Below are 57671 nucleotides of genomic sequence, written 5' to 3'. Positions count from 1 at the left end.
TCGTGCAGAACAGCGTCGTCATGGGCTATCTCAACGGCATCGCTGTCATCCGCTCGTTCCTCGGAAATGCCGGCGACTTCGACGCGGCCCGCGACGCAGTCCTGCGCGGACTCGAACTCCAGCAGAAGAGCTTCCGAAGCCCGCTGCGGTGGGTCGTCGCGTTCATGAGCGTTGCAACTGGGCTCGCAGTCGTCTTCCTCATCCCGACCACAGGTCTCGGGTTCGTGGCTGGCGAGGTCGACTTCCGGGAGCTGACACTCTTCCTCCTCATCGCGCTGGGGTATCTATCACCCGTGATCTCAATCGTGGGTGTCGCGGCGACCGCCCTGACACGAATCCAGTTCTCGTCGATCGCGATATCCGCGGCGCTGGCGGAGCCGCAGCTGGTCGAACCTTCCTCCCCCACCATGCCGGACGCCTACGACGTGCAACTGGAGAACGTGAGGCTGTCGTTCGGCGACCGGGCTGCCCTCGACGGTGTCGATCTACAGGTGCGGGATGGGGAGCACATCGCCTTGGTAGGAGCGACGGGTGCCGGAAAGTCGAGCATCGCGGGGATCATCGTCCGCCACCTCCAGCCCGATACGGGGCGCGTCCGGATAGGCGGGATCGAGGTCGGCGACATCGGCTCAGAGGGGCTCGCGCAGTTGGTCGCGTTCGTGCAACAGGACGAACACGTGTTCGCAGCGACTCTTCTTGAGAACATCCGCATCGCACGCCCGGATGCCACCGACGGGGAGGTTCGCGCCGCGGGCGAGGCAGCACAGCTCGGGGATGTCGTCGCAATCCTCGCAGACGGCTGGGACACAATGCTCGGCCCCGGCGGCAGCGGACTGTCGGGCGGACAGCGGCAGCGCATCTCAATCGCTCGCGCGCTGCTTAAGGAAGCTCGCATCGTCATCCTCGACGAAGTCAGCGCATCGCTGGACACCGAAACGGAACGCCGGACGCTGGAGGCGATCGCAGATCTCACACGTGACCGGACGGTCATCGCGATCGCCCACCGCCTGGACACGATCATCGGCAGCGACCGCATCGTCGTGGTGGAAGACGGACGGATCCTCGACCAGGGTACGCATCCGGTGCTGTTGGAACGGTGCGAGCGGTACGCCGCCCTATGGTCCGCCTATGAGACAGTCGGTGGATGGCACCTGGGAGGGCGCCCCTCCGGCGATGCCGCCGTCCCAGAGTCACAGGTCTCGAGCTCGTCAGCAGCCGCCGACGAGCTGGAGATATCCGATCCCGACGACCCGCTGCGGAAGGCCGTGCAGGAGGTCATCCGGCCGGGCGTGGGCGCCCTGGGGTTCGCCGCACAGTGGCACGCACTGCTCGGGCGGGGCTGGTCGAGGCTGCTCAGACGCGGCGTACCGAGACTCATTCTCGAAGGTGCGGCGCGCGGCGTCCCCCTCGTGGCGATCTTCGTGATCCTGATCGCCGCAATCGAACAGCTGCAAGGAGGTTCGGCAGTGACACCAACCCTCATCTGGAGCGTCACCGCTGTGCTCACGTTCGGGCTCGTCACCCGGTTCTTCCTCGCCGAATGGACCAACCGCGAAATATGGGACATCGCAGCCGTCGCCAAGACGGACCTGCAGTTGTCGGTGCTCGACCGGGTGCGGCGGGTTCCTCTGGGCTTCTTCCGCCGGAACGACTCCGGCAGGCTCACGACGCTCGTCAACAACGACATCATGATGCTCGACTTCCAGAACGTCCCCCAGCAGATCGCCGGCGCCGTGCTGCAGCCGTTGATGTCCGGCATCATCCTCGCGATCATCGACTGGAGATTGGCCATCGCCGCGTTCATCGGCATCCCGCTCTTCCTCCTCATCACCGGCGTCACCGACCGCGTCTACCACCGAGTCTTCGCCCGCATGCACACCGTGCGCGCGGAGGCGACCACGGTGCTCGTCGAACAGGCCGCCGGCACCGTCCAACTGCGCGAATCGAAGGAGTCGCCGATTGCGCGGAGGCTGCCGGACGCGGTCGAGTCACTCCGCGAGGCGAGCGTGAAGATGTCGGTGCGTGCGGCACCGCTCACGGCTCTCGGCTCGATCGCGGTCGAGATCGGGCTCGTCGCACTCATCCTGCTCGGAGCCGGACTGCTCGCAAACGGGACCATCGGCCCCGTCGAGCTGCTGTTGTTCCTGCTGCTGAGCCTCACGATGTACCAACCGTTGCAGGAGCTGACCGCGTTGACCGGGTACCGCCGCAACCAGGAGCAGATCGCCAAGAAGATCGACGACGTATGGTCGGCCGCTCCGCTCAGCGAACCCGACTCGCCCGCCACGCCGGCAGACGCCGGTGTGCGATTCGAGCACGTGTCCTTCGCGTACCCCTCCACAGGCGACGACTCCGAAAACCGTAACGCAGGCGGCGGAGTAACGAACGTGAGCTTCGAGGCCGAGGCCGGCCAGCTCACCGCCATCATCGGGGCATCGGGTGCCGGCAAAAGCACCCTCGCCCATCTGACCGGCAGACTATGGGACGCCGACTCCGGGAGCATCCGAATCGGCGGATACACGCTGCCGGAGCTTGGCACGGCGGCCGTGACTCGACTCGTGACGACCGTGTTCCAGGATGTGTACTTGTTTCCCGACACGATCCGCGCGAATGTGGAGATTGGCCGCCCCGGCGCCTCCGACGACGAGATCTGGAGAGCACTCGAGCATGCCCAGATCAACGACACGATTAGGAACATGCCATCGGGACTGGACACAGTCCTCGCCGAAGGGGGCACCGATCTCTCAGGTGGGCAGCGACAGCGGCTGTCGATCGCGCGCGCCCTGCTGAAGGACTCGCCCATGCTCATCCTGGACGAGGCCGTGGCCGCCGTCGATCCAGAGACCGAGGCGCGAGTGCAGCAGGCCATCGCCGAGCTCATGCGAGGGCGGACCGTCATCGTCATCGCCCATCGGCTCAGTACGCTCCGCCACGCCGACCGCATCGTCGTGTTCGATCGTGGACAGGTGGACGCCGTCGGCACACACGAAGAGCTCATGACCACGAGCATCACCTATCGCGGACTGCTCGGTGAGACCGCAACGACACCGGATATGCCGGGAAGCGAACCGATCGCCACCGGAGGAACACTCGAGTGAGCACGACCACAAGCGCCGCCCCGATCAGTCTGGAAGCGCGCGGGATCACCGTCGCCTACGACCGGAGCGTCGTGATCGAGAGCCTGCAGCTCGAGATCGCACCGCGTTCGTTCACGGTGATCATCGGACCGAACGCCTGCGGGAAGTCCACCCTGCTGCGCTCCCTCGCGCGCCTGCTGAAGCCTTCCGACGGTGGCGTGCTACTTGAAGGCGCCGATCTGGCGACGCTGCCAACCAAGGCGATCGCGCGGAAACTCGGCCTACTGCCACAGACCCCTTTAGCACCTGACGGCATCACCGTGTCCGACCTTGTCGGACGGGGCCGCTACCCGCACCAACGCTTGCTCGCACGATGGTCCGAAGCGGATGAACGCGCCGTGAACAACGCGATGCTCGCCACACGAATCGAGAGCCTGGCCGACTTCCCTGTCGACGAGCTCTCCGGCGGACAACGGCAACGAGCCTGGGTCGCGATGACCCTGGCGCAGGAAGCCTCAGTACTCCTGCTGGACGAACCGACGACCTATCTCGACGTGTCGCACCAGTACGAGCTCCTTGATCTGTGCAACCGATTGCGCGAACAGGGCCGCACGATCGTCGCGGTGCTGCACGACCTCAATCAGGCAGCCAGGTTCGCCACGGACCTGGTCGTTATGCACGACGGCGCGGTGGTCGCGACCGGAACTGCGAGAGAGGTCCTCACGCAGGAGCTGGTCGAGACCGTGTTCGCGTTGCCATGCATAGTCATCGACGATCCGATCTCAGGAACACCGATGGTTGTTCCGCGATAGCAGCAGTCCAGACGCACTCCCGACGACGCTGTCGTGGTCTCCCTGCGGGTCTGTCAGATGAACAATGAAGATGTTCTTGACGGCTTCGGCCGGGGCTGACCTGCTGTTTAATTGTCACGGCGTGTGCTGTTGTCCTGACACCGACGAGTCGCCCTGGCCGGGGTTCGCCGTCACTGTCCCGGAGCCTCTCGGGGCTGGGTGGAACGTGACTTCATAGGACCTTGTTCGCGCACGATGCCTCGTCATTGTTGTGTCCGCTCCAACCTCTCCAGAGGCTCCCTCCGTTGGAGAGGAACCTCATGGAAGAACACCTGCATTTGACCAGCACGATCGTCGTCGGTGGCATCGACGCGCACTCGAACACCCATCACGTTGCGGCCCTCGATTCCTCGGGTCGCCGCCTCGGCAGCCAGGAGTTCCCCGCTTCGACCCGCGGCTATCAGGACGCGCTGGATTGGCTAGGACGCTTCGGTGTGATCGACAAGATCGGGATCGAGTCGACGGGGTCGTACGCGGCCGGCATCACCAGATTCCTTCTCGCTCGCGGCGTTGAAGTTGTTGAGGTCAACCAGCCCCACCCTCACCTGCGTGCCCGTCGCGGCAAGGACGACGCGATCGATGCCTAAGCGGCGGCGATGAAAGCTCTCTCCGGCCATGCAGCGGTCGTGCCGAAGACCACCACCGGCGTTGTCGAATCCATCCGCATCCTGCGGGTCAGCCGGGACTCCGCGATTCGTTCCCGCACTCGTGCGCAACTTCAGCTTCGCGATCTGCTCATCACAGCACCTGCTGAGTTGCGAGAACAGATCACCGAGCGCACCACCGCCGCGTTGATCGAGCGCTGCGCGGGCCTCCGCCCTGACCGCGACAACATCGAGGACCCATTCCATGCCACCAAATACGCGCTCCGCACGCTCGCGAAGCGAGTCCTGGACCTCACCGTCGAGATCCGTGACCTCGACGTCGTGTTGCAGGATCTTGTCGCCCGAACGACGCCCACTCTGGTCTCCAAGCTCGCGATCGGCACCGGTCACGCTGCCCAACTGCTAATCACGGCCGGGCAGAACATCGACCGGCTGCACTCCGAAGCCGTGTTCGCGCGGCTCTGTGGTGTCGCACCGATACCGGTCTCCTCCGGCAAAACCCAGCGGATGCGTCTGCACCGCGGCGGCGATCGACAAGCCAACGCCGCCCTCCACATGATCGCGGTCTGCCGACTCCGATACCACGAGCCCACGATCGCTTACGCGCAACGCAGACTCGCCGAAGGGCTCTCGAAAAAGGACGTCCTCCGGTGCCTCAAACGCTTCATCGCCCGTGAGGTCTACCACGACCTGAAAACCGACCTCGGACTCACTTGACTTCTATAGGTCCGTCGTTCGGTGTCTCACCCATGCGGGTACTGACGCGGCTGCGCGCCGAGAAGTTCGCTGAGTTGCTGCACATGACGGGGTGGAGTGTCCAACGATGTTCGGAGGCGGTGGGGTGGCCGGATGCGAGTCACGCCGCGAGGATGATGAAACGCATCTACGGCCTCACGCCAACGCAGTACCGGACGGCAGCGCGGGCGCGTCCGCACCTCTGATGCCCGTGTAGGTCATCGCCCGAGTCCGTGCCCGGAGTCTCGGTCTGTGTGACGGTCCGCTTCATGTTCGATCGAGCGCAGCTGTTCTTGCCGTTGTGCCTGTGCACGTGCGACGGCTTCCGCGTCAGCGTGCCGTTGCCGGATTAGGGCTGCGGACTGACTTGGTGGGAGCGCTTCGATCTGGGCCAGGTGTTCGCGGAGCTCGCTCGTGCGCTCTTGCCAGTGATCCCGGTACCTCGCGACTCCGCCGTGGTGCGCCTGTCCGGGGAGATAGTGCTGGAAGACGTCACCTGTGAGCTGGGCGCGATCGCGCAACTGTCTTCCGACCGCGCTGGAGCGGGCTGTGCGTGCCTGTTCAAGGGCATCGGATGCTTCAACTACCTGCGGAATCACTGCCGTCTGCCGTTGGGTGACCTCCTGTGTCCACTGTTCAAGGTCACGGCCGGCTCGTGGTTCGGACCCCCACCGGTCCCGGATATCCCGTCGGGCCTGCTCACGTACGGTCGCTGCGGTATTGAGTGTCTTTGCGGTGGATCGTTTCTTGAACCTGCCCGCCGCCCGGTGCGCGGCGGCGGCACGCTCTGCTTCCGCCGCATGGTCGAGGTAGACGGTGCCGTCCCGCTCAGCGTCCACCAGCAGTGACGGCATCACCGTATCGAGGACATGCGCGAGCCGTGTTTCTGCCTCAGCGATCTGCGGGTCGAGTTCTTCACGTTCGGCGTGCTGCTCCTGCACCTGCCGTTCAAGCAAGGAAACGGCTCGCTCCCATCTCGCTGCTTCCTGCTCTGCATGCTGGATCGCTTCGGTGAGGCGTTCGCGCTCGGCGTTCACGAACGCTACGGGTCCGTTGGTGATGAGTCCGTTGACGGCTTCTCGCGCATCCTGGGTGGCGGCGGCGAGTCCTCGGTCTGCCCGGTCACGTTCGATGGCTTGCACGAACTGTGCCCGTGCGTCGTCGGGGTCGGTGGCGGTGATGTGGAGGGTGTTCGTCCCTCGTCCTCGGGTCATCCCGACGTAGGTCCCTGCGCCATCGAGCCCATCCCCGAGCACCGTATGCGAGGCGTCGGTGGTGGTGCCTTGCACCCCGTAGGCAGTGGACGCGTATGCCAGGTGCGCATGCTCTTTCACATAGTCGGCGGGAAGCCGCACGGTCTGCTGTCGTTTCCGGTCGGTGCCGTTCTCGACCGCGAACACGGTGCCGTTGTCGGTGACGTGTTGCATGGTGAACGTCTGCCGGTTCGCCACCCCAATGGCGCTGTCGTTCTTCCGGACCTGGATCACGTCACCGGCACCGATATCGAGCCCGTCACTGCCGGTTACGGTGCGGGTGTGGTCGAGTACGCCCCGTTCGAGACGTGCTGCTTGGATGCGGGCGTTGAGTTCTCGTGCTTCCTCATTCGTCGCCACCGTCACCGCATCACCTGGCGTAGTAGCCGCTGCGATGTGCGCGCGCAGCGCATCCTCCGAATCGTGGAGGTGCACGAGCCCCATCTCCTGCAACCGGTCGAACAGCGCAGCGGGATCAGCGCCGTCGCGCAGTTGCAGCGTCAGGGCTGCGTATGCGGGGTCGGTGAAGCGATGCAGCCCGGTCATATCCAACGTGATGCCGCGTATCTGCGCAGCAATGTCGATGACGCCACCGCGTCCGACGGCGGGAAGCTGTGCGCGGTCACCGACGAGCGCAACCGTCGCACCTGCTTCGGCGGTCACGGTGAACAGGGCGATGGCGGTGTCCTGGTCGAGCATCCCCGCCTCATCCACCACCACCCGCTCACCGGGAGCAAGCCGAGCATGCTCGGGAGGCTCGTCGAAGGTTCGCCCGCTATCGGGATCGGTGTCACCCGCTGTGAGACGCGTCCAGACGCCATCGGCGTTCCACCGGAACCCGTGCGAATAGACCAGGGCGGCAGCGCTGTCGGCGGGGATGCCGAGCGCTTCGCCCGCGACTTGCGCGGCTTTCTTCGTCGGAGCGACCACCCGTGTCCGTCTGCCGTCGGTGGCTGCGGCGTCGATGGCGGGGCGCAGCATCGTTGTCTTCCCTGAGCCTGCTGCTCCTTCCACGATGACGAGCGGATCGGTCGATGCAATGGCTGCGGCGGCCTGCAACTGGTCAGCATCCAGTCTCTGCGCAGACGACAGTGCCGCAACCCCTGAATGCTGCACTCCCCGTTCGGGTCTTGCGGCGGTGAGGAGGTCGCACAGCCGAGCCTCGGCCTGCACAACGCGGACGCTCGTGAGGTGCGCAACATGATCCGGGCGTGCAGCATGCTCGGGCAGGATCGAGAAGCAATCGGACACCGCCAGCTCGGTTGCGAGGTGCACGAACTCCCGCAGCTCCACCGGCGACGCACTGACACCGTGCTCGGTGGTGATCCGGGTGACGTGCTCCCGCACCTGGTGCGGCGTCCACGCCGACGAGCCGGCGGCGCACCGATCCAACGCGCGTGACGCCACTTCCTGGATCGAGAGGTCATCGAGCCCCACGGTCGGGCGCTGTGCCGCTTTCGTAAGGCTGTCGGGATCGTATCCGGCGTCGGCGAGTTCGGCCCTCCAACCGGCCTCTGTCGCCAGCACGGAGGGCTTCTTGCCCGGACGCTCGTGCGCCCAAGCCTTGTGCAGCAAGCGCGCCCGGATGATGGGGCCTGCGGTCTCGCCGCGGTGCGCAGTTTCCCATTCGGCTTCGAACCTGTCGAGATTGCGCTCGACCTGGCGGGCGCGCTTCGACATCACATGGTTGAACGGCTGCAACTCCACCACCTCGCCCGTCACCGGATCGAGGGTGAGACCCTTCCGGTCAAGTACATCGGCAAGCTGCGGGTGTGCGGCGATGATGGCGGTGCCGAGGGCGCGGATCGCGCCTTGCTGCTTGAACAGTGCGCCGGTGTCGAGAGCACGCCATTCCCCTGCCGCCTGCACGCGGGTGCCGATCTGGAAGTGGATATGCCGGTGCGGATCACCCGCACGACTCGTCTTATGCGTCACAGCCACGGTCTGCAATGACTCGACCGACACGACCTCTTGCGCCCCGCGTGGGCCGACACGGGTGGTGGAGTTCTGTGCGAGCCACCGGCGTATCTCTGCCGTCGCATCCGCCTGCGCCACATCGAGCACCGCTGAGACTTCAGGGTGCAACGCAGCAGCGATCGAGAGTGACTTCGGAGCGTTGATGACCATCTCCGCAAACCGCGGCGACCCGCGCTTCCCGCCACCGGCCTCACGCGGCGTGCCCATCGAGGTACCGCTCGTCGGGTCGGTCCAGTCGACCCACGCCGCGTACTCATCCGCGTCGAGAGTGCGTGCGCCGATGATCTCGCCTGCCGCGTTGGTGATGGTGAAGTTCGCGAGGGCGGTTCCGGCTTCGAGGTAGTAGTCGTCTGCGGTGGCACGGTCGGACTCCAGATACCGGCGCGCAGCCGAGCCGACACCCCGGAACAGGGTGATACCGCCCTTCATCTGGTCCTCCCTCATGAGTGGTCTCATGAGGGAGGTACGCACCACGGCCCCGCCGTAGTATGCGTCCCTCACTTTGTTGCTGAGGAGTGTTTGAGCCGAGGAGCCAGGCAGTCGGGTTCTCAGGGTCGGTTCGTAGACTCGGGGGGTGCGGATTCTGGTGGAGGTAAGTGAGCGGGCTCAGGCCTGTTACGACGTGGGGTTGTCTGCCGGATTTGAGACAGCCTGGGGTCTCTCTGCGGCTGATCCCACCTTGACGCGGCTTGACGCTCAGAAGCGGGTGTCAAGCATCGACTTCGATCCGTCCTCTGAGCGGATGCGACGCGGTAACTTCTCGTCCGCACCGTGGGTGGTGTCCGCATGATCGACACAACCTCGCTGGCAGACCTCCTCATGTGCGGGCCACGGGGACGACGCCTGCTCCTCGAGTATGCGATCGCATCCGATCGCCTCCACGTCCCCGAGTACCGTGAGGACTCGTTCAACGCGGGAGTCTTTCTCGCCTCGTATCACCTTGACCCAGGCAAGGGCACATCGGTGCAGTTGATCGGCAACGTCGGTGGGGAGGTTCGGGAGGTCGCCCCCGCTGAGGTTGCAGCGCGCTTGGAAACTGTGTCGTTGGCCGAAGTGACCCCGGAACTGTTGCGTGACTGCGTCTCCGAGCCGGTCGGTTCGGCCAGGTACTGGCAGGAGGCGGACGGGAGCGACGTACTTGCGGTGTCAGATGAGTTGCAGGTTCCGCTTCGCCGCGTCGCGGAGCACATTGCCGCGTCTGCGCATGCCACGTGGTGGGGTGAGCCGGTGGCGGAGCGTTCCCAATGGCAGGTGGAGTGGGATGACGCACCAACGCACGAGATCATGGCAGACCCGATGGCATTACTCCGCAAGGTGCGGGATCAGATCGTCGAGGAAGAACTGGCTGCTCGGCGGGAGCGTCCGTCGGATGTGACCGCGAACTGGAGCGGGAACTGGTGGTCACGCCCACCGTGGGAGCTTCCCTCAACCACCAGGGCACTGTTCGACGAGAGTCCTGCCGGGTTGTGGTTCGTGGAAGACAGCCTCGGCTGGGAGCAAGCGAACACGCGGCGGCTGGGGGTACCCGCTGGGCTGCGTATCTTCGAGATTGACACCGCCGAAGCGTGGGCGGATCTATGCGCGCGGTTCCCGATCGAGGTCACCGCGCAAAAGCGTCACGACTGGTACCGCGCCACCGGGCGAGACGGTGCTTGGGTGGTCCCGGACTGGGCGAAAGTCGCCGAACACTACGACGCTGTACACCTCCAGACACAGACCTATCTCTCTGCGGCGGGAATCGCGATCCCTGTCGATGAGCAGACCGCTACCGTGATCGCGGGCTGGGACCCGGATCAGACGTTCTGGTTTACACCGAACGTGCGCTACATCGATGATCCTGTGCGGTGGGTAGTTGAAGAGAACGGTGAACGCACCGATTGGGTCAGACAGGAGAACCCAACATGATGATCGGAACACGACTGCGGCCGCGTGTCGCGCTCGGCACGGCAGCTGCCGTAGCAGCAGTGATCCTGCTGTCTGCCTGCACACCATCACCGACGACAACCTCGACCGATGCTGAGGGGAACACGGTCACCGTCGATTGGGTCGACTACCCGGCGAGTGCGGGCATCCCAGCAAGCGATGTGCTGATGCTCCCCGCTGCTGAAGAGGTTGAAGCACGGGCAGGCCAGCTCATCGTCGAAGTTCAGGACACTCTCGAAACTGAGTACGGCATCAGCGAGTGGACGGTAGAAAGCGAAAGTGGCTGGTATCCGGAGGAAGGCAACGGGTACGGCGGCAAATCGCTACTGACCACCTATAACTCTGCAATCCATGAGGTGAACGTCGAGATTCCTGTCGAACAATGGGACGCGGTCATCGACACCGTTCGACAGATCGCGGAACGGTATGAGATCACTGACCAAGCGCGTGACACCTACTTCGAGGAGTATCCCGAGTGGATGCGGGTAGGGAGCTTCCATCGCGGAGCTGAGTTCTTCGACGTCACCATCCAGGACGACACGCTCAACCCCGACTACCAGGCGGGCGAGAGCGACGACGAACTCGTGGCGGGCGTTTCCTTGTTTTATGGGATCACGACGATCAGCGAAACAGATCGTGCCGAGTTCATCCGCCGCGCAACCCCTTTCGAGGGAATCAAGATGCCTGAGGCAACGACTTCCGACTGACACTCACGCACGCTCATGCCACCGTGGCCCCACCGTGCGGCCTGGGGTTTGCTGTCTAAGGGGTGAACCGCAGTGCCATCGATTCGGTGGGACTGCCTGATCCGGGAGAGTCTGTCGCTGAGCCGTATCACGGTGGTGCCGATTCGGCTCCACCGTCTCATCTGGGATGAAACAGTTCTGTGGTGAACCGATTTCTGCCGGTCGGGGGTGTTGAATCAACACTCCCGGTGGTTGTGAATCACGACCACCGCACCGGGTCCCCGATTGAGTTGCGTGAGCACATATAGTAGCTCATGTTTCGGGTAAATACTAGATGTTGTGGTTTGGGTGACGCACCTGTCGTGTATGAACACGATCATGCACACCACTGACACCCCATGTATTTCCCGCACCAGTCAGGTACGGATCCCACATCGGAGGCGGGCGCAATTGCCGGGCAAGCTTCCGCCAGGCTTCGACCCGGAGGCGTTCGTTCGGGAGGCGTGTGAGCGGTCGGGGGTGTCTTTCGCCGTTACTGACCCGGTCGCGCTTTCAAAGCTCCGTGTGCTCACCAAACCCGAAGCTTGACCCCGCCGTGCTCTCGATGCAGCGCTTCCGGGGATCGCCTGTATGCGCTGCGCTCTTTGTGTCAGGCTTTGAAGGTGATCTGCACTCGTTCGGGCCTGAATCTTGCGCCACCGTTGGGGAGGGGCAGGATCACGAGGGTGTCGACGAGGGCGGCGATGATGGCGCGTTTCTGTGGGATCGACCACTCCGACGCCCACGCTTCCCGCAGCGCAGTCTCGTCGCCGATGGGGATGCCCTTCAATGCTGCGGACTTGCTGGTACGCCCGAGGAGTCGTTCCGCTTCGGTGATGGAGTGTTGTGCTGCGGTTTTCGCGGCGTGGAGTTCTGCGCGGGTGAGGAGGCCTGCTCCGTAGTCGCGGGCCATGTCCTCCATCCGCTGCCTCGCAGCAGTGATCTGGGCCATCGCTGTTGCGACTCCGCCGTCTTCACCCGGTGCTATATCGGGGAGAGTGGTTGCGGCGAGGCGGAGGATGATCGACTCCGTAACGACCGCTTCGACACCTGCGGCGCTGGCTGAGAGTCCGCCGCGTTCCGGGCGACCTGGGAGCGGGAGACACCGGTAGAAGTGCTGCTTCGATGGGGCAGTCTGCCCGGTGCGCCAGCCACCGGTGACGAGAGTATTGCCGCACTTCCCGCAGGAGATGATCCCGGCAAGGAGACTCTTCGCTGATCGACCGACCCTGCGGTCGGGGTTTGCGAACACGGCGCGGATGCGTTCGGTTTCTTCCGGGGTGATGATCGCTTCCCAGTTCCCCGGCCCCAGGATCGCCCGCCCACCGGGTTTCTCACCCCCACGCGGCGCGTCAGGGTCGTAGGCACGCTGCCCCGAGATGCGTGCGGAGCAGAGGATCGACTTCACCGTTGATGCGTGCCACACATTCAAGCGACTCTTCCCCTTCGACGGCGGCACCGGGCCACCGTCGCGGTTGAGCCACATCGTGATCTGCCGCACCGACTGACCCGCAAGGAACCTGTCCGCCATCTCATGAATCACAGCGGCTTCTTCAGGGATGAGGACACCGCCGAGCCCGTACCCGTACTTCGGGGCACCATGCCACTCACCCCGCTCCGCCTTCTGCCTATTCGCACGACGAATGCGGTCGGCTTTATGCCCCGACTCATACGACGCGATCGCGACCAACTGGCGGGCCATCAACCGGCCCTCGTGCGCGTTCAGATCGAACGCGCCACCTTTGACGGTATCGATGCGGATCGGATGCGACTCCACGAGATCGATGAGATCTTCCAACTCGCGCGGCTTCCGATAAAGCCGATCCACATGCCACGCCACGATCCGAGTGGGACCGAGCTTCACCCGTTCAAGGAGATCGAGGTAGCCGGGGCGTTTCTTGTTTCCATACGCGGAGATATCGTTATCCATAAACACGGCAGGGTTTTCCACACTGAGCCGGTGGCAAAGGTCGAGGCAGTCCTGCCGCTGCCGCTCAACCCCGGCCTCCGCGCCCGTGCGATCCTCGCTGATGCGCAGATAGACGATCACCTGCTCCATGCTGTCGTTGATATTCGTGCCGTTCATGACGACCTCCATTCACCTGGTAGGTACGTCGGTCAAACCCGACACGTCGACAAGACCACCTTCGTGCCGGCGCTGGTGGCGAACCTGCTCGCGCCGCGCGCCTCCGGCCGCGTGATCGTCACGCAGCCGCGCCGGGTCGCCGTGCGTGCAGCGGCGCGCCGGCTCTCAGAACTCGACGGCACGCCGCTCGGCGATGCCGCCGGGTTCTCGGTGCGCGGTGAGAGCAGCGTCGGCGCGGACACGCGTGTGGAGATGGTCACTCCCGGCGTGCTGCTGCGGCGTCTGCTCGCCGACCCGGCGCTCGACGGGGTCGCCGCTGTGGTGCTCGACGAAGTGCACGAGCGCTCCGTCGACGGTGATCTGCTGCTCGGCATGCTCGCCGAGGTGCGTGAGCTGCGCGACGACCTTGTGCTGGTCGCCATGTCAGCGACACTCGATGCCGACGCTGTCGCCTCGGTCATCGCACCGGACGGCTCGGCGCCGATCGTCGATATTCCGTCCCCGCTGCATCCGCTCACCGTCGACTACGCCCCGCAATCTGCACCGCGCATGAATACGCGCGGGGTGACGCGAGACTTCCTCGACCATGTCGCGGCGGTCGCCGTCGCCGGTCAGGCGACTGCCGCCGCCGACGCGCTCGTGTTCGTGCCGTCGGCGCGCGACGTCGACGAGGTGGTGCGCAGGATCCGCAGCCGCGCCTCCGGCGTGGAGACTCTTCCCCTGCACGGCCGACTGCCCGCCCGGGATCAGGACCGCGCCACGCGCGGTCGCGCGTCGCCAGGCGATGCACCGCGCATCGTCGTGAGCACGTCGCTGGCGGAGAGCTCTCTCACCGTGCCCGGTGTGCGGCTGGTCGTCGATGCGGGTCTCTCCCGTGAGCCGCGGCGCGATGCCGCCCGCGCCATGTCCGGCTTGGTCACCGTGAGCGCGTCGCGCGCCAGTGCGGAGCAGCGTGCCGGACGCGCCGCCCGACAGGGACCAGGCAGGGCGATCCGCGTCTACAGCGAAGCGGACCACGCCAGGATGCCCGCACTCGCCACCCCCGAGATCCAATCGGCCGATCTCACCGACGCCGCTCTTCTCCTCGCAGCGTGGGGGACGCCGTCGGCTGTCGGCCTGCGGCTGATCACTCCCCCACCCACCGCTGCCATGGCCGACGCCGTGGCGACGTTGCGCGCACTGGAGCTCGTCGATGATGCCGGGCGCATCACACCGCTCGGCGTACGCGTCTCCCGGCTTCCCACCGGACCGCGCGAGGGACGAGCGCTCCTGGCCGCGACGGCGATGGACATCGACACCCGAACCGCCGCCGACACCGTCGCGGCCCTCAGCGGAGGCCTCCGTGACGACGGCGCCGATCTCGTGCGCCTCATCCGCGAGCTCGGTGCCGACCGTGCAGCGGGAAGCTCCAGGTGGCGCACCGATGCGCGTCGCCTCGCGCGCGCCGTCTCCGCTGTGAAACCCGCAGACTCGCACGGTCCTGGCGCCGCAACCGCATCATCCGGAGCCCCGGGTGTCATCGTGGCGCTCGCACGCCCCGAGTGGGTCGCCCGCCGCGTCGGACCCGGTTCGCGATCGTACGTCTTCGCCTCGGGAACCAGAGCCGCGCTCCCCGAGGGCAGCCCGCTCGCGGTATCGGAGTGGATCGCCGCGTGGGATGTGCAGCGCGCCTCCGGACGGATCGCCGACGACACCGGCGCGGTGATCCGGCTCGCCGCACCCTTGGACGAAGAGGGCGCGCGCCGCGCCGCCGCCGGGCTGCTCAGGCGCGAGCGCATCTCACGTCTCGAGGGCGGTCGCGTTCGGGTGCGCGACATCGAGCGGCTCGGGGCGATCGTGCTGTCGTCGACGCCCGTCGCCGCGACCTCGGCGGACACTGGGCCCGCCCTCATCGCGCATGTGCGGGACACCGGGATCGACGCACTGCCGTGGTCCGCCGCCGCGTCGAGCCTTCGCGCCCGCCTGTCGCTGCTGCACCGCGAGCTCGGTTCCCCGTGGCCCGACGTACGCTCTGACGCGCTGCTTGCGCGGCTCGACGACTGGCTGGCGCCCATGATCGGGGCGGCCGGAGCATCCGTGAGAGGAATCGACACGCTCCAAGCGCTGCGCGGCATGCTGCCGTGGCCGAATGCCGCACGTCTCGACGAACTGGCCCCGGAGAGCCTCGACGTGCCATCAGGCAACCGCGTCCGGATCGCCTATCCGGAGCCGGATGATCCGGATGGCCGGCCCGTTGTGGCCGTCAAGCTCCAGGAGGTGTTCGGGTGGGCGCAGACGCCGAGGCTGCTAGACGGTCGCGTGCCCGTGCTGTTCCACCTGCTCTCCCCCGCGCGGCACCCGCTCGCGGTCACCGACGACCTCGCGGCCTTCTGGGACGGCGCCTACCGCGACGTCCGCAAGGAGATGCGCGGCCGGTACCCGAAGCATCCGTGGCCGGAGGACCCGTGGACGGCGCAGGCCACGGCGCGCACCACACGCGCGCTGCGGCGGTGAGACCCCCGTGATGATCCTCGGATGATCGAGCGGATCATCCGGCCGTATCGGGCGCCTTGTGGCGGAATGTGCCGCCGCTCACTTCCCTCCGGGGGGACCGAGCACGAGCAGAATGACATAGAGCGCCACAACGGCGACCGCGATGAGCGCCACGAGAACCCACGCATGACGGAGGAACCATCGCATGGTGCGGTCGTACCAGGTGCGATCCTGCGGGTGTTCGCTCTGCTCGAGGCGCCAGTCGCCGGTGAGCCGAACAGTGCGGTGCAGCCATATCTCCATCGGAATCGTCGCGTACGGGATGACTGCACTGACGACCGCCAGCGCACCGACACCGATCGACCACCGCTGGTTGAACGCCACGAGGATCGCCGTCGCGCCGTACGCGAGGAACACGAACCCGTGAATGCCGCCGCCGATGGTCACCACGACGCCAGGGGCACCGACGGCACGGGCGATCAGCGCCGCGATCAGAATCGTCCACGTGATCGCCTCAGCGACCGCGAGGACTCGGTACAGGCGGGCAGGCGTTCGGAACACAGCACTCCTCGGATCGACTCCCGCCAGCCTATGCGACACCATTCCGGCCAAACGCTGAGGAGGCTACGCTCCCGCGTGCCCCGTCACGGTGCTCGGATGCGGGCGGCGTCGCCGCGCGATGCAGCACGTATCCCCAGGTGGCGAGCGCCAGCAGCGGGCCCCACAACCAGAACGGAAGCACGAGCACGAGTGCGAGTTCGCCCACGGCGACCGCGCCGCTCTGCGCGAAGGTCATCAGCAGAGCCTCCGCGCCTCCGGCGGTGAACAGCACGGACACGATCGACGCGGGCACCACCGCCAGGGCGACGGGAACGGGGCGACCGCCGATGCGCGGGAGCCAGCGCGGCAGGCGCGACCCCCATGGCAGGATCAGACCGAGCGTGAGCACACCTCCGGCGAGCACGGCGGCACCGAGCATCAAGCCGGTCGCCAGGACGGTGGAGCCGTATTCCTCGATCGCGGAGCCGCCGAACAACGGCCACGGCGTGAGCCAGCTGGCACGCGCGATCACGTAGGGCAATGCGCAGCAGGCCGCGAGCACGGTGATCACGATGCGGTGACGCGAGACGAATGCGCCGAACCGGCCGGGGTCGCGCGTCAGCAGCAGTGCCCCGCACAGGATCCAGACACCGGCGAACAGCGTGCTCAGCACGGTGGCGGAAAGCTCAACGAGGTCGTCGACGAATGCGACCGCGGCCATTTCGTAGAACTGAGGGATCGGCGTCGGGCCGAAGAACACGAACGCCAGCAGCGCGAGCACCGCCGCGACGACGATGCCGCCGATCAGTGGTCGCCGGCAGGCGAAGATCACCGTGATGATGACGAGCACTGGCAGGGTGGAGGCGAGAAGGTAGCCGGCCGTCGCGATGCCGTTGAAGCCGACGAAGCCGACCGCCGTGATGCCGCCGCACACGATTCCGATGACCGCGAGCAGCGCTCCGGGACGCATCAGGCCGAACAGGGCGGCGATGCCGACCGCCGAGGCGACCACGCCGATCGCGGCCTGCACGGCGGCCGCGATCACCGGGCCGGCGCCGGCGGTCCCGGTGAGCAGCTGCACCGGCGCGGGAGAATCCGCATAGGGACCGAGCTGCGGGGCGACCAACCAGACAAGCGCTGCGGCGAGCATGATGACCGCGATCACGGTGCCTGCCCAGAGTGATGCGCGGGTACCAGGCGGATTCGGACGGAGGGAAGAGCGTGTGAGTTGTGAGGTCATGCCAACACGATCCCGCCGCGCACTGCCTCAGGTCTTCACTCCGGCGGGCGGGAAGGACTCACCCGGGCGGATGATCTTCCGCGCCACCTGCGCCGCGAAGATTGCCGTCGCCTGGCCGCACCATGCCGTTCTCGTACGCCCAGATCACCACGTGGATCCGGTCGGGCAGGCCGAGGCCGGAGAGCACGGCTCGCACGTGCGTCTTCACCGTGTTCCCCGTGAGAAACAACCGGGCCCCGATGTCGGCGTTGGAAGCGCCGCGGGCGAGGAGCCCGAAGACCTCCCGTTCACGGGGGCTGAGTGAGGCCAGAGGGTCTCCGGATGGCAGAATCTGACGCCGAACGTGCTGCAGCAGTGCGGCTGCCGCCCTCGGCGCGACCGCGGCGTCACCCTCGGCCACACGGCAGACGGCATCGGCCAGAGCCGCCGGTCGGGTGTCCTTCGTCAGGAAGCCGCTGGCACCTGCGCGCACCGCTGCGAACACGTACTCGTCGAGGTCGAACGTGGTCAGGATGAGAACGCGCGTGGTCGGGCTGACGTGCAGCACCTCGGCGGTCGCGGAGATGCCGTCCATCCCCGGCATCCGCACGTCCATCAGCACCACGTCGACGTGATGCGCTCGTACGTACTCCACCGCACTCGCGCCGTCGCCGACGCCGCCGGTCACTCTGATCCGCGGGTCTGCGCCCAGCACCGTGGAGAGCGCATCGCGGAGCAGTTCCTGGTCGTCCGCGAGCAGCACAGACACCGACGCAGTCACGACGACGCCTCGATGGGGAGCACGGCGTGCACGCGCCAGCCGACGCTGCGCCGGATCTCCAGAGTGCCGCCTGCGCGTTCGACCCGCTCGGCCATGCCGATCAGCCCCGTCCCGCCGCGAGGCGCACCGGTGTGCGGGTCTGTTCCCTGCCCTCCGTCATCCGTCACGGTCACCGCTACCTCGCGCTCCCGCCATTCGACGTCGACCTCGATGCTCAGCGGCGCCGTCAGATGACGGATGGCGTTCGTGAGTGCCTCCTGGGTCATGCGATACGCGGCAAGCCCCGCGTCGGGGGCGAGCGGTCTCGGCTCTCCCCGCACCGCGAGGGCGATCGTGTGCTCTGCGCTTCGGGCGCGAGCGACCAGTGCGGGAACACCGTCGATTCCCTGAACCGGTTCCAGCGGCTGCGATTCTGGGTTGCCGAGCACTCCGAGCATGCCGCGCAGCCCCTGCATCGCAGAACGCCCCGTCTCGGCCACCCGCTCCAGCTCACCATCCGAACCGGGAGTGCCCGCCGTCAATCGCGCCGCCTCCGCCTGCGCGATCATCACGGAAAGCGAGTGCGCCACGATGTCGTGCAGGTCGCGCCCGATCCGGTTCCGCTCCTCCGCCAGAGCGAGTCGAATCCGCTCTTCGGCTCGCTCGGCCGCTGCAAGACGACGCAGCCTGGAGAGCGCGCCGAGGGCCCAGGCTGCGACGATCCCTGCCACGAGTGCGCCGCCTTCCACGAGCAGCATCAGCGGCTCCGGGCCATCCTGCCGCAGCGCATCCACTGTCGTGATGAGCCCGGCTCCCGTGACCCCAACGGCCAACGCGCCGAACGAGCGGCGCGTGCCGCCATCCGACGCCATCTTCCACACCAGCAGAAGGTAGGCGACGCATGACGGCAACATGGCCGCGCTCGAGTAGCCGGGGATCGTGGTGAATGCGAAGACGAGCATCAGGGCAGAGCCTGCGACGAAGGCGACGACGGGAGTCCATCGGCTGAGGAACCCCGCGGCATGCAGCAGCACGGAGACCACAGAGAGCCAGGCGACGAGCCCTCCGTCGACCGGAATCCCCGGAGCCTGCAGCAAGGTCACCACCGTGAGCGGCAATGCGATGACGGTGATGACCGCGGCGGACACCAGCACTCCGTTGCCATCGATCCGGGCATCGGGCTTGGCGACCTCCCCCATGATGTCCATCCGTCCAGTGTCCCGCGACACCCCGGCGAATGCATCACCCGTCCGAGTGACTGCGGCGGGCGCTGCTCTGAGGCGCATGGATGCAGGCTGGCCCGTTCCTCTTCGGAGCGCGGCTTCTTCCCGTCCAGTGCCGTCGACCTGCGTTCACCTCCCGCGTGTGAAGCGCCTCCACCATCCGGACCGCACCGCTGGCGTCGTCCCGTCCCCGCTGTCGGGCCTCGTGCCGCGCGCTTCGACAGCGCCGACAGAGCGCTGTGCCCGTCGTTCCCGCCACGCGGACACGTCGGCATCGACGTCATGCGTGGGCGTCACGACGGGCGGCCCTCCCTCGAGCTGAAGTCGGGCATGGCGGACACGGGAGTTGAAGTCATCGAGATGCGCGCGCACGTCTGACTCCCGCGAGAGTTCGTCGAGGGTCGCGTCCATGGCACGGTGCTCATTGCGCAGCTGGATCGCGGGAGGCGCGATACCGCTCAATCCCTCGTTCTCGATCTTCCGCCGGATCCACCAGTTCGGGTCGCTCGATCCGTCGAGTCCTTCGAGCGGCTTGCCAGCACCCGGCAGGTCGTCGAACTCGCCCCGGCGGATCGCCAACTGGATCGCCGTCTCGACGGCCGCCCAGCGCTGCTCCTGCGTCGCCCATTGCGGTGATCCCGCCCCTGCGCGTTCACCCTCCGCGCCTAGCTCTTCCTCGCCCATGTCTTGTTCTGCGCGGTACCTCGCCGCGTCGGCTCTCGGATCGGACATGTCGCCACCTCCGCCGCCAGAATACGCCGCACGGACCGCCGGGCGCCGGAGTCGCCTGGCGCGCGAAAGGCCGGATGTGCCGAAGCGATGCCCCGGCCCATCCGGCCTCCACGGTTGAATCAGGCGGCGGCAGCGCGCAGATCCTCCGCAGCGGCAGCAACATCGTCGGCTCCGTAGATCGCGCCCCCGGCGACGGCGATCATCGCTCCAGCGCTCTTCACATCGGCGATCGATCCCGAATTCACTCCCCCGGCGACGGAGAACGGCACTCCGCAGGCTTCACCGGCCTCGAGCAGACCGCTCAGCGAGTAGCCCTCCTGCGCCTGCTCGTCGAGCCCCGCGTGCATCTCGACGAACTCGGCACCGAGTGCGACGGCTTCCTTGGCGCGAGTCGCCTTGTCCTGTACGCCGATGAGGTCGATGACGACGCCCTTGCCGTGCTCCTTCGCCGCCGATACGGCGCCGGCGATCGTGCTGTCGTCCGCGACGCCCAGCACCGTGACCAGGTCGGCCCCTGCGGCGAATGCGATGTCGGCTTCGAGCGCTCCGGCGTCCATCGTCTTCAGGTCGGCGAGAACGATCTTGTCGGGGTGCGCCTCCTTCATCGCCGTGATGGCCGGCAGTCCCTCCGCCTTGATCAGCGGTGTGCCGAGTTCCAGCACGTCCACGTGCGGCGCCGCCGATGCGGCGAGCTCGAGCGCGTGCTCGATCGTGAGGGTGTCAATGGCGAACTGAATCTTCATGGTGTCTTCCTTCGTCGTCGTTCGGTGGAAAATGGGCGCACTCGACTCGCGGACGCGCCTCAGGCGCGCCCGTCGTGCGAGCGATGCAGGGCTACTCGAGGTTGGCGTGACTCGGCCAGAGCTCGTCGGCGCTGCGGCCGTCGCGCTGCCATAGTGCGTGGAAGAGTGCATCGCCGACCAGCACGACCGCCTGCTCGAAGAGCGATCCGGCGTACTGTGCCGATGCATCGCCTGAACGGTCGAGCTTCGCCGCACCAGGGACCACGAGGAGATGATCGGCGAGCTCCGCAAGCGGCGATTCCGCGGCGGTCGACAGCGCCACGATCTTCGCGCCGACCTTCTTCGCTGTCGTCGCTGCGCGCACGATTCCGGCCGTTGTACCGGAGCCGCTCGCAGTGAGCAGCAGATCGCCTTCCGCGATCGCCGGCGTGGTCGTCTCTCCGGCGACATGCACGGTCAGGCCGAGATGCATGAGACGCATCGCGGTCATGCGCAGTGCCAGGCCGGAACGACCGGCGCCGAGCACGAACACGCGGTTCGCGTTCTGCACGGCGGTGACGATCTCGTCGTCGTTCGCCTCTGCGGCGACGCGACCGATGAGAGGCGCGACCTCGCCGGAGACGAGTCGAAGTGCGGATGCGAGCGCATCGGTGTCGGTGGTCATTCCTCTATGGTGCCCGGTGCGGTGGAATCGCACATTCACCTACCGGCGACTGAGACTAGTCGAACGGCTAGTCGCGTAGCCTGGCCCCATGCCCGCCCCCACGACCAGCACCGGCTCGAACCGCGCACTTGAGGCGAACAGGGCACGAGCGCTCACGGAACAGGCCGATCGCTGCTCGGTGATGCTGGAGGCGATCCTGGCCGCGCTCCGATCCCCGCGACTGGGAGACCGTGCCGCGCGGCAGGCCGCCACCGAGGTCGCCACCAACACACTGGTCGAGCTGCGTACGTGGACCATCGAGCATCGCGCCGCCGTCGTCGAGCCCGTCACCGGGGCGTTCGAACGCCTGCGCCGCGATCTCGGGCCGCTGCTGCGCTACGGCGAACTCGACGTGCAGTTCGTCGAGCCGCCGGCGAACGGCCGGGCGCTGCCTGGCGAGGTCGCACACGCCGCCCGCGCCATCGTGCGCAACGCCGTACTGACGTTCGCGGACGCCGGCCAGGCGCGCAGGGTGCGCATCGAGTGGGGATGCGACGGCCTGAATCTGCTGGTGGGGATCCGTGACGACGGCGCAGGCGACATCGACGCGCACGACGACTCGCTCCGACCGATCGTCGAGCAGGTCTCGCACCTCGACGGCACCATGAGGGTCGCGTCCACCCCTGGATGGGGCACGGAGATGAACATCACCATTCCCCTGGACCCGCCGGAACCGGCGCTGGATGGGAGTGATCTCACGGACCGCGAACGCGAGATCATGCGGCAGGTGGCGTCAGGGGCGCGCAACCGCGAGATCGCCGACGAGATCGGCGTGAGCGAGCACACGGTGAAGTTCCACGTGTCGAAGCTGCTGCGCCGCACGGGCACGCGCAATCGCGCCGAGCTCGCAGCGCTGCTTCACTGACTTCCGCGACTTCGGCTCGTCGCCCATGGCGCCCTACCGCAGCGGCGTCCACCCGAACGGCACCGCACCGTCGATGCGTGGCGCATTCCTGGTGCAAGGAGGTCGCGTCAGTCGCGGCGACCGGAGCACGGACATTTGCCTGAACAGGAACTAGACAGGTACAGTACAGCTCATGTCGTCACCGTCTGTCCGCAGCTTGAAGCACGATCTGATCTCCTCTGAACTCAGAGACGCGATCCGGGCGGGTCGCTACAGCCGAGGAGCGATGCTGCCCGGTGAAGTCGAACTTGCTCAGCAGTTCGATGTCAGCAGGGGCACCGTTCGCAAAGCTCTGCAAGAGCTCTCGAACGAGCGGTTGATTCACACTCGCAGCGGAGTCGGTTCCGTCGTCATGTTCGACGACCACGAGTTCAGCGATTCGACCAGCTGGGGTCTGCCACTGGTCGGCAGCGACGTGACGATCGACTCTCAGATCCTGCGGATGGAGCGAACCGCCGATCACGAGTTCGCCGCAACAGTCGGGAACGATTCGGTCGACTTTCTGGCGGTCGATCGCACGCGACACGTCGCCGAAGGCAGGCCCGTGTCACTCGAACGCAGCCGGGTCCCCGCTGTGGGCGCTCTTGCACGCGCACCCGAGGATGGGCTCATCGACAACTCCCTCGCGGCGACGATGGCAGCGTCAGGGCTCGCCCCGGCCCGGATCGAACAGTGGATCAGCACGGCACCCCTGAGCGCTGAGGATGCTGCGATCCTGAGCCGTGAGAGTGGAGAGCTCTTCCTGCACCTCATCCGCATCGCACGCGGTGCTGACGGCGAGTTCATCGAGCGTGTTGTGAGCTGGCTCGACCCTGCCCGATTCCGCGTGCACGTCACATCTGGAGACCTGCGATGACTGTTCCCCGATCCGCAGACGGACGCCTCGATCGCGCGCACGGCGCGCTTCTCGGGCTCGCGCTCGGAGATGCGCTCGGCATGCCGACACAGTCCATGTCGCCGGGAGAGATCGCCGACGATTATGGCGCGATCACTGGCCTCCTCGACGCAGGTCCGCGTCAGCGCATCGCGCACGGCATGCCAGCCGGCAGCATCACCGACGACACGGAACAGGCCCTGCTCCTGGCTCAGCTGCTGATCGACGGCGACGGCCACATCGATGAACGCGCGTTCGCCGCTGCGCTCATCGAATGGGAGCGCGCCATGGAGGCCAAAGGATCACTCGACCTACTCGGCCCGTCCACGAAGCGGGCCGTCGAGCGCATCCTCGATGGCGTTCCGGCGAGCGAGTCCGGTCGCTTCGGAACGACGAACGGCGCCGCGATGCGGGTCGCGCCCATCGGCGTGGCGGCTTCCGCCGACGATATCGAGCTCTTCATCGATGCCGTCGTTGAAGCGAGCGCCGTCACGCACAACACCTCACTCGGCATAGCGGGCGCGTCTGCGATCGGCGCCGCTGTGAGCGTCGGCGTCGACGGCGGCACGATTCAAGACGTCGTCGCCACAGCGATCTCCGCGGCACGCCTGGGTGAGCGGCGCGGTCACTGGATGGCCGGCGGATCGATCGCCTCCCGCATCGAGTGGGCCCGCGATCTCCTGCGAGTCACGCCCGTCACCGAGCATTCCCACGTTCTGAGAGATCTGGTAGGCACTTCCGTCGCGTCGCAAGAGTCCGTCGTGGCTGCGGTTGCTCTCGTCGCAGTGTCGACCGACGCATGGCAGACGCTGTGTCTCATCGCCGGCCTCGGTGGCGACACAGACACCATCGCCGCTATGGCAGGGGCCGTACTCGGTGCCTGTCATGGCGCTTCCATCTGGCCGACACACGCCGTGGATCAGATGCAGGCGGTGAACGCGTTGGACCTCGAACCCATCGCGCGCCAGCTCCTGACGCTGCGCGCGAGCTGACTGCTTCTGCCCTCATCCACCACCACCGACAAGGACGTCCATGAGCGACAACATCCCCACGCGCATCGAACAGCGCGGAATCGAGCCCGTTCCCGATTCTGAACGCAACGGCAACCCGCTGCAGCTCTTCTGGGTGTGGTTCGCCGCAAACATCTCCATCCTCGGCCTGCCGCTGGGCGCATCCCTTGTGGCGTTCCAGCTCCTCAACTTCTGGCAGTCCGTCGTCGTCGCTGTCGTTGGCGCTGCTGGCGCATTCGCTCTGGTCGGGGTCGTCTCCATCGCCGGGCGTCGAGGCGGAGCGCCGAGCATGACGCTCTCTCGCGCTGTCTTCGGCGTGCGCGGAAACATCGGCCCGACGACGGTGTCGCTGCTCTCGCGTCTGGGCTGGGAAACCGTGAACACGACCACCGGCGCCTTCGTGCTGCTGTCGCTGTTCACGATCATGTTCGGCGTATCCGGCGATCCCAAGGTCGTTCCGCTGCTCGCCATCGTCGCCATCGTGATCTTCGAGGCATGCACTCTGCTCGTCTCCGGTCTCGGACACGCAGCGATCCTTGTCATTCAGAAGTGGGCGACGTGGATCTTCGGCGCGCTCAACCTAGTTGTCGCCGCGTTCATCGTCGCCACGGTGAACTGGGATGCTGTCTTCGAAGCAGCCCCGGGGCCGGTCAGCGCGATGCTTGTCGGCATCAGTGTCATCGCCGCGGGCACGGGCATCGGCTGGGCCAACGCCGGCGCAGACATGTCTCGCTATCAGCGCAAGTCGGTGCGTGCCGGTCACCTCATCTCGTCCGCAGCGGCGGGTGCCGGCATCCCGCTGATCGTTCTGATCGGTATCGGATCGTTGGTGACGATCGGTGATCCTGCCCTCGCTGAAGCGAGCGATCCCGTCGCGGCGATCCGTGAGCTGCTGCCGTCGTGGATGGCAGTGCCGTACCTGATCGCAGCGTTCGGCGGCCTTCTTCTCTCGAACCATCTGTCGGTGTACTCGGCCGGGCTCACAACGCTGACACTCGGCATCAAAGTCAAGCGCATCTACGCCGTGACTCTCGACGTGGTCGTGACATTCCTCGGGGCGCTCTACTTCATGCTTGTTGCGGACAGCTTCTACAGCCCGTTCATCACGCTGATCTCAGTTCTGGCGATTCCGATCACCGCGTGGCTCGCTGTATTCCTCGTCGACATGATCAAGCGGAAGCACTACGACCCGGATGCACTGCTGGACCTGCGCGCCACAAGCGGCTACTGGTACCGCGGCGGAGTCGAATGGCGCGCCTTCGGCTCGTGGGCCATTGCCATCGTGGTCGGATTCCTGTTCTCCAAGGTCGGGCCAGCGGATGCTCCGTGGTTCACCGGTCTGCTCTCGCACACGTGGGTGGCAACGAACGGTCTGGCATGGGTAGTCACCTTCGCCATGGCCGGTGCCCTCTACTTCGTGCTCGGCGGGGCACGTGCGGGTGCCGTGCCGCTTGAATCTGGCGATGCGGGAGCGGCGAAGGTCAGCGACCGTGTCTGAGCCCGGGCGCCTCATCTTCGTCGGCAACGTCATCGTCGACCTCGTCATGCAGATCGACGCGATCCCCGAACCGGGCGGCGATACGCTCGCGCGCTCGTCGATGGTCGCCGCGGGAGGCGGGTTCAATACGATGATCGCCGCAAGGCGGGACGGCTCTGAGGTCGTCTTCACCGGGCAGTACGGCACCGGCCCATTCAGCTCGATCGTGCGGGCGGCGCTGTCCGAGAACGATTTCGAGATCGCCCAGTCCGGCGTGGCGGACGTCGACAGCGGTTACTGCGTTGCCCTCGTCGACAACACCACGGAGCGCACGTTCGTCACGTCGGCAGGCGCCGAGGGGATGCTGACGCACGACGACCTCACAGGCATCACGGTGCGCGAGGACGACGTGGTCTACGTCTCCGGATACAGCCTTGCGCATCCGGTCAATGCCGCCGCCATACCGAGATGGCTCGAAGAGCTCCCCGGTCGTATTCGGGTGATCTTCGATCCGGGGCCCCTCATCGGCGCCGCTGATGCTGCATCGGGCGAGCGGGTCTTGCGCCGGACAGACATTCTGACGCTGAACGCTCGAGAATCGCGGATCCTGAGCGGAGGTCGGGAGCCATCCGTTGCCGCTGAACATCTCAGCGGCATGATCCGGGACGGCGGCTCGGTCGTCGTCCGTGACGGAGAGCGTGGTGCCTTCCTGTCCCAGGCAGGAACCGCCGCCGAGCTGATCCCGACGCTCCAAGTGACTGCCGTCGACTCCAACGGCGCCGGTGACGCGCACGGTGGAGTGCTCACTGCCGCACTGCTGCGTGGGTCGGCGTTGCCAAGCGCGGTCAGGCGTGCCAACGTCGCGGCCGCATTGGCGGTCACTCGATTCGGTCCATCGACGTCGCCCGACGGCGCGGATATCGATGCGGCCCTGGCACGCAGATGAACACCCGCGGCGTCGTTCGCTGCGGTCGAGTGCCGAACTCGCGGCGCTGCCCCGCCGAGCTCCGCACCCGCGGCTCGGCGGCCGCGTCGCCCTACCGCAGCGGCGTCCACCCGAACGGCACCGCACCGTCGATGAGCGCGTTCTCCTCGTCCGCGGCCACCGACCAGCCCTGCGCTGCATCACGGCCGTCGAAGCCGCCTCGCGCGACCCGCAGACCGACGTCGTCGTGATGCATCCGGGGCCCGCCGCCCCGCCGCGTCGAGGCCCGCACGCTCCACGCCGCATCATCGAAGCCGCCGCCGCGGAACACCCGGTAGTCGCCGTACCTGGCGGGATCGAGATAGTCCCAGCACCACTCCCACGCGTTGCCGAGCGTGTCGAACAGGCCGAACAGGTTCGGCAGCTTCCCTCCGACGTCCTGAGGGTGCGAGATCTGGTCCGCTGCGGTCCAGGCGATCTCATCGAGCGGGCCGTACTGCGGCTTCGTCGACCTCGCGCGGCACGCGTACTCCCATTCCGCCTCGGTCGGCAGCCGATACCCGTCAGAGTCCACCCGCCACGTGACCACCTCGGCGTCCACACGGTAGGCCGGGTCGAGCCCCTCCCATTCCGAGAGCGCGTTGCAGAACCGGATGGCGCGCTGCCAGCTGACGTCGACCGCGGGCCGACGCGGGTGCTCGCTCGGAACGCCGAGGAGTTCCGCCATGAGCTCCTCCGTCACCGGAAGCACTCCGATGGCGAACGGCTCGAGTGCGACCGTGCGATGCACTTTCCGTCGCGCGTCGTGCAGCGTCACCGTGCCGGAGGGGAGCTCGGCCATCTCGATGTCGGGCGTCATCCCTCCAGTCTCCCGCACGCCGGCGCACCGCGTGCAACACTGAAACCATGCCGGAGACGACGACCGATCCCCGCGAAGCGCGCACGCTGCCGGAGACGCTGAACGAGTTCCAGAGTGCGGAGGGGCATCCGCACTTCCGCGTCGACCTCGAGCGGATCCGCTTCTCGCCGTTCTACTCGCGCCTGTCAGCCGTCACGCAGGTGATCTCGCAGGCCGGTGCAGGTCTCGCGGTGCACAACAGGCTGACTCACTCTGTGAAGGTCGCCGCCGTCGCACGCGCGATCGCCACGCACCTGTCCACGCGCCGCAACGAGCATGGCCGCATCGTCGCCGAACTCGGCGGTGCCCACGCCGTCGTCGTGCAGGCGGCCGCCGCGGCCCACGACCTCGGCCACCCGCCGTTCGGCCACCTCGGCGAGCAGACGCTCGACCGCCTCGCCCGCACGCGGTTCGGTCTCACCGAGGGCTTCGAAGGCAACGCACAGACGTACCGCATCATCACTCGCCTCGACGAGCACGATCGTCCGGGTGTCGGGCTCAACCTCACGGCCGCCGTCCGCGCGGCCGTGCTGAAGTACCCGTGGCGACGGGGGCAGGGCGGCGATCGCCGCGGCGGCAGCAGCAAGTTCAACCACTATGCGATCGATGAGCCGGATGTTCGTCAGGCGCTCGCGGCCTACCCTCGGATCGAGCCCGGCCAGCAGACAGTCGAATGCTCCATCATGGACATCTCCGACGACATCGCGTATTCGCTGCACGATCTCGACGACTTCTACCGCGCAGGGCTCCTGAACCCCGCAACTCTCTCCGCCGAGTTCCGCACGTGGCACCGCGAGCTGGTGCGGCTGCGCTCCCTCGATGAGGCCGCGCTCGTCGCCGACACGCGAACGCCCGGGCACTCATTGGAGCTGCTGTGGCGGCAGCTGAGGCGCAAGGACGCATGGATCGCCGATCCGGATGCCTTTGCCGAAGCCGTCGCGAAGGTCTCGACCGAGGTGATCGACGGTCTTGTGGCCGAGCCGTTCGACGGGTCGCTGGCGAGCGAGCGTTCGCTGGCCAGATTCACGACGGGCTGGATCGCCAGGCTCCAGTCCTCGATCGAGGTGCACAGGCACCCGGACGTCCGCTCCGGGCACGTCAGCCTCAGCCGGCAGGCGTGGCACGAGGTCGCCGTGCTGAAGTTCCTGCATCAGCGCTTCATCCTGGAGCGTCCCGACCTCGCGGTCTACCAGCGCGGCCAGGCGAGTGTGCTCGAGCGGCTCGTCGACGGATTCGCCGCGTGGCTCGACGACCTGCGCGACGCACGGCGCGCTCCACGGCGTCTGATCGATCTCGTCGATCTCGCCACGGACGACTATCGTCGTCTGGCCCGCGACGCACCGGAACTGGCTCCCGTTCAGGCTGGTGCCGACCTCGATCGGCGCGCCAGAGGCCGCGGCATCATCGACTACGTCGCATCGCTCACCGACGCACAGGCGACGTCACTCGACGCGATGCTCGCCGGTCGCACGGAGCGGCTCTGGGACGCCGGCCAGGGCCTGTGAGGCGCCGACTCCGGAGTTCAGTCGCCGACGACCACCCAGTCCGGGTGCTTCGGCTCGCGTCCGTCTCCGGATGAGCGGCCGGTCACGCGCCGCTTCACCCACGGCGCGACGTGCGCACGGTAGTACTCGCGTGTTCCCAGGTGCGCCTCTGCGGAATCCGGAAGATCCCACCACGAGGCATCGGGATGCATACCCAGCGAATCGATCACGCGTGCAGCGACCCGGTGATGGCCGCGGAAGTTCATGTGCAGACGGTCAGGCGCCCAGAACGACGGGTCGCGCAGCCGTTCATCCGTCCAGTTGATCGCCCACACGATATCGTCGTCGGCCCGCAGCCGAGCGGTGGCTGCCGCTGTCAGCTCGTCGCCACGACGACGGATCACGCGCGACAGCGGCAGGCCGTCAGAAGGATCGGCGCCGGCCAGCAGGATGGGCCTCACGCCCTCTTGTCGACAGCGCAGCACGACCTTCACGAACGCGTCGACGATGCGCTCGATCTTCGTCCCCGGGCGGAGCATGTCGTTGCCGCCGCCGTTGAACGACAGGTGCGTGGGCTTCAGCGCAAGGGCTCGTTCCAATTGTTCGTCGACGACAGGCCAGGCGAGCCTGCCTCGGATGGCGAGATTCGCGTACTCGATGGGTTCGCCGAGCTCGGCGGCCCAGCCCTGTGCGGTGAGATCCGCCCATCCGCGCGGCGTGCCATCCGGTCGCTCATCCCCCACGCCCTCGGTGAAGCTGTCGCCGATGGCTGCAAACCGCACGTTCGTCACTTCGCCATCCTACGAACGCGGCGGCTGTGCCGGGGCCGTGCGGACACGATTCAGGACGGGGTGACGACACACAGGCCCGCGGAGCCACCGTCGTACGATGGCGAATGTGAGCTCATCCGCCGATCTTCTCGCCCGCCGGTACGACCAACACGACACCGGGAGCAGACGATGCCACGTATAACCGCGCTGTACCGCTACCCCGTGAAGGGGTTCACTCCCGAGCTCAGGGACGAGCTGCGCGTGCAGCCGGACGGCCGGATGGCCGGCGATCGGGTGCTCGCGTTCCGATTCGCCCAGGCGATCCATCCGGAGTCGCAGGACGGCCGCGACTACTGGCCGAAGAGCAAGGGACTCGCCCTGATGACGTTCCCATCGCTCGCGAGGCTGCGCACCAGCTTCGACGAGAGCGAACGGCGACTGCGCATCGAGGCCGACAACACCGTTCTCGTCGACGCGGGACTCGATGATGCAGGCAGAGCGGAGATCGTCTCGGCCGTCACCGAGTTCCTGCGGACCACTCCCGATGCCAAGCGGCTGCGTCGCAGCGACGTTCTTCCGCTTGCTCTGATCGGTGACGGCGAGACCGCCCGATTCCAGGACCGATCGCGCGGCTTCGTTTCGCTGCATGCCAGGGCGAGCCAGCGCGAACTCGGCGACGCGGGCGACGAGCGCCGGTTCCGCTCGAACGTGGTCATCGACGGCGTCGACGCCTGGCAGGAGCTCAGCTGGCAGGGACGGGTTCGCATCTCAGGTACAGCGTTCCGCGTGCACAAGCCGATCGGCCGGTGCCTCGCCACGCATGCCAATCCGGATACGGGCGTTCGCGACGCGGATGTGCTCGGCGCGCTCCCCCGGCTCAATGGTCAGCCGGACCCGACGATGGGAGTGCTGCTGTTGCCCGATGCGCCTTTCCCCGAGGGCGGAGCCACGATCCGCGTCGATGATGAGGTCGTGCCGGACGAGGGTGCGACCTGAGTTGACGAAGGCGCGGCCGCTACGCGACGCTCTGGGCGACCAGCACTCCGTCGACGTAGGCGTAGACCGGCTGGGGGCGGAACCCGGCGAACAGTACGGCGCGATGCTTGTCGATTCGAACCGTGTGCCGTTCGTTCGCGCCGACCTCGAACTCCCATGTCTTGACGGTGTTGACGGACAGCAGCCGGACGGTGTCGACTACGCTCTGCCCGTCGACCGTGATGGTGAGGCGGCCCCAGAACTTGTCGATTGAGAACACCACGGTGTGCTGTTCCTGCTGCCCGACGACGAATGTCATGATCATTGGCCGGGTCTACCCGCAGGCGACTCGCGCACTCGCGCCGGAGCCGCGCGGTCTCCGGCCGTCTCATAGACTCATCGGATGAGCATCATCGCGCGCACGCAGGAGATCGATGACTTCTGGGCAGCGGCCCGACTGCAGGTCGACGGCCTGCCATCAGAGCCCGCGGAGGCGTGGGCGTTCGGCGCCACACGCGAACACGCTGATGAATTGCTCGCCCTCGTCCTCGACGGCACGAAGACCGGCACGGCAGCGGCCCTGTGGGACCACGAGGCGACCGGTGAGCGCGTGCCGGAGGCCGACGATCTCAATATCATCCTGGACGGAGCGGAGATGCCGCGTGCGCTCATCCGCACCACGAGCATCCGGATCGTGCCCTTCGACCAGGTCGACGAGGAGCACGCCCACGCCGAGGGCGAAGGGGACAGAACGCTGACGGCGTGGCGTGAGATCCACGAACGCTTCTGGCGCACCTACGGCGAAAGCGGCCGCGGCTTCGCACCCGACATGCCCGTGATCTGCGAGCGCTTCGAGGTGGTCTGGGCGGCCGCGTAGACCACCACGCGAGCGTATCCCTTGTGATCGGCTGTACCACGGCCGCCCAAGGCCTCGGACTCAACCTGACCGCGGCGGTGCGCGCCGCCGTGCTGAAGTACCCCTGGGCGCGCGGCGAGGGCGGCGGCACGACAAAGTTCAACTTCTACACGATCGACGGCGAGGACGTCCGGGACGCCCTCGCCGCCCATCCGCTGATCGAACCAGGGCCTGTGATCCCTAGCCGTGGATCAGTTCACTGCCCGGCCCCGTCTCCCGTCCGGTACAGCGGAACGCTGTCGACATACTGCTTGTCGTGCTGATGGTTGGGGAGCACGATCAGGCGTGGCTCGGAGGGGTCGTGCTCCGCAGTGAAGTCCGGGTCGCACGAGGTGAACCCGTACGGGAGCTCGCCCTTCCTGCCCGCCTCGGCGCAGTCCCATTCGGTCCCGACGGGGAAATAGCGGAGGAACTGCGACGCGGCGGTCGTGCACTCGCCTGAACCGAGATCATCGACCAGGCAGAGCGAGAAGTCCTTGGCCCCCTGCACCTCCTCGGAGTCGGACGTCCCGCTCACGAAAGCGGTCGGTGTCGACTCCAGCAGGGCCTCAACGCTGAAACACTCCTCCGAATCGTTCTTCGCACACCACTCCCCTCGCAGCTCGGCGGGGAAGTCCGCGGCCGACGGCAGCGGCTCGCGCACGAGGAGCTCACCCGACTGCGCGTTCCAGATGCGATCCCTGTCCGGAACGTCCGCGATGCCGTAGGAGCCGGGAATGGCGGCCGGCGTGCCCGCGGGGATCGCCCGGCCCAGCGGCGCGCAGGCGCTTCCCACCTCTGCCGCGCAGGACGAGTACCCGGCGGCGATGACGTCGACGAAGGCCGTGCCGTCGTCGTCGGGCGTCACCTGGAAGATCTTCTCCGTCTGGCCGGATGTCCGGAACACGTCGTCCCCGCGGATGATCACGCCGCCGGGCGCGCTCCCCGCCGCGGGCCGCCAGGCGCCGTCGAGGGCCCCGTCCGCCAGCGACGGCCGCTCCTCCGATGCGAAGGGCAGCTCGGGGAATGTGCCCTCCGCGCCCAGCGTGAGCCGGTACGGCTCGCCCATGACGGGGTTGCCGCCCTCGCCCCAGGCGACCTCCGCGATGCGCGGATACGACACGTCGTGGGCCGGGCTACCCGACCCCGCGTCCGACACGGCCCCGGGCGGGAAATACCGCAGCTGCACGCGCTCGTCCCGCTCATCGCAACTCCCCTCCTCGCACAGGACGACGGTCGAGGAGATCGACTCACGTCCGGTGGGATCATCCGGGGTGACCACCACCTGCACGCCGCCGCCCTGCTCGGCGAGGTGGCCCTGCAGGTCGAAGCAGTCCGCCTGGCCGTCCCCGTTCTCGCCCGGAGCGCACCAGGTGCCCAGCAGCGGGGCGGGCAGCTCCGTGTCCGACGCCGTGACCGCCCCGCTCGACACCTGGTCGATGAAACCCTTCCGCGGTCCCTCGTCCATCTCCGCTGTCATCAGGGCGATCTGGAACGCCGCGGCCCCGTTCGCGATCGGGGCGGACGTCTTCTCGTCGTCCTGGCCGTCCCAGCGGGCGGCCGGGGCGGCGTTGGCCGTGCCGACGATGAGCTTCTTCGCCTCGGCGGCGGTCAGCTGCGGGTCCGCTCCGAACAGCGCGACGGCGAGCCCGGAGACGTGCGGCGCCGCCATCGACGTGCCCGTCTTGAGGTCGTATCCGTCGTCCGCCACCGCGGAGAGGATGTCGGTGCCGGGCGCGGCGACGTCCGCGTTGCCGTTCGAGAACCACCCGATCTCGAAGCCGCCGTCGGCGGGAGTGGTGGCCCCGACAACGATCAGTCGGTTGCCGAGCGGGGTTCTCTGGGCAGCGCCCTTCAACTCATTGCCCGCGTCGAAGGACCCAACGACGGTGCACGGGGCAACCCTCTCCTCGTTCCCGATCTCCTCTTCTATGCACGAGTCGTTGCCCGCAGCAGAGACCGCGAGGAAGTCGTGCCTCTCCAGTAGCCCGTTCAGGGCCTCGGCGCGGTCGTCGGCCCACTGCGCCATCTTCTCCTGGACGGCCTCGTCGCCCTCTTGGGCCTTCCGGCCCTCCTCGCTGCTCGTGGCGCCGAACGACATGTTCACGACCTTCGCCCCCGATTCGACCACGAAGGTCAGCGCCGTGTCGGTCGAGACCCGGTCGATCAGACCGACCTTGTCTCCGGCCCAGCCCCAGAATCCCCCGTGGTCACCTCGGATCTCGCCGGTCGAGGCGTAGGACAGCTCGGCGTTGGGGGCGACCCCGCGGATCCCGGTCGGCCGGTCGTGGCGCGTGGCGATCGTTCCCGACACGTGCAGGCCGTGCGTCGAGGAGTCCTCGTCGGCCTCGCCGGAGGGCAGCAGCGAGGTGGGATCGGGGGCGAGGTCCGCGTGCCACTGCTTCTTGTAGAAGGCATCGACTACTCCCACCGTGGTCGGGGCGAGCTCGCCCTCGTGGGCGTCCGCGTACTCCCAGATTGCCGGAGCCCCGAGCGCCTGCATTCCCCAGTTCCCCGCGCTGTCGGGGCCCAGAGCCGGTCCCCAAGCGCCGGCCCACTCGCCGCCCGCCTCCGCGGGACCCATCGCCGTGACCAGGTTCTCCTCCGCGGCCGCCACGCCGGACCGCTGCGACACCTCGTCGCCGAGCGCCGTCAGATCGTCCTGAGCGACGGCCTCGTCCAGCAGCAGCTGGTACTGGTCGAGGAAGATGTTCAGGCCGACCACCCGCGCGCCGATATCGTCGGCGATCTCCCTCGCCTCGGTCAGGCCCGCCTCCGGCGTCGTCCGGATGACGAGCTGGTTCGCCACGAACGGATACCCGTCGGCGCCCTCCGCGAGGTCCTCCTCGTCGAAGGAGTAGTGGAACAAGTCGGGACTTGCCACCGTCTGGCGCTGCGTGACCGCGCTGTCCCCGTCCACGAGGTCGGCTGCAAACTCCTCCCCCGCCGACACGGCCTCCGGCGAGCCCAGGTCGTGCTGGGCGGCGGGTTTCAGCGCCCACCAGAGCGCGCCACCCGCCAGCACCGCCAGGGCGACGGCCGCACCGATGATGATCATCTTCTTCTTCCGCCCGACGGGGGACGGCGTACCGGCAGGGCCGTGAACCATCGACTGCACACTCCTTTAAACGGAGCCAGCCTACAACGCCACGACGGCGGCCAGTGGATCACACCAGCGGAGCGGATCATCCCGAGCGCAATGACTCACGCCCGCATCACCATCGACCGTGACTTCGCGATCGCGGAGGTACCGAGAAGGCTGTTCGGATCGTTCGTCGAGCACACGGGACACTGCGTCTGCACCGGGATCTTCGAGTCGGCCATGCCCCGGGCCGACGAACGCGGGTTCCGCCGGGATGTCCTGGAGTTCGTCCGCGAGATGGGACCGACGGTGGTCTGCTGCCCCGGCGGCAACTTCTCGTCTCCGGTTACCGCTGGGAGGACGGCGTCGACCCCGTCGAGGCCCGACCGCGCCGTATCGACGATGCCTGGCATACTCGACGGCACGAAGACCGGCACAGCAGCGGCACTGTGGGACCACGAGGCAATCGGTGAGCGCGTGCCGGAGGCCGGCGACCTCAGCATCGTGCTGAACGGATCGGAATTGCCGCGTGCGCTCATCCGCACCACGAGCATCCGGATCGTGCCCTTCGACCAGGTCGACGAGGAGCACGCCCACGCCGAGGGCGAAGGGGACAGAACGCTGACGGCGTGGCGTGAGATCCACGAACGCTTCTGGCGCACCTACGGCGAGAGCGGCCGCGGCTTCGCACCCGACATGCCCGTGGTCTGCGAGCGCTTCGAGGTGGTCTGGGCGGCCGCGTAACCGCTCCTTCCGCGGTCAGCGCCAGCCGAGGCCGGGCGCGACGTGGGTGAGGATCGATTCGAGGACGTGGGCGTTGTAGGCGACGCCGAGCTGGTTCGGAACCGTGAGCAGCAGCGTGTCCGCCTCGGCGACCGCCTCATCGTGACGCAGCTCGTCGATGAGCACATCCGGCTCCGCGGCGTACGAGCGGCCGAAGACGGACCGGGTGTTGTCGATGAGCCCGAACGTGTCCTCACCGTCGCCTGAGGCGAGGAAGTAGCGCCGGTCCTCGTCCGAGACGATCGCGAAGATCGAGCGCGACACCGACACCCGCGGCTCGAAGTCGTGATCGTGCTTGGCCCATTCCTCGCGGAACGCGCGGATCTGCTTGGCCTGCTGCACGTGGAACGGCTCGCCGGTCTCGTCGTCCTTGAGCGTCGAGCTCATCAGGTTCATGCCCTGCTGCGCCGCCCACACCGCCGTCGCGTTCGAACCTGCGCCCCACCACATCCGCTGCCGCAATCCGCCGCTGTGCGGTTCGAGGCGCAGCAGGCCAGGCGGGTTCGGGAACATCGGGCGCGGGCTCGGCTGTGCGAACCCCTCACCCTCGAGGAGCTGCAGGATGATCCGCATCTTCTCGCGGGCGGCCTCCGCGCCGGACGGGTCGTCCTCCCCCGCCTGGTAGCCGAAGTAGCGCCATCCGTCGACGACCTGTTCGGGTGACCCACGCGAAACGCCGAGCTGGAGGCGGCCATCGGAGATCAGATCTGCCGCGCCCGCATCTTCGACGAAGTACATCGGGTTCTCGTAGCGAAGATCGATCACGCCCGTGCCGAGCTCGATCTTCGATGTCTTCGCGCCGGCGGCGGCCAGCAGCGGGAAGGGCGAGGCGAGCTGCCTGGCGAAGTGGTGCACTCGGAAGTACGCGCCGTCCGCGCCCACGTCCTCTGCGGCCTGGGCCAGATCGATCGACTGGTGCAGCACGTCGCTCGCACTCTGCGTGTGTGACTGCGGATGCGGCGTCCAGTGGCCGAACGAGAGGAAGCCGATGTTCTTTCGCGAAACGGTCATAGTTCTATTCAACGCTATACATTCGTGTTCATTCCCTGATCGCGCAGTCGTGCGGAGCGCAGAGCTCGCCTGACGCCGCCGGATATCACGCACTTCCGTGACGAGGACGACACGCAGTCGTAGGCTGGTCGGGCATGCCATCACGCACGATGCGGAGGAGACCATGTTCACCATCGCCGACACGATCGTCGAATCGTTCAAGGATGCAGGCGTACGGCGGATCTACGGACTGCCGGGCGACTCGCTGAACGGCTTCACCGACGCACTGCGCCGCGACGGCTCGATCGCGTGGCAACACGTGCGTCACGAAGAGGCTGCCGCGTTCGCAGCCGCGGCCGATGCCGCCCTCACCGGTCAGCTGGCCGTGTGCGCAGGCAGTTGCGGCCCGGGGAACACTCACCTGATCAACGGGCTCTACGATGCGAACCGAAGCCGTGTCCCCGTGGTGGCGATCGCCGCACAGATCCCAGGACCGGAGATCGGGAGCGCCTATTTCCAGGAGACTCACCCACAGGAGCTCTTCCGGGAGGCATCCGTGTACAGCGAGCTGGTGAGCATTCCGGAACAGCTGCCGTACGTGCTGGAGATCGCGATGCGCAATGCGATCGAGAAGCGCGGGGTCGCGGTGATCGTGATACCCGGCGAGGTCTTCCTCGCCGAGAGCCCGAGCACGCGTCGGTCAGCGCCGATATCGCGTGCGCAGCACATCATCCGCCCTGTCGATGCTGAGCTGAGGCGTGCCGCCGATCTGCTCAACACTGCGAAGAAGGTCACGATCCTCGCCGGCGCAGGCACGGAAGGCGCTCACGACGAACTGATCGCGATCGCCGACAGGCTCAAGGCTCCGGTCGTGCATGCGATGCGAGGCAAGGAGTTCGTCGAGTACGACAACCCTTACGACGTCGGAATGACGGGGCTGATCGGCTTTTCGTCAGGATACCGCGCGATGGAGAGCTGCGACGTGCTGCTGATGCTCGGCACCGATCTCCCGTACCGACAGTTCTACCCGTCGAAGGCGAAGATCATTCAGATCGACATCCGCGGCGAGAATCTCGGCCGTCACACCCCGCTCGATATGGGCATGGTGGGCAGCGTTCGCGACACCGTCGATGCGCTGCTGCCTCTGTTGGACGAGCACGCAGATGACAAGCATCTCCGCTCATCGACCGCGCACTACGCCAAGACGCGCAAGGAGCTCGACGAGCTGGCCAGCAACGACAGGAACCGCACGCCGATCCACCCGCAGTACGTCGCCAAGCTCGTCAGCGATCTCGCCGATGACGACGCGGTGTTCATCCCGGACGTAGGCTCCCCGACGGTGTGGGCTGCCCGCTACCTGACCATGAACGGCAGACGCCGACTGATCGGCTCCTTCAGCCACGGGTCGATGGCCAACGCGCTCCCGCACGCGATCGGCGCGCAGTCAGCGTTCCCGGATCGCCAGATCGTCGCTCTCGCAGGAGACGGCGGGCTCGCGATGCTGCTCGGAGAGCTGCTCACCGTCCGCCAGCTGAAGCTGCCCGTCAAGATCGTCGTCTTCAGCAACTCCTCGTTGAACTTCGTCGAGTTGGAGATGAAGGCCGCAGGCTTCGTCAACTACGCCACGGAACTGGACAATCCGAACTTCGCGGATGTGGCGAAGGCGATCGGTCTCCACGCCCAGCGCGTCGAGGAACCCGACGATCTCGAACACGCCCTCACCGAAGCATTCGCACATGATGGACCTGCTCTGATCGACGTCGTCACGGCCAGGCAGGAGCTGTCCATCCCGCCGACGATCACCGCTGCGCAGGCGAAGGGCTTCACGCTCTATGCACTGCGCACTATCCTGTCGGGGCGCGGCGAGGAACTGCTCGACCTCGCGGAGACGAACGTGTTCAGACGGCTGTTCGACTGAGCGGCCGGAGCAGGGCATCCTCAGCCTCAGAACGCAGAACTGGCCTCGGCTCCCATCGGGCGCGGCGAGGCCAGTTCGTGCAGATTGAGTCAGATGACGCCGAAGGCCAGCATCGCGTCTGCGACCTTGCGGAAGCCGGCGACGTTGGCACCGACGACGTAGTCGCCGGGCTTGCCGAACTCCTCAGCCGTCTCGAGCGTGTTCTGATGGATCGAACGCATGATGTCGGTCAGACGCCCCTCGGTGTACTCGAAGGTCCACGAGTCCCGAGACGCGTTCTGCTGCATCTCGAGCGCGCTGGTGGCCACGCCGCCAGCGTTGGCTGCCTTGCCAGGGCCGAACGCGACGCGCGCGTCTTGGAACACCTCGACAGCTTCGGGCGTCGACGGCATGTTCGCGCCCTCCGAGACGGCGATCACGCCGTTCTCGACGAGGCGCTTTGCGTCCTTCTGGTGCAGTTCGTTCTGCGTCGCACATGGCAGGGCGACGTCGACGGGAACCTCCCAGATGCTGCCATCCGCGACGAAGCGCGAGCGACCGCCGCGACGATCGACGTAGTCGGCGATCCGGCCGCGCTCGACCTCCTTGATCTGCTTGAGCAGTTCGAGGTCGACGCCGTCCTCGTCAACGATGTATCCGGATGAGTCGGATGCGGTGACGACGACGCCGCCGAGCTGCTGCACCTTGTCGATCGCGTAGATAGCCACGTTGCCGGAGCCTGAGACACCGACACGACGTCCGTCGAAGGACGAGCCGCGCACCTTCAGCATCTCTTCCGCGAAGATCGTCGCGCCGTATCCTGTGGCTTCCTTCCTGACCAGCGAGCCGCCCCAGTCGAGGCCCTTGCCGGTGAGGACTCCGCCTTCATACCTGTTCGTCAGACGCTTGTACTGGCCGAACAGATAGCCGATCTCGCGCGCGCCGACGCCGATGTCACCTGCTGGCACATCCGTGTACTCGCCGATGTGCCGGTGCAGCTCGCTCATGAATGACTGGCAGAAGCGCATCACCTCTCCGTCGGACTTGCCGTGCGGGTCGAAGTCGCTGCCACCCTTGCCGCCGCCGATCGGGAGGCCTGTGAGCGAGTTCTTGAAGATCTGCTCGAAGCCGAGGAACTTCACGATTCCGAGGTTCACCGACCGGTGGAACCGGAGCCCGCCCTTGTACGGTCCGAGAGCCGAGTTGTACTCCACGCGGAATCCGCGGTTCACCTGCACGGTGCCCTTGTCATCGACCCATGGCACGCGGAAGATGATCTGCCGTTCCGGCTCGCACAGACGCGTCAGGATGCCCTGGTCGTTGTACTCAGGGTGACGCTGCTGCACGACGGCGAGCGAGTCGAAGACCTCGCGAACTGCCTGATGGAACTCCGGTTCGCCGGGATTGCGGGCCAAGACCGCATCGAGAGTCTTCTGAAGGGCAGGGTCGAGCATAGGGGTCCTTTCTGGATGTCAGTCAGCGGCCGCTCCCCGCCGCTGTGGGCACCGTGGTGCCCTGCGCCGATTGGGTGCGTCGGCGTGATGCGTGCGGGGCCTCGGGAGGCCGACATCGTGTGTCGACGCGCCCCAGCCGTCGGATGGTGCATCGCTGTCGCCCAGCGAAACGAGGCCCCGGACCGCGGCCAAGGCACCACCGCCGCCCACTCTATGGCATCGCGGGCCCAGAGAAGACCGCGCCGCCTGCCCTACCGCTGAGGCGACACCGGGCGATCCGTCCCCGAGTCGGCGAGGTCATCCGACAGCGACCGCCCCTTCAGATCGCTCAGCCCCCACGCGCTTGCGGCCGCGGCCGCGAAGCAGATGGCGAACACCGTGAACACCAGCGGCGCGCCTCCCAGGTTCAGCGCCCACGGTGTGAACAGCGGCGCGACGATCGAGGCGATCCGCCCCACGGTCGCCGCTGCGCCCGCTCCTGTGGCACGAACCAGCGTGGGATACAGCTCGGGACTCACCGCGTACAGCGCTCCCCACGCCCCGAGGTTGAAGAAGGAGAGCAGACAGCCGAACAGCAGGATCTGCCACACCTCGCCCGCCGTGCCGAACAGCATCGCCGAGATCGCCGACCCCACCAGGAACACCGACAGAGTCGCACGACGACCCCACACCTCGATCAGCCAGGCGGCCATCGCGTACCCCGGCAGCTGCGCCAGGGTGATGATCAGGGTGTACCCGAAGGAGCGCACCAGGTCGAAGCCCTGTGACACGAGGATCGACGGAATCCAGATGAACGCCCCGTAGTAGGAGAAGTTCACGAACGCCCACACTGCCCACAGCGCGGCCGTGCGGCGGGCGAGCCCACTCCGGAACAGGTCGGCCACGCCAGCGCGGCGACCGGACGGCTGCACATCCGACACCTGCGTCACCGGTCGGGCGCTGTCCCCTTCGAACTGCCGCACGATGCGCTCGGCTTCCGCGAGCCGGCCCTTCGATTCCAGCCAGCGCGGCGACTCGGGCAGCCCCCACCGAACCGCCAGAGCGTAGAGCGCAGGAATCGCGCCGATCGCAAACGCCCAGCGCCAGCCGTTCTCGAGCGGCACGACGAAGTACCCGATCACCGCAGATGCCGTCCACCCGACCGCCCAGAAGGCTTCGAGGATCACGACGAGTCGGCCGCGGATGCGTGCAGGAGCGAACTCGCTGACGTACGTCGATGCGACGGGCAGCTCGGACCCGAGGCCGAGGCCCACGATGAAGCGGAGCACGAGCAGCATGCCCACTCCCCCGACGAGCGCGCTGGCACCCGTCGCGATGCCGTACACGAGCAGCGTCAGCGCAAACACCTGGCGCCTGCCCAGCTTGTCGGCGATGAGCCCGCCGACGCCGGCCCCGACGGCCATCCCGACGAAGCCCACCGACGCGATCAGGCTCATCGTCGTATCGTCCAGCGCCCATTCGCTGGCGAGTGCGGCGATGATGAACGAGATCAGCCCCACGTCCATCGCGTCGAGCGCCCAGCCGATTCCGGAGCCGCCGATCACACGACCGTGTCGGCGCGACAGCGGCAGATCGTCCAGGCGTGAAGCAATGGTCATAGTGACCATTCTATTCGGCTTGATCCGTACTATGGCGCGTCCGGAAGATCCGCAGGGCTCACGAGCGCCGCCCGCAGAGTGTCGAGCCCCACACCGCCGACATCGAGCGCTCGCCGATGGAAGTCGCGCAACGAGAACGCCTGGCCTTCCGCGGCACGCGCGTCGTCACGGATCTGCTCCCAGATGCGCTGGCCGACCTTGTACGCCGGGGCCTGACCCGGCCATCCGAGGTAGCGGTTCACTTCGAAGCGGACGAAAGCATCCGACATGTTGACGTGCCCGCGCATGAAGTCGAGAGCGTAGTCCGCATCCCACGTTCCGCGACCGTCCGGACGCTGTTTGCCGAGGTGCACGCCGATGTCGAGGACGACGCGGGCTGCGCGGAAGCGCTGACCGTCGAGCATACCGAGACGGTCAGCCGGCTCCTCGAGGTACCCGAGCTCTTCCATGAGGCGTTCGGCGTACAGAGCCCATCCCTCCGCGTGTCCGGATGTTCCGGCCAGCAGTCGTCGCCACGAGTTCAGCCGCTCCCGATTGTGCACGGCCTGGCCGATCTGGAGATGATGCCCTGGAACGCCCTCGTGGTACACCGTCGTCAGCTCGCGCCACGTGTCGAACTGGTTCACACCCTCCGGTATGGACCACCACATCCGGCCGGGACGAGAGAAATCGTCTGTGGGACCGGAGTAGTAGATGCCGCCTTCGTGCGTCGGAGCGATCATGCATTCCAGGCGGCGCACCGGCTCAGGGATGTCGAAGTGCGTGCGGCCCAACTCGGCGACGGCACGGTCGCTCGTCGCCTGCATCCAGCGCCTCAGCTCTTCCGGGCCGTTCAGTTTGCGCGATGGATCTCGCTCCAGGTGTGCAATGGCTTCGGCGACGGATGCACCGGGGAGGACGCTGTCGGCCGCGTTCTCCTGCTCGACGACCATGCGCCCCAGCTCTTCGATGCCCCACTCGTAGGTCTCGTCGAGGTCGATGCGACTGCCGAGGAAGCCGCGCGAATGCATCGCGTACAGCTCACTGCCGACTCCATCCCGATCCGTCGCCGCCGGTGCCAGCTCGTCGCGGAGGAATGCTCCCAGCTCCGCGTACGCATCTCGTGCCGCCTGACGCCCGCGGGTGAGATCCGCCGCGACAGCGCCGGACAGCTCGCGGTCGGCGCCGAGAGAAGCGAAGAATCCGCCATCGGAGATGTAGCGCTCGTTCTGTGAGATCACCTGCCGAACCTGGCGCAGCGCCGGCGTCTGCCCCTCCGCGATGCCCTCTCGCAGCGCGGTTGCATACCCCTGCAGAGCGCGCGGGATCGATCCCAGACGTGCGGCGACCGTCGCCCAGTCAGCATTCGTCTCGGTCGGCATCTGGTCGAAGGCGTCTCTGATGCGCTGAGGCGGGCTCTCGAGCCCGTTCAGGTCGCGCCGGTACCAGCCAGAGCGGTGCACCTCACGAACTCGGTCCAGCTCGGCGGCGAGATCCATCCGAGTGATCGCATCGACCTCGTCGGCGGACTGTGCGCCATCGAGGGCACGGCGCGCGAGCTTCGCGGCGTCGTCGAGAGCGTCCTCGCCTTCCGGCGAGAAGTCTTAGAAGCGGTCCTGACCCTCGTCGCGGCCGATCGCCGTGGCGACAGTCGGCAGCAGCCTGGCGAGCGCATCGACCCAGCCGTCGGCGACGCGATCCACGTCGGTCTGCTCGCGGGCGTCCATCAGTGCGCCGCTTCGTCCCAGTTGCTGCCATGGCCCACCTGCACGTCGAGCGGCACAGACAGCTCGGCTGCGGACCCCATCCGGTCGCGCACGATCTGCTCGACGCGGTCCCACTCGCCCGGTGCGATCTCGATCACCAGTTCGTCGTGGATCTGCAGCAGCACGCGAGAGCTGAGTTCCCGCAGATCATCGTTGATGCGCAGCAGCGCGATCTTCATGATGTCGGCCGCGCTGCCCTGGATCGGGGCGTTCAGTGCGGCACGCTCCGCGTTCTCCCTGAGCACCCGGTTCGGGCTCTTCAGGTCGGGGAACGGCCGGCGGCGACCGAAGATCGTCTCGGTGTATCCCGTCTCACGCGCCTGCTCGACTGCCCCGCGCAGATAGTCGCGCACCGCGCCGAAACGCGAGAAGTAGTCGACCATCAGCTGCTTCGCCTCGCGCTGTTCGATGCGCAGCTGTTTGGCCAGGCCGAACGCCGACAGGCCGTAGACGAGACCGTACGACATCGCCTTCACCTTGGATCGCATCTGCGGCGTGACGTCTCCCGGCTCGACACCGAACACGTGGGAACCGACGTACCGATGCAGATCCTCGCCCGATCTGAATGCTTCGATCAGACCGGGGTCTCCCGACAGGTGCGCCATGATGCGCATCTCGATCTGAGAGTAGTCAGCGGTGAGCAGCGTTTCGTAGCCGGAGCCGACCTCGAAGGCCGCCCTGATGCGCGCTGACTCCTCGGTGCGCACCGGAATGTTCTGCAGGTTCGGATCCGTGCTGGACAGGCGCCCCGTCTGGCTTCCGGTCTGCACATAGGTCGTGTGGATGCGCCCCGTCTCGTCGATGGCTCCGTCGAGCCCGTCGATGATCTGCTTCAGCTTGGTCGCCTCGCGATGCTGCAGCAGCAGCCCGAGGAACGGGTGGTCTGCCTTCTCCTGCAGGTCGGCCAGTGCCGCCGCATCAGTGGTGTAGCCCGTCTTCGTCTTGCGCGTCTTCGGCAGATCGAGCTCGGTGAACAGCACTTCCTGCAGTTGCTTCGGTGAGCCGAGGTTCACCTCGTGCCCGATGGTGGCGAAGGCCTCCTGTGCCAGCGACTCCGCGCGCCCGCCGAGCTCGCCGGCGAAGGCCGAGAGCTTCTCGTGCGAAACGGCGACACCCGCCAGCTCCACGTCGGCAAGAGCCAGAACCGTCGGCATCTCGATGTCGGTGAACACGGGCGCCACGGAATCCGGCATCTCGTCGCGCAGAGGATCTGCGACCCGCACCGTGTACCAGGCGAGTTGGCCAGGCGTCGCACCATCGTGCTCCGGCACGAGCTGCGAAGGATCGGCCTCGGGCAGCGTCTCACCGAGCAGCCGCTCGACGAGGTGCGCGAGAGTCTTGTCGGGAAAGCTCGGCCGCACGAGCCATCCCGCGAGAATCGGATCAAAGGCCAGCCCGCGCAGGGGCGCACCTGCGCGTGTGAGTGCCTTCACCTGAGATTTGGCGTCGGCAACGACCTTCGGTGCGTCTGAGGCGAGCCACTCCCCCAGCGATTCGGCCACACCGGCCGACCAGGATGCTTCGACGACTTCGTCGACTGTGGCGAGCCCGATCCGATCCGGGAGCCCGTCTGCCAGCGTCAGGGCGAGCCCGATCTCGCCGGTGGCAGCGCCCGCCCACGCCGCGAGCTCTGCAGCCTCGAGCTGCTTCGGCTGGGGTGCCTCGGCTATCGGGGCCGCCCCTTCGTCGTCACCCTCGACGCTGCCCGCGGCTTCGAATACGCGCGGCAGCAGCGCCCGGAACTCGAGCTTGGCGAAGATGTCGCGCACCGCCTGCGAATCGAGGGGCTTCCTCTCCAGCTCGGCCACCGCGACGGGCAATTCGACGTCGCGCAGCAGGCGGTTGAGTCTGCGGTTCCGTCGCACGTCCTCGATGTGATCACGGAGGTTGCCGCCCACCACGCCCTTGATCGTATCCGCGCCTTCGATCACGGCGTCGAGCGAGCCGAACTGATTCAGCCACTTCACTGCGGTCTTCTCGCCGACCTTCGGCACGCCGGAAAGATTGTCGCTCGTCTCGCCGACCAGCGCAGCGATGTCGGGGTACATCGCCGGCTCGACGCCGTACTTCTCGAACACGGCGGGAGGGTCGTAGCGCTTCAGCTTCGATACGCCCTGCACGGAGGGGTACAGCAGGGTCACCTCGTCGGTGACCAGTTGGATCGTGTCGCGGTCGCCCGAGCAGACCAGCACACTCCAGCCTGCTTCAGCACCCTGCGTCGACAGGGTGGCCATGATGTCATCTGCCTCGAAGTCAGGTTTGGCGATGACGGTGATGCCCATCGCCTCGAGGGTCTCCTGCAGCAGCGGGATCTGCCCCTTGAACTCGGACGGGGACTCAGACCGATTCGCCTTGTATTCCGGGTACTCCCTGGTGCGGAAGGATTCGCGCGCCGTGTCGAAGGCCACCGCCACGTGGGTCGGATTCTCGGCCTTGAGCAGGTTGACGAACATCGACAGAAAGCCGTAGATGCCGTTCGTGTGCTGGCCGTCTTTTGTGGCGAAGTTCTCGACCGGCAGTGCGTAGAACGCCCGGTAGGCCAAAGAATGGCCGTCGACCAGCAGAAGGGTAGGCTTTTCGGTGTCTGTCACCCTGCCAGCCTAACGAGGGGGACGGACTTTTCTTAAGGCAAGGAGCACCATGAGCGAAGTTGACGGTCTGACCTGGGCCAGGGGACGCGGACTCGGGCCGCTCAGCGACAGGATGGGCATCCAGATCGTGGAGTTCAGCCTCGACCGCGCTGTCGCGACCATGCCTGTCGAAGGCAATCAGCAGGGCGTCGGACTCCTGCACGGCGGCGCCTACGTCGTGCTGGGAGAATCGCTCGGCTCCATGGCCGCCAACCTCCACTGCGGGCCCGATCGCCTCGCCGTCGGCGTCGACATCAACGCCACGCACACGTCCTCGGCGACAGAAGGCGTCGTCACGGGCGTGTGCACACCGATCCACCTCGGCGGCTCCATGACGGTGCACGAGATCGTCATCACGAACGAGCAGGGCAAGCGCTGCTCCACCGTGCGCATCACGAACGCGATCCGCAATCGCCCCGGCTTCTCCTTCCACGGCACCGCATAGGGCATCCGGACGCAGAAGAGCCCCCGCCTCGGCGGGGCTCTTCTCACATTCGTGCACTGATTCTCGTTGAGATCGGCGTCCGGTGCGGTCGGCTCCAAGGCGGAGGAGGGAAGGGCACCGAGAGTGCCCTGACCGACGACAACGCCGGAAACGGCCGTGCCGGACGCCGATCAGCCCTTTTTCGGGGAGAGCTGCTCGATAATGGCCTTCGCCACGTCCTGCATGGTGAGGCGACGGTCCATGGAGGCCTTCTGGATCCAGCGGAAGGCGTCGGGCTCGGCCAGGCCCATCTTCTCGTTCAGCAGGCCCTTCGCGCGGTCGACGAGCTTGCGCGTCTCGAAGCGCTCCACCATGTCGGCGACCTCGGCTTCGAGGGTGATGAGCTGCTCGTGGCGCGCCAGTGCGATCTCGATCGCCGGCAGCAGGTCGTTCGGGGTGAAAGGCTTCACGACGTATGCGAGCGCTCCCGCCTCGCTGGCACGCTCGACGAGCTCCTTCTGGCTGAAGGCCGTCAGCAGGACCACGGGGGCGATGTTGTTCTTGCTCAGCTTCTCGGCGGCGGAGATGCCGTCGAGCTGGGGCATCTTCACGTCCATGACCACGAGGTCAGGACGCAACTCGGTCGCGAGCTGAACCGCCGTTTCGCCGTCACCGGCTTCCCCGACCACGTCGAACCCGTTGTCGCGGAGGATCTCCACGATGTCGAGACGAATCAGCGACTCGTCCTCCGCCACAACAACGCGTCGTGATGCGCCGGCCGTCGTCTGCTCGTCGTTCTGCTCTTCACTCACTGTCTCATCCTAAAGCCTGTAGTTTCGTACCGTCTGCAGGAACCGCTGGTTCCGGAGCACCCATTCCGACCGATGTGTCAGGGCGCCGATCCGCGTCCGGCTGCGTTCCTGCCGTCCCCCAGCCAGGTGCGATCCGCAAGACGCGTCACACTATGCGACCGAAGTCTCGGCGCCCTATACCATCACCGCGTCCACGCACGCGCTCAGCCCGATGGCGTCAGAATCTCAACGACCACACGCAACCCGACGTCATCAACGTTCCCACCGCCCGCATGCGAACCCCGAGGACTCCAAAAAAAACGAAGATCTTCTTCGGTCCTATCGGCCGAAGAAAATCGTGCCGGCGGTGGGAATCGAACCCACACGTCCTTGCGGACAACGCATTTTGAGTGCGTCGCGTCTACCGTTCCGCCACGCCGGCATGGAACGAGCCTACCTGTGGGCAGGCCCGTTCCCGTGAGAAACCCGTGAAGGGTCAGCCCTGCTGGTACACCGGTGCTGCGCCGCCGACGGCGTCGCCCACCCTGTGCACGCGCAGGTCGTTGGTGGAACCTGCGATCCCCGGAGGGGAACCCGAGATCACGACCACCCGATCGCCTTCGGAGGCGAGCCCCTGCTGAAGGAGGTAGTCGTCGACCTGGTGGAACATCAGGTCGGTGTGATCGACCATCTCGACGAGCGTCGAGGTGATGCCCCACGTCATCGCCATCCGGCGACGGGTCTGCTCCACGGGCGTGAAGGCGACCATCGGGATGCGCGAGCGCAGTCGCGACATACGGCGAGCCGAATCGCCCGACTGCGTGAAGACGCACAGGAACTTCGCCTCGACGAACTCCGCGACCTCGATCGCGGCCTTCGTGATGACGCCGCCCTGTGTGCGAGGCCGGTTCGTGAGCGACTCGATGCGGTCAAGACCGTGCTCCTCCGTCGACGCGACGATGCGCGCCATCGTGGCCACGGTCGTGACGGCGTGCTCGCCGACGCTCGTCTCGCCCGAGAGCATGACCGCGTCAGCGCCATCGAGGATGGCGTTGGCGACGTCGCTCGTCTCGGCGCGGGTCGGAACCGGGTTCTGGATCATCGACTCGAGCATCTGCGTAGCCACGATCACCGGCTTCGCCAGGCGGCGCGCAAGCGACACGGCTTGCTTCTGCACGAGCGGAACCGCCTCGAGCGGAAGCTCGACGCCCAGGTCGCCGCGGGCGACCATGATGCCGTCGAATGCTTCGACGATGCCCTCAAGCGCGTCGACCGCCTGCGGCTTCTCGATCTTGGCGATGATCGGGCGGCGCACGCCCTCCTCGTCCATGATCTCGTGGGCGCGCTCGACGTCGGTTGCGTTGCGCACGAACGAGAGCGCGATGATGTCGCAGCCCTTGCGGAGAGCCCAGCGCAGGTCCTCCTCGTCCTTCGTGCTCAGAGCGGGCACGTTGACGGCGACCCCTGGCAGGTTGATGCCCTTGTTGTTCGACACAGGGCCGCCGACGATGACCTTGGTGGTCACGACGGTGCCGTCGGTGTCGACGACCTCGACGCGCACCTTGCCGTCGTCGATCAGCAGGAAGTCGCCAGGCTTCACGTCTGTCGGGAGCCCCTTGAAGGTCGTCGAGACGATCTCCTTGGTACCGGCGATGTCGTCGGTGGTGATCTTGAAGATGTCGCCCTCGGCCAGCTCGTGCGGGCCGTTCTCGAACTTGCCGAGCCGGATCTTCGGCCCCTGCAGGTCGGCGAGAATCGCTACGGGCTTGCTGAACTCAGCGGCGGCGGCGCGAACGTTGTCATAGTTCGCGTCGTGGACCGAGTGGTCTCCGTGGCTCAGGTTCAGTCGGGCGACGTCCACGCCCGCCTCGATGAGTTCCCGAACCTTGTCCTTGGTGGAAGTCGCCGGACCGAGGGTCGCGACGATCTTGGCACGTCTCAAATTTCACACCTTCCGCACGTGTGTTGCCATGGCTCCGCGGCGCCCGATCCGCACGATGGGGCCGCAGGCCGTTCTACGGCCCGCCGAAACAGCGAGCCGCCTTCGCAATGCTACAGGCCGATCGGCGCGTCCGTTGGCTCGACAGGAACAGGCAGCGCCGTCTCCCCCATCAGGAACTCGTCGACCTTCGCCGCCGCAGCACGACCCTCGGCGATCGCCCAGACGATCAGCGACTGACCACGGCCCGCGTCACCCGCGACGAACACGCCGGACGCGTTGGTCTGGTAGTGCTCGTCGCGCCAGGTGTTGCCGCGCTCGGTGAACTGCGCACCGATCTGCCCCTCGAGCGCCTCGCGCTCCGGGCCGGTGAAGCCCATCGCGATCAGCACCAGATCAGCCGGGATGTCCCGCTCGGTGCCGGCCTTGGGCACGCGCGCCCCGTCGACGAACTCGGTCTCAGCCACGCGCAGCGCACGAACCTCACCTGCGTCGTTGGAGACGAACTCGACGGTCGATGCGAGATAGGCACGCTCGCCGCCCTCTTCGTGTGCCGAGGACACCTCGAACACCGTCGGCGCCATCGGCCACGGCTGGTGCTCAGGGCGAGTGTCAGCCGGACGCTTTCCGATCGCGAGGTTCGTGACGCTCAGCGCACCCTGGCGGTGCGCGCTTCCGATGCAGTCCGCGCCGGTGTCGCCGCCGCCGATCACGACGACGTGCTTGCCGTGCGCGCTGATCTGCCCCGGCACCTGGTCGCCGGCTGTCGCGCGGTTCGACTCGGTGAGGTATTCCATCGCGAAGTGCACGCCCTCGAGCTCACGGCCGGGCAGCGGCAGATCCCGCGGCACCGTCGCACCGGTGGCGACCACGACGGCGTCGTAGCGCCCGCGCAGCTCCTCCCACGTGATGTCCTCGCCGATCGTCACTCCCGCACGGAAGCGCGTGCCCTCGTCCCGCATCTGACGCAGACGCGTCTCGATGTGGTGCTTCTCCATCTTGAAGTCGGGGATGCCGTAGCGCAGCAGACCGCCGATGCGGTCGTCGCGCTCGTACACGGCCACCGTGTGGCCTGCGCGCGTGAGCTGCTGCGCGGCGGCGAGACCCGCAGGTCCCGATCCGACGACCGCAACGGTCTTGCCCGTCAGACGCGCCGGCGGCTTGGGCTCGACCCAGCCGTTCGACACGGCCTCGTCGATGATCGACACCTCGACCTGCTTGATCGTGACGGCGGGCTGATTGATGCCGAGCACGCACGCGCTCTCGCAGGGTGCGGGGCAGAGCCGGCCGGTGAACTCCGGGAAGTTGTTCGTCGCGTGCAGACGCTCGATGGCGCCGCGCGCGTCACCGCGCCAGGTCTGATCGTTCCACTCCGGGATCAGGTTGCCCAGCGGGCAGCCCTGATGGCAGAACGGCACGCCGCAGTCCATGCAGCGACCTGCCTGCCGGCGGAGCACCGCTTTGTCGCCGGGCTCGTAGACCTCTTTCCAGTCCATGATCCGGACGGGAACGGGACGACGTGCGGGGAGCTCGCGCTCTGTGGTCTTGAGAAAGCCCTTGGGGTCAGCCACGGGTCACCTCCAGGATTCGGTTCCAGACGACGTCACCATCAGGGTCGAGCCCCTGGTCGAGAGCGTCCTGACGCGTCTGCAGGACAGCGGCGTAGTCGCGCGGCACGATCTTGGTGAATTCGGCCGCGACGGTGTCGAGGTCGGCGAGCAGGCGCGCCGCCGTCTCGGACTCGGTGTGTTCGATGTGCTCGGCGAGCAGATCGCGCAGGATCTCGACGTCGCCGGAGCCGAGCTCGCCGAGGGTGAGCTCGCCGGAGGCGAGCGAGTCGCTGTTGACGAGGGAGTGGTTCAGACGGTGCACGTACGCCGTTCCGCCCGACATGCCAGCGCCGAGGTTGCGACCCGTGCCGCCGAGGATCACGGCGAGGCCGCCCGTCATGTACTCCAACGCGTGGTCGCCCACGCCCTCGACGACGGCGGTCGCGCCGGAGTTGCGCACGAAGAACCGCTCCCCCACGACACCGCGCAGGAACATCGATCCGCTCGTCGCGCCGTATCCGATCACGTTTCCGGCGATCACGTTCTGCGATGCGTCGAAGGTCGCCTGTCGCGGTGGTCGCACGACGACGCGTCCGCCGGACAATCCCTTGCCGACATAGTCGTTGGAGTCACCCTCCAGGTTCAGCGTGATGCCGCCTGGCAGGAACGCTCCGAACGACTGTCCTGCCGATCCCGTCAGATTCACGGTGATCGACTCAGGCGGAAGCCCGTTCTCGCCGCGCGCCTTCGTGACGTGGTGGCCGAGCAGAGTGCCGACGGAGCGCGCGGTGTTGCGCACCGGCAGGTCGATCGTGGTGCTGCCTGTGCCGTCGATGACGTCGCGCGCGGCGTCTATCAGCTGCACGTCGAAGTGGGATTCGAGCTCGTGGTCCTGCTCCCGCACCCGGCGACGCGACTCACCGTCGCCGAACTCCGGTCCGTGCAGGATCGGTGACAGGTCGAGACCGTCTGCCTTCCAGTGCGAGATCGCGCCGTCGATGTCGAGCAGGTCGCTGCGCCCGACGGCCTCGTCGATCGAACGCAGCCCCAGCTCGGCGAGATACTCGCGGACTTCCTGAGCGATGAACTCCATGAAGTTGACCACGTGCTCCGCCTTGCCGGTGAAGCGCGAACGAAGCGTCGGGTTCTGCGTCGCCACGCCGACGGGGCAGGTGTCGAGGTGGCACACGCGCATCATGATGCAGCCGCTCACGACGAGGGGCGCGGTGGCGAAGCCGAACTCCTCGGCTCCCAGCAGCGCGCCGATGACCACGTCGCGACCCGTCTTCAGCTGGCCGTCGACCTGCACCGAGACGCGGTCGCGCATGCCGTTGAGCATGAGTGTCTGCTGGGTCTCGGCGAGCCCCAGCTCCCACGGCGTTCCGGCGTGCTTGAGCGAGTTCAGCGGGCTGGCACCTGTGCCCCCGTCGTGGCCCGACACCAGGATGACGTCGCTGAGCGCCTTCGCGACACCCGCGGCGACCGCGCCGATGCCCGACTGGCTCACGAGCTTGGTGTGCACCCGCGCGTCGGGGTTCGCCCGCTTCAGGTCGTGGATGAGCTGCTTGAGGTCTTCGATCGAGTAGATGTCGTGGTGCGGGGGCGGTGAGATCAGTCCGACGCCGGCGGTGGCGTGGCGGGTGCGCGCCACCCACGGGTAGACCTTGCCTGGCGGCAGCTGCCCGCCTTCGCCCGGCTTGGCGCCCTGGGCGAGCTTGATCTGGATGTCGTCTGCCGCCGTGAGGTACATGCTCGTGACGCCGAAGCGTCCCGAAGCGACCTGCTTGATCGAACTGCGACGCTCAGGGTCGCGCAGACGGTCCAGATCCTCCCCGCCCTCACCCGTGTTCGACTTGCCGCCGAGGCGGTTCATCGCGATCGCGAGCGTCTCGTGCGCCTCCCGTGAAATGGAACCGTAGCTCATCGCGCCCGTGGAGAACCGCTTCACGATCTCCGAGACGGGCTCGACCTCCTCGATCGGAATCGAGGTGCGCCCCTGCTGCTTGAGCTGGAACAGGCCGCGCAGGGTCTTCAGCTCCGCTGCCTGGTCGTCGACGAGCTTCGTGTATTCGCGGAAGATGTCGTATCGCCCGGTGCGCGTGGAGTGCTGCAGCCGGAACACCGTGTCCGGGTTGAACAGGTGGGCTGCGCCGTCACGGCGCCACTGGTACTCGCCGCCGGTCCACAGCCGCTCGTGCGCCCGGGGTGCGCGATCCGTCGGGTAAGCGAACGCGTGCCGCGCCGCTGTCTCTGCGGCGATCTCTGTGAGACCCATGCCGGAGATCTTCGTCTCCGTGCCGGAGAAGTACTTGTCGACGAGGTCGTGGGACAGCCCGACCGCCTCGAACACCTGCGCGCCGGTGTACGACGAGACGGCGGAGATTCCGATCTTCGACATGATCTTCAGCACGCCCTTGCCGAGCGCGTAGATCAGGTTCTTCACGGCCTGTTCCGCCGTGACATCGGTGACGACGCCGCTGCGGACGAGTTCCTCTGCCGATTCCATCGCCAGGTAGGGGTTCACGGCACTCGCGCCGAAGCCGAGCAGCGTCGCCACGTGGTGCACCTCGCGTACGTCGCCCGCCTCGGCGACGAGGCCGACGGCCATCCGCGTCTCGTTCCGGATGAGGTGGTGGTGCACGGCGGAGACGGCCAGCAGCGACGGGATCGGAGCGAACTCCGCATCGCTGTCACGGTCGGTGATGACGATGAACTGCGCACCGTTCGCGATCGCGCGGTCCGCCTCGCGACACATCTGATCGAGCCGCTTCTGCATCCCCTTCGCGCCGGCCGTGACGCGGTACAGCGCAGAGATCGTGACGGCTTCGCGACCGGGCATCGACGACGAGATGTGCTGGATCTTGGCCAGTTCGTCGTTGTCGATCACCGGGAAGTCGAGGCTGATCGCCCAGGCGTGCTCCGGGCCCCACGTGCAGAGGTTCCCCTCGCTGCCGAGCTTCGTGCGCAGGCTGGTGACGACCTCCTCGCGGATCGAGTCCAGCGGCGGGTTGGTCACCTGCGCGAACTGCTGCGCGAAGTAGTCGAACAGCAGCCGCGGCCGCTTGCTGAGGACGGCGATGGGCGTGTCGGAGCCCATTGCGCCGATCGGCTCGGCACCCTTGGCCCCCATCGGGCCGATCAGCACCTTCAGCTCCTCCTCGGTGTAGCCGAAGGTGCGCTGGCGGCGCCGGATGGAGGTGGCGGGATGGACGAGGTGCTCGCGCTCCGGAAGGTCGGCCAGTCGGACGGTGCCCTCTTCGAGCCACTCGCCCCACGGGGCGACCGTGGCGATCTCCTTCTTCACCTCGGCGTCGGACCGGATCCGGCCCTCCGCAGTGTCGACGACGAACATCGTGCCCGGCTGCAGGCGTCCGCGACGCGCGATGCGCTCCGGCTCGAACTCGAGCACACCCGTCTCGCTGCCGATGACGACGAGACCGTCGGTGGTGACGGTCCACCGCCCGGGGCGGAGGCCGTTGCGGTCGAGGGTCGCCACGACCTGCGAGCCGTCGGTCGCCAGGAGAGCGGCCGGGCCGTCCCACGGCTCCATGAGCCCCGCGTGGTAGTCGTAGAACGCGCGCACGTCCGTGTCCATGTCGGGCTTGCGCTCATACGCCTCCGGCACCATCATCATCATCACGTGCGGCAGGCTGCGTCCCGTCAGCTCGAGCATCTCGAGCACCTCGTCGAACGAGGCGGAGTCGCTCTCGTCGTCTGAGCAGATGGGCAGAATCGGTTCGATCTCGCCGAGGAGGTCGCTGGCGAGCTGCGACTGACGCGCGCGCATCCAGTTGCGGTTGCCGCTGACTGTGTTGATCTCGCCGTTGTGCGCCATCATCCGCAGCGGCTGCGCGAGCGGCCATGACGGGAAGGTGTTCGTCGAGTACCGCGAGTGCACGATGGCGAGTTCGCTGGCGAAGCGCTCGTCCTGCAGGTCGAGGTAGAAGGGCTCCAGCTGCAGCGTCGTGACCATGCCCTTGTACCCGATCGTGCGGGCCGAGAGCGTGACGAAGTAGGCGTCTGCCTCGTGCTGGGCGCGCTTGCGGAGCCGGTACGCGCGGCGGTCCAGCTCGATGCCGCGCAGCGGGCTGACGTGACCGGCCTGGGCGCTGGCCACGAACACCTGCTCGATCGCCGGCTGCGCGTCGCGCGCGAGCCGCCCGAGGTTGTCCGACTCGGTCGGCACCTCGCGCCACCCGAGAACGTGCAGGTTCTCCGTCGCGGCGATGCGCTCGATCTGGCGCTTCTGCTTCTCCCGCTCCAGGCGATCGGTGGGCAGGAAGGCTGCACCTGCGGCGTACTCGCCGACGGGCGGCAGGTCGAACGGGAGCTCGTCACGGAAGAACGCATCGGGCATCTGCACGAGGATGCCCGCGCCGTCGCCCGTTCCTGCATCGGACCCGATCGCTCCGCGGTGCTCGAGGTTGCGCAGCGCCTCCAGCGCCAGCGACACGATGTCGTGCCCCGCCTCGCCGCGAAGAGTCGCGACCATGGCCAGGCCGCATGCATCCTTCTCGAACTGAGGGTTGTACATGCCTTGGCGAGGAGGATATGCGCCGCTGGCGCCGTACGGAGGCTGGAAGTACATGTATCTGCGTCTTTCCGTCGGGGCTGAGAGAACGAAAGCGGATGACGGCCCCGCGCTGAGCCGTCATCCGCGCGATCGTACCCGTGTCCTTTCCGAAAGGGCAGCAGAGCTTCTAGATCGTCACGTTGCTTGTGGCGGCGGGTCAGCGATGGCCTTCGACTCGGCGGGGTCGCTTACGTCGACGAAGTCATCTGCATTCGAGTGTATGTCGTCAAGATTACGATCATGTTTCCCCACGCGATACGGCGACGGCTCGATGCCCGTGTGCCTCCGTGTCTGCACGATGAGGATCACAACGCCGACGACGACAGCGGCGATCGACGCCCACACGTTCGTCCGCAGCCCGAACAGCACTTCGCTGGGATCGATCCGGATGCTCTCCCACACCGCACGGCCCGCGCCGTACCAGATCAGATACACCGCGAACAGGCGCCCCCACTGCATCGCCAGCTTGCGGCCGGCCCACAGCAGCACGATCACACCGAGGAGGTTCCAGATCACCTCGTACGCGAAGGTGGGGTGGAACAGCGTGCCTGGCTCGAGGCCCACAGGGATCGCGGCGTTGTCGTCGTCGATCTCGAGCCCCCACGGCAGGTCGGTCGGCAGGCCGAACAGCTCCTGGTTGAACCAGTTGCCGAACCGGCCCAGCGCCTGGGCGAGCAGGAGTCCCGGCGCGAGGGCGTCGGCGAAGGTGAAGAACCGGATGCCGGTCCAGCGACATCCGAGCCATGCACCGATCGCGCCGCCGATGAGAGCGCCGTAGATCGCGATGCCGCCTTCCCAGACTGCCCACACGGAGCCGGGCTCCGAGACGTTCCACGGATTGGAGCCTTCCCCGAAGTAGTAGTCGGGGTGGGTGACGACGTGGAACGCCCGGGCGAAGACGATCGCCAGGGGAACCGCGAGCAGCGCGATGTCGATGACGATCCACGGCTCGGCGCCGCGCTTGCTCAACCGTCGGTTGGTGAGGATCGTCGCGGCGATGATGCCCGCGATGATGCACAGCGCGTAGATGTGGATCGTGAACTGGCCGAACGAGAACGGACCGATGTTCCACGGACCGAAGTTCCACGTCCAGGAATCGATCGGTGGGGAGGGAATGCTCGACAGGACGTTCGCCAGTGCGGAAGACAGCATGATCGCGAGTCTACTTCTCCAGATGTGGTGGGTTTACAGCGAACTATCGGCGCGTGCCTGCGACGAGTTCACGGGTCAGTTCTGCCACGGCGTCGACGCCGCCGTCACGCAGGGCGCGCACGAGGGCCGTGCCCACGATGGCGCCGTCGGCGTACTCGACGACGTCATGCACCTGCTGCGCGGTCGAGATGCCGATGCCGACGCAGGCGCGGATGTCGCTGTGCTCGCGGATGCGGCTGACAAGGGTGCGCGCGGCACGGTCGAGCTCTTCGCGCTCGCCGGTGATGCCCATGGTCGACACCGTGTAGACGAACCCGGTGCTCGAGGAGGTCACCATGTCGAGGCGTTCGTCCGAAGACGTCGGGGCGGCCAGGAAGATCCTGTCGAGCCCCGTGCGCTCGCTGGTGGCGATCCACTCGGGAGCGGCATCCGGCGTCACGTCCGGTGTGATCAGGCCCGCTCCACCCGCGGCGAGAAGATCGTCTGCGTAGCGCTCGAGACCGTACTGCACGACGAGGTTCCAGTACGTCATCACGACGACCGGCACGTCGGTGCGCGATGCGACCTCTTTCACCGCGGTGAACAGGTCGCGTGTGCGGAACCCCGCCTCCAGCGCGGCGTTCGTCGCCTCCTGGATCACGGGCCCGTCCATCACCGGGTCGGAGTACGGCGGGCCGAACTCGATCACGTCGGCGCCGTTCTCCGCCAGTGCCACGGCGGCTTCGATGCTCGTGCGCAGATCGGGGAAGCCGACGGGCAGGTAGCCGATGAACGCGCCGCGCCCCTCGTCGTGCGCTGCGCTGATCGCTGCTGCCACCCGGCTCATGCGCTCTCCCCCTCGCCTGTCGGCGCGTCGTACAGATCGAAGAACTGCGCCGCGGTGTCCATGTCCTTGTCGCCGCGGCCGGACAGGCACACGGCGAGGATCGCCTCATCGCCCAGTTCGCGCCCGATCCGGATGGCGCCGGCCAGGGCGTGCGCCGACTCGATCGCCGGGATGATGCCCTCGGTTCTGCTCAGCAGACGCAGCGCCTGCATCGCGTCGTCGTCCGTGGCGGGGATGTAGGTGGCCCGCCCGATCGACGCGAGCCAGGAGTGCTCGGGCCCGACACCCGGATAATCGAGCCCCGCCGAGATGGAGTGCGATTCGGTCGTCTGGCCGTCGTCGTCCTGCAGCACGAAGGTGCGGGCGCCGTGCAGCACGCCGGGGCGGCCGCGCTCGATCGA

At 67.1% G+C, this 57671-nt stretch carries 43 protein-coding genes, 1 tRNA gene and 2 pseudogenes (2 of these 46 only partly in view); 20 read left to right on the top strand and 26 right to left on the bottom strand.

The window, feature by feature from the left end; all coding sequences use genetic code 11:
* The 5 genes from CIK77_RS01825 to CIK77_RS18270 form a co-directional block, all read left to right on the top strand.
* Positions 1–3098: the 3' portion of an ABC transporter ATP-binding protein gene (locus CIK77_RS01825; protein WP_212647499.1), read on the top strand. 556 nt of this gene lie to the left of the window's left edge; the window shows 3098 of its 3654 coding nt (coding positions 557–3654); the start codon falls outside the window, past its left edge; it ends in the stop codon at positions 3096–3098.
* Positions 3095–3889, top strand: a complete 795-nt coding sequence (locus CIK77_RS01820; protein WP_087055407.1) for an ABC transporter ATP-binding protein — start codon at positions 3095–3097, stop codon at positions 3887–3889. The genes CIK77_RS01825 and CIK77_RS01820 overlap by 4 nt, the downstream gene beginning before the upstream one ends.
* A gap of 299 nt (positions 3890–4188) precedes the next feature.
* On the top strand, positions 4189–4515 hold the full coding sequence (locus tag CIK77_RS18005) for an IS110 family transposase (RefSeq protein ID WP_249268626.1): 327 nt from the start codon (positions 4189–4191) through the stop codon (positions 4513–4515).
* Between the two features lie 9 nt (positions 4516–4524).
* Positions 4525–5250, top strand: coding sequence for a transposase (locus CIK77_RS01815; RefSeq protein WP_249268627.1), 726 nt, complete (start codon positions 4525–4527; stop codon positions 5248–5250).
* Complete coding sequence (locus tag CIK77_RS18270; protein WP_442326749.1) at positions 5247–5474, top strand: helix-turn-helix domain-containing protein; 228 nt, start codon at positions 5247–5249, stop codon at positions 5472–5474. The genes CIK77_RS01815 and CIK77_RS18270 overlap by 4 nt, the downstream gene beginning before the upstream one ends.
* Before the next feature lie 12 nt (positions 5475–5486).
* Here the strand turns inward: CIK77_RS18270 and mobF are convergent, their stop codons facing one another.
* Positions 5487–8927 carry a MobF family relaxase gene (gene mobF, locus CIK77_RS01805; protein WP_087055727.1) on the bottom strand — a complete coding sequence of 1147 codons (3441 nt, stop codon included), beginning with the start codon at positions 8925–8927 and terminating at the stop codon, positions 5487–5489.
* Positions 8928–9461: 534 nt separating this feature from the next.
* Here mobF and CIK77_RS01800 point away from each other — a divergent pair.
* The gene (locus tag CIK77_RS01800) at positions 9462–10403 is read left to right on the top strand and encodes a hypothetical protein (RefSeq protein ID WP_258861435.1); all 942 of its coding nucleotides are present in this window, start codon (positions 9462–9464) and stop codon (positions 10401–10403) included.
* Positions 10400–11128, top strand: coding sequence for a hypothetical protein (locus tag CIK77_RS01795; protein WP_087055409.1), 729 nt, complete (start codon positions 10400–10402; stop codon positions 11126–11128). Before CIK77_RS01800 ends, CIK77_RS01795 begins: the two co-directional genes overlap by 4 nt.
* Before the next feature lie 628 nt (positions 11129–11756).
* On the opposite strand, the gene CIK77_RS01790 is transcribed toward CIK77_RS01795, so the two are convergent.
* Positions 11757–13232 (bottom strand): recombinase family protein, encoded by a 1476-nt coding sequence (locus CIK77_RS01790; protein WP_087055729.1) that lies wholly within the window; start codon positions 13230–13232, stop codon positions 11757–11759.
* 63 nt (positions 13233–13295) lie between these two features.
* Between CIK77_RS01790 and hrpB the strand changes: the two genes are divergently transcribed.
* On the top strand, positions 13296–15725 hold the full coding sequence (gene hrpB, locus CIK77_RS01785) for an ATP-dependent helicase HrpB (RefSeq protein WP_249268628.1): 2430 nt from the start codon (positions 13296–13298) through the stop codon (positions 15723–15725).
* 78 nt (positions 15726–15803) lie between these two features.
* Here hrpB and CIK77_RS01780 read toward each other — a convergent pair whose 3' ends face one another.
* The 7 genes from CIK77_RS01780 to hxlB form a co-directional block, all read right to left on the bottom strand.
* Positions 15804–16265 (bottom strand): DUF3817 domain-containing protein, encoded by a 462-nt coding sequence (locus tag CIK77_RS01780; protein WP_087055410.1) that lies wholly within the window; start codon positions 16263–16265, stop codon positions 15804–15806.
* Between the two features lie 28 nt (positions 16266–16293).
* Positions 16294–17484, bottom strand: a complete 1191-nt coding sequence (locus CIK77_RS01775) for a hypothetical protein (protein WP_140403545.1) — start codon at positions 17482–17484, stop codon at positions 16294–16296.
* A 58-nt stretch (positions 17485–17542) separates the two neighbouring features.
* Entirely contained in the window at positions 17543–18244 is a 702-nt protein-coding gene (locus CIK77_RS01770; RefSeq protein ID WP_087055412.1) for a response regulator transcription factor, read from the bottom strand.
* Entirely contained in the window at positions 18241–19431 is a 1191-nt protein-coding gene (locus CIK77_RS01765) for a sensor histidine kinase (RefSeq protein ID WP_170934171.1), read from the bottom strand. The genes CIK77_RS01770 and CIK77_RS01765 overlap by 4 nt, the downstream gene beginning before the upstream one ends.
* 144 nt (positions 19432–19575) lie before the next feature.
* Positions 19576–20178 (bottom strand): J-domain-containing protein, encoded by a 603-nt coding sequence (locus CIK77_RS01760; RefSeq protein ID WP_087055414.1) that lies wholly within the window; start codon positions 20176–20178, stop codon positions 19576–19578.
* 119 nt (positions 20179–20297) lie between these two features.
* Positions 20298–20921, bottom strand: coding sequence for a 3-hexulose-6-phosphate synthase (gene hxlA / locus CIK77_RS01755; protein WP_087055415.1), 624 nt, complete (start codon positions 20919–20921; stop codon positions 20298–20300).
* Between the two features lie 91 nt (positions 20922–21012).
* Positions 21013–21585 carry a 6-phospho-3-hexuloisomerase gene (gene hxlB, locus CIK77_RS01750; protein ID WP_087055416.1) on the bottom strand — a complete coding sequence of 191 codons (573 nt, stop codon included), beginning with the start codon at positions 21583–21585 and terminating at the stop codon, positions 21013–21015.
* An 88-nt stretch (positions 21586–21673) separates the two neighbouring features.
* Between hxlB and CIK77_RS01745 the strand changes: the two genes are divergently transcribed.
* The 5 genes from CIK77_RS01745 (at position 21674) to CIK77_RS01725 (ending at position 26835) form a co-directional block, all read left to right on the top strand.
* Positions 21674–22489: a LuxR C-terminal-related transcriptional regulator gene (locus tag CIK77_RS01745; RefSeq protein WP_087055417.1), complete on the top strand. Its 816-nt coding sequence runs from the start codon at positions 21674–21676 to the stop codon at positions 22487–22489.
* A 172-nt stretch (positions 22490–22661) separates the two neighbouring features.
* Positions 22662–23384, top strand: a complete 723-nt coding sequence (locus tag CIK77_RS01740) for a GntR family transcriptional regulator (RefSeq protein ID WP_087055418.1) — start codon at positions 22662–22664, stop codon at positions 23382–23384.
* Complete coding sequence (locus tag CIK77_RS01735) at positions 23381–24394, top strand: ADP-ribosylglycohydrolase family protein (protein ID WP_087055419.1); 1014 nt, start codon at positions 23381–23383, stop codon at positions 24392–24394. Before CIK77_RS01740 ends, CIK77_RS01735 begins: the two co-directional genes overlap by 4 nt.
* 40 nt (positions 24395–24434) lie before the next feature.
* A complete protein-coding gene (locus CIK77_RS01730; RefSeq protein ID WP_087055420.1) occupies positions 24435–25910 on the top strand; it encodes a purine-cytosine permease family protein in 1476 nt (491 codons plus the stop codon).
* Positions 25903–26835, top strand: a complete 933-nt coding sequence (locus tag CIK77_RS01725; RefSeq protein ID WP_249268629.1) for a PfkB family carbohydrate kinase — start codon at positions 25903–25905, stop codon at positions 26833–26835. Before CIK77_RS01730 ends, CIK77_RS01725 begins: the two co-directional genes overlap by 8 nt.
* A 91-nt stretch (positions 26836–26926) precedes the next feature.
* Here the strand turns inward: CIK77_RS01725 and CIK77_RS01720 are convergent, their stop codons facing one another.
* Positions 26927–27673 carry a formylglycine-generating enzyme family protein gene (locus CIK77_RS01720; protein WP_170934172.1) on the bottom strand — a complete coding sequence of 249 codons (747 nt, stop codon included), beginning with the start codon at positions 27671–27673 and terminating at the stop codon, positions 26927–26929.
* A 47-nt stretch (positions 27674–27720) separates the two neighbouring features.
* Between CIK77_RS01720 and CIK77_RS01715 the strand changes: the two genes are divergently transcribed.
* Complete coding sequence (locus tag CIK77_RS01715) at positions 27721–29217, top strand: deoxyguanosinetriphosphate triphosphohydrolase family protein (RefSeq protein WP_087055422.1); 1497 nt, start codon at positions 27721–27723, stop codon at positions 29215–29217.
* 17 nt (positions 29218–29234) lie between these two features.
* Here CIK77_RS01715 and CIK77_RS01710 read toward each other — a convergent pair whose 3' ends face one another.
* The gene (locus tag CIK77_RS01710; RefSeq protein WP_170934173.1) at positions 29235–29987 is read right to left on the bottom strand and encodes an SGNH/GDSL hydrolase family protein; all 753 of its coding nucleotides are present in this window, start codon (positions 29985–29987) and stop codon (positions 29235–29237) included.
* A gap of 168 nt (positions 29988–30155) precedes the next feature.
* Between CIK77_RS01710 and CIK77_RS01705 the strand changes: the two genes are divergently transcribed.
* A complete protein-coding gene (locus CIK77_RS01705) occupies positions 30156–30962 on the top strand; it encodes an MOSC domain-containing protein (RefSeq protein ID WP_087055423.1) in 807 nt (268 codons plus the stop codon).
* A 19-nt stretch (positions 30963–30981) separates the two neighbouring features.
* On the opposite strand, the gene CIK77_RS01700 is transcribed toward CIK77_RS01705, so the two are convergent.
* Positions 30982–31266 (bottom strand): hypothetical protein, encoded by a 285-nt coding sequence (locus CIK77_RS01700; RefSeq protein ID WP_087055424.1) that lies wholly within the window; start codon positions 31264–31266, stop codon positions 30982–30984.
* 78 nt (positions 31267–31344) lie between these two features.
* Here CIK77_RS01700 and CIK77_RS01695 point away from each other — a divergent pair, with 78 nt between their 5' ends.
* On the top strand, positions 31345–31818 hold the full coding sequence (locus CIK77_RS01695; protein WP_087055425.1) for an ASCH domain-containing protein: 474 nt from the start codon (positions 31345–31347) through the stop codon (positions 31816–31818).
* 235 nt (positions 31819–32053) lie between these two features.
* On the opposite strand, the gene CIK77_RS01685 is transcribed toward CIK77_RS01695, so the two are convergent.
* Positions 32054–34945: a S8 family serine peptidase gene (locus tag CIK77_RS01685; protein ID WP_114347176.1), complete on the bottom strand. Its 2892-nt coding sequence runs from the start codon at positions 34943–34945 to the stop codon at positions 32054–32056.
* Between the two features lie 90 nt (positions 34946–35035).
* Here CIK77_RS01685 and CIK77_RS18000 point away from each other — a divergent pair.
* Positions 35036–35334, top strand: a pseudogene (locus tag CIK77_RS18000) (alpha-L-arabinofuranosidase); the annotation flags it as partial.
* On the top strand, positions 35321–35662 hold the full coding sequence (locus CIK77_RS01680) for an ASCH domain-containing protein (protein ID WP_332841601.1): 342 nt from the start codon (positions 35321–35323) through the stop codon (positions 35660–35662). The pseudogene CIK77_RS18000 and the gene CIK77_RS01680, both read left to right, overlap by 14 nt.
* A gap of 15 nt (positions 35663–35677) precedes the next feature.
* Here CIK77_RS01680 and CIK77_RS01675 read toward each other — a convergent pair whose 3' ends face one another.
* On the bottom strand, positions 35678–36712 hold the full coding sequence (locus CIK77_RS01675) for an LLM class flavin-dependent oxidoreductase (protein ID WP_087055427.1): 1035 nt from the start codon (positions 36710–36712) through the stop codon (positions 35678–35680).
* Positions 36713–36875: 163 nt separating this feature from the next.
* Between CIK77_RS01675 and poxB the strand changes: the two genes are divergently transcribed.
* Positions 36876–38609, top strand: coding sequence for a ubiquinone-dependent pyruvate dehydrogenase (gene poxB / locus CIK77_RS01670; protein WP_087055428.1), 1734 nt, complete (start codon positions 36876–36878; stop codon positions 38607–38609).
* A gap of 89 nt (positions 38610–38698) precedes the next feature.
* On the opposite strand, the gene gdhA is transcribed toward poxB, so the two are convergent.
* The 4 genes and pseudogenes from gdhA to polA form a co-directional block, all read right to left on the bottom strand.
* On the bottom strand, positions 38699–40042 hold the full coding sequence (gene gdhA / locus CIK77_RS01665; protein WP_087055429.1) for an NADP-specific glutamate dehydrogenase: 1344 nt from the start codon (positions 40040–40042) through the stop codon (positions 38699–38701).
* A gap of 251 nt (positions 40043–40293) precedes the next feature.
* Positions 40294–41649, bottom strand: coding sequence for an MFS transporter (locus CIK77_RS01660; RefSeq protein ID WP_087055430.1), 1356 nt, complete (start codon positions 41647–41649; stop codon positions 40294–40296).
* 20 nt (positions 41650–41669) lie between these two features.
* Positions 41670–43346, bottom strand: a pseudogene (locus CIK77_RS01655) (DUF885 domain-containing protein).
* On the bottom strand, positions 43346–45976 hold the full coding sequence (gene polA / locus CIK77_RS01650) for a DNA polymerase I (RefSeq protein WP_087055431.1): 2631 nt from the start codon (positions 45974–45976) through the stop codon (positions 43346–43348). Before polA ends, CIK77_RS01655 begins: the two are co-directional and overlap by 1 nt.
* A gap of 49 nt (positions 45977–46025) precedes the next feature.
* Between polA and CIK77_RS01645 the strand changes: the two genes are divergently transcribed.
* Complete coding sequence (locus CIK77_RS01645) at positions 46026–46460, top strand: PaaI family thioesterase (protein WP_087055432.1); 435 nt, start codon at positions 46026–46028, stop codon at positions 46458–46460.
* Positions 46461–46630: 170 nt separating this feature from the next.
* Here the strand turns inward: CIK77_RS01645 and CIK77_RS01640 are convergent, their stop codons facing one another.
* The 8 genes from CIK77_RS01640 to trpB form a co-directional block, all read right to left on the bottom strand.
* Positions 46631–47251, bottom strand: coding sequence for an ANTAR domain-containing response regulator (locus CIK77_RS01640; protein ID WP_087055433.1), 621 nt, complete (start codon positions 47249–47251; stop codon positions 46631–46633).
* Positions 47252–47589: 338 nt separating this feature from the next.
* Positions 47590–47672, bottom strand: a tRNA-Leu gene (locus CIK77_RS01635).
* Positions 47673–47726: 54 nt separating this feature from the next.
* Positions 47727–49172 carry a pyruvate kinase gene (pyk, locus tag CIK77_RS01630; RefSeq protein ID WP_087055434.1) on the bottom strand — a complete coding sequence of 482 codons (1446 nt, stop codon included), beginning with the start codon at positions 49170–49172 and terminating at the stop codon, positions 47727–47729.
* 110 nt (positions 49173–49282) lie between these two features.
* Entirely contained in the window at positions 49283–50740 is a 1458-nt protein-coding gene (locus tag CIK77_RS01625) for a glutamate synthase subunit beta (RefSeq protein WP_087055435.1), read from the bottom strand.
* The gene (gene gltB, locus CIK77_RS01620) at positions 50733–55307 is read right to left on the bottom strand and encodes a glutamate synthase large subunit (protein ID WP_087055436.1); all 4575 of its coding nucleotides are present in this window, start codon (positions 55305–55307) and stop codon (positions 50733–50735) included. The genes CIK77_RS01625 and gltB overlap by 8 nt, the downstream gene beginning before the upstream one ends.
* A 120-nt stretch (positions 55308–55427) precedes the next feature.
* The gene (gene lgt, locus CIK77_RS01615) at positions 55428–56444 is read right to left on the bottom strand and encodes a prolipoprotein diacylglyceryl transferase (protein ID WP_087055437.1); all 1017 of its coding nucleotides are present in this window, start codon (positions 56442–56444) and stop codon (positions 55428–55430) included.
* 43 nt (positions 56445–56487) lie between these two features.
* Positions 56488–57270 (bottom strand): tryptophan synthase subunit alpha, encoded by a 783-nt coding sequence (gene trpA, locus CIK77_RS01610; RefSeq protein WP_087055438.1) that lies wholly within the window; start codon positions 57268–57270, stop codon positions 56488–56490.
* On the bottom strand, positions 57267–57671 hold the 3' portion of the coding sequence (gene trpB, locus CIK77_RS01605; protein ID WP_170934196.1) for a tryptophan synthase subunit beta. Its footprint extends 762 nt past the window's final position; 405 of the gene's 1167 nt are visible here — the last part of the coding sequence; the start codon falls outside the window, past its right edge; its stop codon occupies positions 57267–57269. Before trpB ends, trpA begins: the two co-directional genes overlap by 4 nt.

This window comes from Microbacterium sp. JB110 (genome assembly GCF_003335195.1).
Classification (GTDB): Bacteria; Actinomycetota; Actinomycetes; order Actinomycetales; family Microbacteriaceae; genus Microbacterium.
Note: the sequence above shows the minus strand (reverse complement) of the source record. Positions and strands in the feature narration are given on the sequence as shown.

Coding starts and splice junctions, on each gene's coding strand:
- CIK77_RS01695 (WP_087055425.1), top strand. CDS start 31,345: ATGAGCATCATCGCGCGCACGCAGGAGATCGATGACTTCTGGGCAGCG.
- CIK77_RS01765 (WP_170934171.1), bottom strand. CDS start 19,431: ATGGACATCATGGGGGAGGTCGCCAAGCCCGATGCCCGGATCGATGGC.
- CIK77_RS01745 (WP_087055417.1), top strand. CDS start 21,674: ATGCCCGCCCCCACGACCAGCACCGGCTCGAACCGCGCACTTGAGGCG.
- CIK77_RS01705 (WP_087055423.1), top strand. CDS start 30,156: ATGCCACGTATAACCGCGCTGTACCGCTACCCCGTGAAGGGGTTCACT.
- hxlB (WP_087055416.1), bottom strand. CDS start 21,585: ATGACCACCGACACCGATGCGCTCGCATCCGCACTTCGACTCGTCTCC.
- CIK77_RS01790 (WP_087055729.1), bottom strand. CDS start 13,232: ATGAACGGCACGAATATCAACGACAGCATGGAGCAGGTGATCGTCTAT.
- hxlA (WP_087055415.1), bottom strand. CDS start 20,921: ATGAAGATTCAGTTCGCCATTGACACCCTCACGATCGAGCACGCGCTC.
- trpA (WP_087055438.1), bottom strand. CDS start 57,270: ATGAGCCGGGTGGCAGCAGCGATCAGCGCAGCGCACGACGAGGGGCGC.
- CIK77_RS18005 (WP_249268626.1), top strand. CDS start 4,189: ATGGAAGAACACCTGCATTTGACCAGCACGATCGTCGTCGGTGGCATC.
- CIK77_RS01775 (WP_140403545.1), bottom strand. CDS start 17,484: ATGACCTCACAACTCACACGCTCTTCCCTCCGTCCGAATCCGCCTGGT.
- CIK77_RS01645 (WP_087055432.1), top strand. CDS start 46,026: ATGAGCGAAGTTGACGGTCTGACCTGGGCCAGGGGACGCGGACTCGGG.
- lgt (WP_087055437.1), bottom strand. CDS start 56,444: ATGCTGTCTTCCGCACTGGCGAACGTCCTGTCGAGCATTCCCTCCCCA.
- CIK77_RS01815 (WP_249268627.1), top strand. CDS start 4,525: ATGAAAGCTCTCTCCGGCCATGCAGCGGTCGTGCCGAAGACCACCACC.
- CIK77_RS01730 (WP_087055420.1), top strand. CDS start 24,435: ATGAGCGACAACATCCCCACGCGCATCGAACAGCGCGGAATCGAGCCC.
- gltB (WP_087055436.1), bottom strand. CDS start 55,307: ATGTACTTCCAGCCTCCGTACGGCGCCAGCGGCGCATATCCTCCTCGC.
- CIK77_RS01685 (WP_114347176.1), bottom strand. CDS start 34,945: ATGGTTCACGGCCCTGCCGGTACGCCGTCCCCCGTCGGGCGGAAGAAG.
- gdhA (WP_087055429.1), bottom strand. CDS start 40,042: ATGCTCGACCCTGCCCTTCAGAAGACTCTCGATGCGGTCTTGGCCCGC.
- CIK77_RS01660 (WP_087055430.1), bottom strand. CDS start 41,649: ATGGTCACTATGACCATTGCTTCACGCCTGGACGATCTGCCGCTGTCG.
- CIK77_RS01675 (WP_087055427.1), bottom strand. CDS start 36,712: ATGACCGTTTCGCGAAAGAACATCGGCTTCCTCTCGTTCGGCCACTGG.
- CIK77_RS01760 (WP_087055414.1), bottom strand. CDS start 20,178: ATGTCCGATCCGAGAGCCGACGCGGCGAGGTACCGCGCAGAACAAGAC.
- CIK77_RS01720 (WP_170934172.1), bottom strand. CDS start 27,673: ATGACGCCCGACATCGAGATGGCCGAGCTCCCCTCCGGCACGGTGACG.
- CIK77_RS01740 (WP_087055418.1), top strand. CDS start 22,662: ATGTCGTCACCGTCTGTCCGCAGCTTGAAGCACGATCTGATCTCCTCT.
- CIK77_RS01795 (WP_087055409.1), top strand. CDS start 10,400: ATGATGATCGGAACACGACTGCGGCCGCGTGTCGCGCTCGGCACGGCA.
- CIK77_RS01700 (WP_087055424.1), bottom strand. CDS start 31,266: ATGATCATGACATTCGTCGTCGGGCAGCAGGAACAGCACACCGTGGTG.
- CIK77_RS01735 (WP_087055419.1), top strand. CDS start 23,381: ATGACTGTTCCCCGATCCGCAGACGGACGCCTCGATCGCGCGCACGGC.
- CIK77_RS01715 (WP_087055422.1), top strand. CDS start 27,721: ATGCCGGAGACGACGACCGATCCCCGCGAAGCGCGCACGCTGCCGGAG.
- mobF (WP_087055727.1), bottom strand. CDS start 8,927: ATGAAGGGCGGTATCACCCTGTTCCGGGGTGTCGGCTCGGCTGCGCGC.
- CIK77_RS01680 (WP_332841601.1), top strand. CDS start 35,321: ATGCCTGGCATACTCGACGGCACGAAGACCGGCACAGCAGCGGCACTG.
- poxB (WP_087055428.1), top strand. CDS start 36,876: ATGTTCACCATCGCCGACACGATCGTCGAATCGTTCAAGGATGCAGGC.